This is a genomic window from Thiorhodococcus drewsii AZ1 (assembly GCF_000224065.1).
Taxonomy (GTDB): Bacteria; Pseudomonadota; Gammaproteobacteria; order Chromatiales; family Chromatiaceae; genus Imhoffiella; species Imhoffiella drewsii.
Genome location: NZ_AFWT01000002.1, coordinates 1 through 56,495, shown reverse-complemented (window position 1 = coordinate 56,495; position 56,495 = coordinate 1). Strand labels below are relative to the sequence as shown.

The 56,495-nt window shown below is 61.2% G+C and carries 55 protein-coding genes (1 of these 55 running past the window's edge); 43 read left to right on the top strand and 12 right to left on the bottom strand.

Annotated features, from left to right (window positions below):
• From THIDRDRAFT_RS01575 to icd, 5 genes are all read left to right on the top strand, one after another.
• Positions 1-93, top strand: the 3' portion of a protein-coding gene (locus tag THIDRDRAFT_RS01575) for a hypothetical protein (RefSeq protein ID WP_007039029.1). It extends 558 nt beyond the left edge of the window; the window shows 93 of its 651 coding nt (coding positions 559-651); its start codon lies off the left edge, out of view; its stop codon occupies positions 91-93.
• Positions 90-1,493 carry a (Fe-S)-binding protein gene (locus THIDRDRAFT_RS01570; RefSeq protein WP_007039028.1) on the top strand — a complete coding sequence of 468 codons (1,404 nt, stop codon included), beginning with the start codon at positions 90-92 and terminating at the stop codon, positions 1,491-1,493. Before THIDRDRAFT_RS01575 ends, THIDRDRAFT_RS01570 begins: the two co-directional genes overlap by 4 nt.
• Positions 1,490-3,220 carry a nickel-dependent hydrogenase large subunit gene (locus THIDRDRAFT_RS01565; protein ID WP_007039027.1) on the top strand — a complete coding sequence of 577 codons (1,731 nt, stop codon included), beginning with the start codon at positions 1,490-1,492 and terminating at the stop codon, positions 3,218-3,220. The genes THIDRDRAFT_RS01570 and THIDRDRAFT_RS01565 overlap by 4 nt, the downstream gene beginning before the upstream one ends.
• A 106-nt stretch (positions 3,221-3,326) precedes the next feature.
• A complete protein-coding gene (locus THIDRDRAFT_RS01560; protein WP_139058583.1) occupies positions 3,327-3,614 on the top strand; it encodes a hypothetical protein in 288 nt (95 codons plus the stop codon).
• A gap of 152 nt (positions 3,615-3,766) precedes the next feature.
• On the top strand, positions 3,767-5,023 hold the full coding sequence (gene icd / locus THIDRDRAFT_RS01555; RefSeq protein ID WP_007039025.1) for an NADP-dependent isocitrate dehydrogenase: 1,257 nt from the start codon (positions 3,767-3,769) through the stop codon (positions 5,021-5,023).
• Between the two features lie 96 nt (positions 5,024-5,119).
• On the opposite strand, the gene THIDRDRAFT_RS01550 is transcribed toward icd, so the two are convergent.
• On the bottom strand, positions 5,120-5,326 hold the full coding sequence (locus tag THIDRDRAFT_RS01550) for a cold-shock protein (RefSeq protein WP_007039024.1): 207 nt from the start codon (positions 5,324-5,326) through the stop codon (positions 5,120-5,122).
• Between the two features lie 283 nt (positions 5,327-5,609).
• Here THIDRDRAFT_RS01550 and clpS point away from each other — a divergent pair, with 283 nt between their 5' ends.
• On the top strand, positions 5,610-5,933 hold the full coding sequence (gene clpS, locus THIDRDRAFT_RS01545; RefSeq protein WP_007039023.1) for an ATP-dependent Clp protease adapter ClpS: 324 nt from the start codon (positions 5,610-5,612) through the stop codon (positions 5,931-5,933).
• Between the two features lie 84 nt (positions 5,934-6,017).
• The gene (gene clpA, locus THIDRDRAFT_RS01540) at positions 6,018-8,291 is read left to right on the top strand and encodes an ATP-dependent Clp protease ATP-binding subunit ClpA (protein WP_007039022.1); all 2,274 of its coding nucleotides are present in this window, start codon (positions 6,018-6,020) and stop codon (positions 8,289-8,291) included.
• A 217-nt stretch (positions 8,292-8,508) separates the two neighbouring features.
• On the opposite strand, the gene infA is transcribed toward clpA, so the two are convergent.
• The 5 genes from infA to trxB all read right to left on the bottom strand — a co-directional run bounded on the left by infA (position 8,509) and on the right by trxB (position 12,616).
• Positions 8,509-8,727 (bottom strand): translation initiation factor IF-1, encoded by a 219-nt coding sequence (gene infA / locus THIDRDRAFT_RS01535; RefSeq protein WP_007039021.1) that lies wholly within the window; start codon positions 8,725-8,727, stop codon positions 8,509-8,511.
• A gap of 75 nt (positions 8,728-8,802) precedes the next feature.
• Positions 8,803-9,600, bottom strand: coding sequence for an arginyltransferase (locus THIDRDRAFT_RS01530; protein WP_050984626.1), 798 nt, complete (start codon positions 9,598-9,600; stop codon positions 8,803-8,805).
• A 33-nt stretch (positions 9,601-9,633) separates the two neighbouring features.
• On the bottom strand, positions 9,634-10,383 hold the full coding sequence (gene aat / locus THIDRDRAFT_RS01525; protein ID WP_007039019.1) for a leucyl/phenylalanyl-tRNA--protein transferase: 750 nt from the start codon (positions 10,381-10,383) through the stop codon (positions 9,634-9,636).
• A 48-nt stretch (positions 10,384-10,431) separates the two neighbouring features.
• Positions 10,432-11,604, bottom strand: a complete 1,173-nt coding sequence (locus THIDRDRAFT_RS01520) for a GNAT family N-acetyltransferase (protein ID WP_007039018.1) — start codon at positions 11,602-11,604, stop codon at positions 10,432-10,434.
• A 46-nt stretch (positions 11,605-11,650) separates the two neighbouring features.
• Positions 11,651-12,616, bottom strand: coding sequence for a thioredoxin-disulfide reductase (gene trxB / locus THIDRDRAFT_RS01515; RefSeq protein WP_007039017.1), 966 nt, complete (start codon positions 12,614-12,616; stop codon positions 11,651-11,653).
• Between the two features lie 264 nt (positions 12,617-12,880).
• On the opposite strand from trxB, the gene THIDRDRAFT_RS01510 reads away from it, so the two are divergent.
• From THIDRDRAFT_RS01510 to THIDRDRAFT_RS01475, 8 genes are all read left to right on the top strand, one after another.
• Complete coding sequence (locus THIDRDRAFT_RS01510; protein WP_007039016.1) at positions 12,881-13,360, top strand: C40 family peptidase; 480 nt, start codon at positions 12,881-12,883, stop codon at positions 13,358-13,360.
• 143 nt (positions 13,361-13,503) lie between these two features.
• Positions 13,504-13,872: a high-potential iron-sulfur protein gene (locus tag THIDRDRAFT_RS01505; protein WP_007039015.1), complete on the top strand. Its 369-nt coding sequence runs from the start codon at positions 13,504-13,506 to the stop codon at positions 13,870-13,872.
• Between the two features lie 325 nt (positions 13,873-14,197).
• Positions 14,198-14,971, top strand: coding sequence for a hypothetical protein (locus tag THIDRDRAFT_RS01500; protein ID WP_245535758.1), 774 nt, complete (start codon positions 14,198-14,200; stop codon positions 14,969-14,971).
• Positions 14,972-15,094: 123 nt separating this feature from the next.
• Positions 15,095-15,715 (top strand): 23S rRNA (uridine(2552)-2'-O)-methyltransferase RlmE, encoded by a 621-nt coding sequence (gene rlmE / locus THIDRDRAFT_RS01495; RefSeq protein WP_007039013.1) that lies wholly within the window; start codon positions 15,095-15,097, stop codon positions 15,713-15,715.
• An 83-nt stretch (positions 15,716-15,798) separates the two neighbouring features.
• On the top strand, positions 15,799-17,706 hold the full coding sequence (gene ftsH, locus THIDRDRAFT_RS01490; RefSeq protein WP_007039012.1) for an ATP-dependent zinc metalloprotease FtsH: 1,908 nt from the start codon (positions 15,799-15,801) through the stop codon (positions 17,704-17,706).
• A 3-nt stretch (positions 17,707-17,709) separates the two neighbouring features.
• A complete protein-coding gene (gene glmM, locus THIDRDRAFT_RS01485; protein WP_007039011.1) occupies positions 17,710-19,044 on the top strand; it encodes a phosphoglucosamine mutase in 1,335 nt (444 codons plus the stop codon).
• Between the two features lie 70 nt (positions 19,045-19,114).
• A complete protein-coding gene (locus THIDRDRAFT_RS01480; protein ID WP_040843617.1) occupies positions 19,115-19,546 on the top strand; it encodes an SRPBCC family protein in 432 nt (143 codons plus the stop codon).
• Entirely contained in the window at positions 19,543-19,851 is a 309-nt protein-coding gene (locus THIDRDRAFT_RS01475; protein WP_007039009.1) for an RnfH family protein, read from the top strand. Before THIDRDRAFT_RS01480 ends, THIDRDRAFT_RS01475 begins: the two co-directional genes overlap by 4 nt.
• Positions 19,852-19,869: 18 nt before the next feature.
• Here THIDRDRAFT_RS01475 and THIDRDRAFT_RS01470 read toward each other — a convergent pair whose 3' ends face one another.
• Complete coding sequence (locus THIDRDRAFT_RS01470) at positions 19,870-20,337, bottom strand: outer membrane protein assembly factor BamE (protein WP_007039008.1); 468 nt, start codon at positions 20,335-20,337, stop codon at positions 19,870-19,872.
• Positions 20,338-20,495: 158 nt separating this feature from the next.
• On the opposite strand from THIDRDRAFT_RS01470, the gene fur reads away from it, so the two are divergent.
• Positions 20,496-20,912 (top strand): ferric iron uptake transcriptional regulator, encoded by a 417-nt coding sequence (gene fur, locus THIDRDRAFT_RS01465; RefSeq protein ID WP_007039007.1) that lies wholly within the window; start codon positions 20,496-20,498, stop codon positions 20,910-20,912.
• Positions 20,913-21,019: 107 nt separating this feature from the next.
• On the opposite strand, the gene mfd is transcribed toward fur, so the two are convergent.
• Positions 21,020-24,538, bottom strand: coding sequence for a transcription-repair coupling factor (gene mfd / locus THIDRDRAFT_RS01460; RefSeq protein WP_007039006.1), 3,519 nt, complete (start codon positions 24,536-24,538; stop codon positions 21,020-21,022).
• Positions 24,539-25,055: 517 nt separating this feature from the next.
• On the opposite strand from mfd, the gene THIDRDRAFT_RS01455 reads away from it, so the two are divergent.
• The 10 genes from THIDRDRAFT_RS01455 (at position 25,056) to THIDRDRAFT_RS01410 (ending at position 36,024) form a co-directional block, all read left to right on the top strand.
• Positions 25,056-25,421, top strand: a complete 366-nt coding sequence (locus THIDRDRAFT_RS01455) for a response regulator (RefSeq protein ID WP_007039005.1) — start codon at positions 25,056-25,058, stop codon at positions 25,419-25,421.
• A 33-nt stretch (positions 25,422-25,454) separates the two neighbouring features.
• Positions 25,455-27,677, top strand: a complete 2,223-nt coding sequence (locus THIDRDRAFT_RS01450; protein ID WP_007039004.1) for a chemotaxis protein CheW — start codon at positions 25,455-25,457, stop codon at positions 27,675-27,677.
• 43 nt (positions 27,678-27,720) lie between these two features.
• Positions 27,721-28,221: a chemotaxis protein CheW gene (locus THIDRDRAFT_RS01445; protein WP_007039003.1), complete on the top strand. Its 501-nt coding sequence runs from the start codon at positions 27,721-27,723 to the stop codon at positions 28,219-28,221.
• Positions 28,222-28,329: 108 nt separating this feature from the next.
• Positions 28,330-29,157, top strand: coding sequence for a CheR family methyltransferase (locus THIDRDRAFT_RS01440; protein WP_007039002.1), 828 nt, complete (start codon positions 28,330-28,332; stop codon positions 29,155-29,157).
• 11 nt (positions 29,158-29,168) lie between these two features.
• A complete protein-coding gene (gene cheD / locus THIDRDRAFT_RS01435; RefSeq protein WP_007039001.1) occupies positions 29,169-29,780 on the top strand; it encodes a chemoreceptor glutamine deamidase CheD in 612 nt (203 codons plus the stop codon).
• Between the two features lie 54 nt (positions 29,781-29,834).
• Positions 29,835-31,034: a methyl-accepting chemotaxis protein gene (locus tag THIDRDRAFT_RS27055; RefSeq protein ID WP_007039000.1), complete on the top strand. Its 1,200-nt coding sequence runs from the start codon at positions 29,835-29,837 to the stop codon at positions 31,032-31,034.
• Positions 31,035-31,041: 7 nt separating this feature from the next.
• Complete coding sequence (locus THIDRDRAFT_RS01425; protein ID WP_007038999.1) at positions 31,042-32,118, top strand: protein-glutamate methylesterase/protein-glutamine glutaminase; 1,077 nt, start codon at positions 31,042-31,044, stop codon at positions 32,116-32,118.
• Positions 32,119-32,148: 30 nt separating this feature from the next.
• Positions 32,149-32,454 (top strand): STAS domain-containing protein, encoded by a 306-nt coding sequence (locus THIDRDRAFT_RS01420; RefSeq protein WP_007038998.1) that lies wholly within the window; start codon positions 32,149-32,151, stop codon positions 32,452-32,454.
• 10 nt (positions 32,455-32,464) lie between these two features.
• Entirely contained in the window at positions 32,465-34,213 is a 1,749-nt protein-coding gene (locus THIDRDRAFT_RS01415; RefSeq protein ID WP_007038997.1) for an ATP-binding SpoIIE family protein phosphatase, read from the top strand.
• 62 nt (positions 34,214-34,275) lie between these two features.
• On the top strand, positions 34,276-36,024 hold the full coding sequence (locus THIDRDRAFT_RS01410; RefSeq protein ID WP_007038996.1) for a PP2C family protein-serine/threonine phosphatase: 1,749 nt from the start codon (positions 34,276-34,278) through the stop codon (positions 36,022-36,024).
• 22 nt (positions 36,025-36,046) lie between these two features.
• Here THIDRDRAFT_RS01410 and THIDRDRAFT_RS01405 read toward each other — a convergent pair whose 3' ends face one another.
• Positions 36,047-36,463 carry a flagellar basal body-associated FliL family protein gene (locus tag THIDRDRAFT_RS01405; protein ID WP_007038995.1) on the bottom strand — a complete coding sequence of 139 codons (417 nt, stop codon included), beginning with the start codon at positions 36,461-36,463 and terminating at the stop codon, positions 36,047-36,049.
• A gap of 304 nt (positions 36,464-36,767) precedes the next feature.
• On the opposite strand from THIDRDRAFT_RS01405, the gene THIDRDRAFT_RS01400 reads away from it, so the two are divergent.
• Entirely contained in the window at positions 36,768-37,073 is a 306-nt protein-coding gene (locus THIDRDRAFT_RS01400; protein ID WP_040843614.1) for a hypothetical protein, read from the top strand.
• Between the two features lie 81 nt (positions 37,074-37,154).
• Here the strand turns inward: THIDRDRAFT_RS01400 and THIDRDRAFT_RS01395 are convergent, their stop codons facing one another.
• Complete coding sequence (locus THIDRDRAFT_RS01395) at positions 37,155-37,508, bottom strand: Hpt domain-containing protein (RefSeq protein WP_007038993.1); 354 nt, start codon at positions 37,506-37,508, stop codon at positions 37,155-37,157.
• Between the two features lie 233 nt (positions 37,509-37,741).
• Here THIDRDRAFT_RS01395 and cysM point away from each other — a divergent pair, with 233 nt between their 5' ends.
• From cysM to THIDRDRAFT_RS01345, 10 genes are all read left to right on the top strand, one after another.
• A complete protein-coding gene (gene cysM / locus THIDRDRAFT_RS01390; RefSeq protein ID WP_007038992.1) occupies positions 37,742-38,647 on the top strand; it encodes a cysteine synthase CysM in 906 nt (301 codons plus the stop codon).
• Positions 38,648-38,789: 142 nt separating this feature from the next.
• Complete coding sequence (rlmD, locus tag THIDRDRAFT_RS01385) at positions 38,790-40,118, top strand: 23S rRNA (uracil(1939)-C(5))-methyltransferase RlmD (RefSeq protein ID WP_007038991.1); 1,329 nt, start codon at positions 38,790-38,792, stop codon at positions 40,116-40,118.
• A 22-nt stretch (positions 40,119-40,140) separates the two neighbouring features.
• Positions 40,141-40,608: a CYTH domain-containing protein gene (locus tag THIDRDRAFT_RS01380; protein WP_007038990.1), complete on the top strand. Its 468-nt coding sequence runs from the start codon at positions 40,141-40,143 to the stop codon at positions 40,606-40,608.
• A complete protein-coding gene (locus THIDRDRAFT_RS01375; protein WP_007038989.1) occupies positions 40,605-42,143 on the top strand; it encodes an ABC transporter substrate-binding protein in 1,539 nt (512 codons plus the stop codon). Before THIDRDRAFT_RS01380 ends, THIDRDRAFT_RS01375 begins: the two co-directional genes overlap by 4 nt.
• 105 nt (positions 42,144-42,248) lie before the next feature.
• On the top strand, positions 42,249-42,629 hold the full coding sequence (gene gloA, locus THIDRDRAFT_RS01370) for a lactoylglutathione lyase (RefSeq protein WP_007038988.1): 381 nt from the start codon (positions 42,249-42,251) through the stop codon (positions 42,627-42,629).
• Positions 42,630-42,679: 50 nt separating this feature from the next.
• Positions 42,680-43,543, top strand: coding sequence for a glycoside hydrolase family 16 protein (locus THIDRDRAFT_RS01365; protein WP_007038987.1), 864 nt, complete (start codon positions 42,680-42,682; stop codon positions 43,541-43,543).
• A gap of 224 nt (positions 43,544-43,767) precedes the next feature.
• Positions 43,768-45,297, top strand: coding sequence for a methyl-accepting chemotaxis protein (locus THIDRDRAFT_RS01360; RefSeq protein ID WP_007038986.1), 1,530 nt, complete (start codon positions 43,768-43,770; stop codon positions 45,295-45,297).
• A gap of 82 nt (positions 45,298-45,379) precedes the next feature.
• Positions 45,380-46,138 carry a substrate-binding periplasmic protein gene (locus tag THIDRDRAFT_RS01355; RefSeq protein WP_007038985.1) on the top strand — a complete coding sequence of 253 codons (759 nt, stop codon included), beginning with the start codon at positions 45,380-45,382 and terminating at the stop codon, positions 46,136-46,138.
• A 109-nt stretch (positions 46,139-46,247) separates the two neighbouring features.
• Positions 46,248-47,339, top strand: coding sequence for a HAMP domain-containing protein (locus tag THIDRDRAFT_RS01350; protein ID WP_007038984.1), 1,092 nt, complete (start codon positions 46,248-46,250; stop codon positions 47,337-47,339).
• 6 nt (positions 47,340-47,345) lie between these two features.
• Positions 47,346-47,900, top strand: a complete 555-nt coding sequence (locus tag THIDRDRAFT_RS01345) for a DUF8082 domain-containing protein (RefSeq protein ID WP_007038983.1) — start codon at positions 47,346-47,348, stop codon at positions 47,898-47,900.
• A 102-nt stretch (positions 47,901-48,002) separates the two neighbouring features.
• On the opposite strand, the gene THIDRDRAFT_RS01340 is transcribed toward THIDRDRAFT_RS01345, so the two are convergent.
• Positions 48,003-48,794, bottom strand: a complete 792-nt coding sequence (locus THIDRDRAFT_RS01340) for an SDR family NAD(P)-dependent oxidoreductase (RefSeq protein WP_007038982.1) — start codon at positions 48,792-48,794, stop codon at positions 48,003-48,005.
• A 231-nt stretch (positions 48,795-49,025) separates the two neighbouring features.
• Between THIDRDRAFT_RS01340 and torT the strand changes: the two genes are divergently transcribed.
• From torT to THIDRDRAFT_RS01320, 4 genes are read left to right on the top strand one after another with little or no spacing between them, the layout of a single operon-like run.
• Positions 49,026-50,162, top strand: a complete 1,137-nt coding sequence (gene torT, locus THIDRDRAFT_RS01335) for a TMAO reductase system periplasmic protein TorT (RefSeq protein WP_007038981.1) — start codon at positions 49,026-49,028, stop codon at positions 50,160-50,162.
• Positions 50,159-52,468 carry a sensor histidine kinase gene (locus tag THIDRDRAFT_RS23470; RefSeq protein ID WP_007038980.1) on the top strand — a complete coding sequence of 770 codons (2,310 nt, stop codon included), beginning with the start codon at positions 50,159-50,161 and terminating at the stop codon, positions 52,466-52,468. Before torT ends, THIDRDRAFT_RS23470 begins: the two co-directional genes overlap by 4 nt.
• A complete protein-coding gene (locus THIDRDRAFT_RS01325) occupies positions 52,465-52,881 on the top strand; it encodes a response regulator (RefSeq protein WP_216725602.1) in 417 nt (138 codons plus the stop codon). The genes THIDRDRAFT_RS23470 and THIDRDRAFT_RS01325 overlap by 4 nt, the downstream gene beginning before the upstream one ends.
• The gene (locus THIDRDRAFT_RS01320; RefSeq protein ID WP_245535757.1) at positions 52,868-53,944 is read left to right on the top strand and encodes a GGDEF domain-containing response regulator; all 1,077 of its coding nucleotides are present in this window, start codon (positions 52,868-52,870) and stop codon (positions 53,942-53,944) included. Before THIDRDRAFT_RS01325 ends, THIDRDRAFT_RS01320 begins: the two co-directional genes overlap by 14 nt.
• A 385-nt stretch (positions 53,945-54,329) precedes the next feature.
• Here the strand turns inward: THIDRDRAFT_RS01320 and THIDRDRAFT_RS26105 are convergent, their stop codons facing one another.
• Positions 54,330-54,509 carry a hypothetical protein gene (locus tag THIDRDRAFT_RS26105; RefSeq protein ID WP_040843611.1) on the bottom strand — a complete coding sequence of 60 codons (180 nt, stop codon included), beginning with the start codon at positions 54,507-54,509 and terminating at the stop codon, positions 54,330-54,332.
• On the opposite strand from THIDRDRAFT_RS26105, the gene THIDRDRAFT_RS01310 reads away from it, so the two are divergent.
• Both THIDRDRAFT_RS01310 and THIDRDRAFT_RS01305 read left to right on the top strand, forming a co-directional pair.
• The gene (locus THIDRDRAFT_RS01310; protein WP_007038977.1) at positions 54,508-55,239 is read left to right on the top strand and encodes a phosphoadenylyl-sulfate reductase; all 732 of its coding nucleotides are present in this window, start codon (positions 54,508-54,510) and stop codon (positions 55,237-55,239) included. The two genes, THIDRDRAFT_RS26105 and THIDRDRAFT_RS01310, sit on opposite strands and share 2 nt — an antisense overlap.
• Positions 55,240-55,474: 235 nt before the next feature.
• Positions 55,475-56,495, top strand: a 1,021-nt coding sequence (locus tag THIDRDRAFT_RS01305; protein WP_007038976.1) for a TIGR02677 family protein, incomplete at its 3' end; no start/stop codon positions are given.

Sequence of the window (56,495 nt, the reverse complement as noted above, 5' to 3'; positions counted from 1 at the left end):
TTCCCCTTCGGAAAGCTGATGCATGCCTTCTGGTTCGTCTTCTCGCGCGCCCAGAGCGGTGTCGCCTATGCCCACAAGGGGGTCCGCATATGAGCAGCGTCGCCGTGCCGAAACGGATTTTTCCGACCTTCGATCAGGTCTTCCAGGGCTTCGCCTCCCAAATCGGGATGTTGCGCGAGATGGCGCCTCCCCCGAGTCTTCCCGAAACCGTGCGGGTGAGGAGGGCGATCGACACGCTGATCGCGGAGACCAATGCGGACGAGGCCGTGTGGCTGGAGAGCTGTATCCGCTGTGGTCAGTGCACCAACGCCTGTCACTTTTTCCAGGCTACCGGCGAGACCAAATACGCCCCGCTACGCAAGATGAATCTCTATCGGCGGGTCTACCAGCGTGAACTGGGTCCCTTTCGCTGGTGGTATCGGTTGGTGCTGAGTCCGATCAAGCTGAGCGACCTCGAAGAGCTGCAGGAGTTGGTCTACGACTCGTGCTCGGAGTGCGGTCGCTGCACCATGGTTTGTCCGATGGGGATCGATATCGCTTCGCTCGTGCATCACCAACGCAGCGCGCTCGTTGCCGCAGAATTGGTGCCGCCGGAGTTGGCGGCTCTGCGCATGGAACAACTGCATCGCGGCACCGTGTTCGGGGCCTCCGCCGAGACATTGAGGCGCGTGGTCGACACCATCCGCGAGCAGGCCGGAATCGAGATTCCGCTGGATCGCGAGCGGGCCGAGGTTATGGTTCTCAGCTCCGCCGTGGATCTGGTCGGCAACTGTCAGGGGCTGCTGGCGACGGGGAAGGTGATGAATCATCTGGGCGTCGACTGGACCCTCTGTAGCGATGGGTTCGAGAGTGCGAACTTTGGACTCTTGTCGGGAGATATGGCGCTGTGGAAAAAGCAGGTCGATCCCATCGTCGCCGCCGCCCGTCGCATTGGTGCCAAGACGCTCGTCATCGCCGAGTGCGGCCACGCCTATCCTGCGCTGCGCTGGAATCCGATGCTCAAGGGCGGCGATCTGCCGTTCGAGATGATGTACATGTCCGAGTTTCTGGGGCGTCAGGCCAAGGCCGGTCGGTTGAAGCTGACTCCGATCGAGGGTCGGATCACCTATCACGATCCCTGCAAGACCGGACGTCGGGGAGGGGCCTTCGATGAGCCGCGCGCCCTTCTCAAGGCCATGGATGCGGATTTCGTGGAGATGCCGGCCAACAGGGAATTCAATTGGTGCTGTGGCGGAGGTGCCGGCATCTTTTTGTTGGAGCGGGCGACACATCTGCGCGACGCTTCGTTCCGGATCAAGATGCAGCAGGTCGATGCCACCGGTGCCGAGACGGTGGTGGTGAGCTGCGCCAGTTGCCGGCTCAATTTCGAGTCCGGTCGCCAGAAGAACCATTGGGGCACGCGGGTGGAGAGTCTGGTCGAGCTGGTCGCCGAGCATCTCGGTGATGAGCCGCACACTGGCAGGGTGATGCCGATTCGAGGAGAGGCTGCATGAGCACAAGGTTAGTGGTCGATCCGGTGACCCGGATCGAGGGTCACCTGCGGATCGAGGCGCAGATGGATGGCAATCTGATCCAAAGCGCCTATTCGTCGGGCACTATGGTGCGCGGCATCGAACTGATCGTGCGCGACCGCGATCCGCGCGACGCCTGGGCCTTCGTTCAGCGCATCTGCGGTGTCTGCACCCTGGTGCACGGATTGGCCGGGGTCCGCGCCGTCGAGGATGCGCTGAAGTATCCCATCCCACCCAATGCGGAGCTGATCCGCAATCTCATGGTGGCTGCTCAGTACGTGCATGACCATGTCATGCACTTCTATCACCTCCATGCGCTTGACTGGGTCGATGTGGTGTCCGCGCTGAGCGCAGATCCCAAGGCGACCTCCGAGCTGGCCCAGTCCATCAGCCGCTATCCCAAGTCGTCACCGGGCTATTTCTCCGACGTCCAGCAGAAACTGAAGGGCTTCGTCGAATCCGGGCAGCTCGGGATTTTCGCCAACGGCTATTGGGGGCATCCGGCCTACAAGCTGCCGCCCGAGGCCAATCTGATGGCCGTCGCCCACTATCTCGAGGCACTCGCCTGGCAGCGCGAGGTCGCGCAGCTCCATGCCATCTTCGGCGGCAAGAACCCGCATCCCAATCTGGTCGTGGGCGGTGTGCCCTGCGCCATCAGTATCGATTCTGGAAGTCAGGCAGGGACGGCGCTCGATATGGCGGGGCTGGAGCGGGTGCGTTCGCTCATCGCCGAGATGCATGCGTTCGTGGAACAGGTCTATCTGCCGGATACGGTCGCGATCGCGGGCTTCTACAAGGATTGGTTTCAGCAGGGCGAGGGTGTGGGCAATTTTATGTGCTACGGCGATTTTCCCGCCAAGGGCTTCGGCGACAGCGGCTCCTATATGGTGCCTGGCGGTGTCATCCTCGATCGCAATCTCGCCGATCTCCACGAGGTCGATCTGAACGCCGAGGATGAGATTCAGGAGTTCGTTTCGCGTTCCTGGTACGACTATGACGCTGGCAGGAACGCGGGGCTGCATCCCTACAGCGGCGAGACTGAGTTCAAGTACACCGGACCCGAGCCGCCGTATCAGCAGCTGGACGTCGGCAACCAGTATTCGTGGCTCAAGTCACCGCGCTGGCGTGGTCGTCCTGTGGAGGTCGGGCCGCTGGCGCGGGTCCTGATGCTTTATGCGACCGGGCATACGCGGACCAAGGAGCTGACGGACGGCATGCTCGCCTCGCTCGATCTGCCGCTTGATGCCCTTTATTCGACGATGGGCAGGACGGCGGCTAGGGCGTTGGAGACCCAGGTCATGGTTGAGGCCATGGATGGCTGGTACGACCAGTTGCTTGCCAACATTCGCGGCGGCGATCTGCGAACCTTCAACGAGACGTTCTGGGATCCCTCGACCTGGCCGTCCAAGGCCAAAGGAGTGGGGCATCTGGAGGCGCCGCGCGGCGCCTTGGGGCATTGGATCGTCATCGAGGATGGACGTACCGCAAACTATCAGGCCGTGGTTCCCAGTACCTGGAATGCGGGTCCGCGTGACGCGAGCGGGCAGCTTGGCCCCTATGAGGCCGCGCTTGAGGGGCATGCCCTGGCCGATGTGGATCGGCCGATCGAGATCTTGCGAACGGTGCACAGCTTCGATCCCTGTATCGCCTGTGCGGTCCATCTGACAGACCCCGATGGGGAGGAGGTGCTGAAGGTTCGCGTTTGCTAACTTGATTCCGTAGTCGGACAGGATGGACGAGCAGTTGCGTGCCTTGCTGGTGGTTCTGGCTGCCGGGGTCATGGATAACATCGAATCAATCTGGAGGACGTTGGAGATGACATCTTTCGACAGGCTCGCAGAGCAACAGATACTCGAGCATCAGGTTCGGCAGCAACGGTTGGCGGAACTCGCCATGTCCCGGCATTCCGGTCGAGATGTGGTGGAGGATACGTCGGGTCGTATCGAGCCGGATTGGCGCCAGACTAGCGTCAACCAGGCCGGGCCGATGGGGGTGTTGGATGTCGTGGCGCAGGATCTGGAGAACTTCGTTGAGCTGTTCGAGCATGCGCCGAGCTGCGATCTAACGGCTGGTTCTCGCGGTCGTAGACCCGGTTTCGAATAATCGTTCGATCCTTGACCTGGCCCTGAGTGGCCAGGCGTCACGGTCTGTTTGACGGGCTGGCGAGACGGGGGCGGGCGCTTCGGCCCTGCTCAAAAAGGCGACGGGATGGTAGGATCACGCCTTTTCTCTCCACCGCCAACAGAGTGATGCATATGGCCTATCAGAAGATACAGATTCCAACCACGGGTGAAAAGATCCAGGTCAATTCCGACTTTTCCCTCAGTGTTCCCGATAAGCCGATCATCCCCTTCATCGAAGGTGACGGCATCGGTATCGATATCACCCCGGTGATGCGTGCGGTGGTCGATGCAGCGGTCGAGAAGTCCTACGGCGGCAAGCGCCAGATCCAGTGGATGGAGATCTATGCCGGCGAGAAATCGACCCGGACCTATGGCGAGGATGTCTGGTTGCCCGAGGAGACCATGGAGGCGGTCAGGGATTTCGTCGTTTCCATCAAGGGGCCGCTCACGACTCCGGTCGGTGGCGGCATTCGCTCGCTCAACGTGGCACTGCGTCAGCAGCTGGATCTCTATGTCTGTCTGCGTCCGGTGCGTTACTTTAGCGGCACTCCCAGCCCGCTGAAAGAGCCCGAGTACACCGATATGGTGATCTTCCGCGAGAACTCGGAGGATATCTACGCCGGCATCGAATGGCAGCAGGGCAGTGCCGAGGCGCAACGCCTGGTCGACTTCCTGCGCAACGAGATGGGCGTCACTAAAATCCGTTTCCCCGAGACCTCCGGTATCGGCATCAAGCCGGTCTCCAAGGACGGCACCGAGCGCTTGGTCCGCAAGGCGATCCAGTATGCGATCGACAACGACCGTCCGTCGGTGACCCTGGTGCACAAGGGCAACATCATGAAGTTCACCGAGGGTGCCTTCAAGGAATGGGGCTATGATCTGGCCAAGTCCGAGTTCGGTGCAGCCGAGATCGATGGCGGCCCCTGGTGCAGCTTCAAGAACCCCAAAACCGGTCGCGAGATCATCGTCAAGGATGTGATCGCCGACGCCTTCCTGCAGCAGATCCTGCTGCGTCCGAAGGAATACTCGGTGATCGCCACGCTCAATCTCAACGGCGACTACATTTCCGATGCCTTGGCGGCGCAGGTCGGCGGAATCGGCATGGCTCCGGGCGCCAACCTGTCCGACTCGGTCGCTATGTTCGAGGCGACCCACGGTACCGCTCCCAAGTATGCGGGCAAGGATCAGGTCAACCCGGCCTCGCTCATCCTCTCGGCCGAGATGATGCTGCGTCACATGGGCTGGACCGAGGCGGCCGATCTCATCATCAAGGGTGTGGAAGGTGCGATCGCGGCCAAGACCGTGACCTATGACCTGCATCGTCTGATGGACGACGCCACCAAGCTGAGCTGTTCTGGATTCGGCGCGGCGGTGATCGGGAAGATGTAAGAAGCCGGCTCTCGCGTCGGGTCCGTTTGTTGGCCTCGGCGCGAGAGCCGTGTCCCGCTTAGATCATGGCCGGGTGGTCCGGCCTGGAATGGATGGTCAGCTGACGCGATGGACGTTGGCCGCGTGCAGCCCCTTCGGCCCCTCGCTCAATTCGAATTCGACCCTCTGTCCCTCCCTGAGTGTTTTGTATCCTTCCATGTCGATCGACGAGAAGTGAACGAAAACGTCCTCTTCGCGTCCATCAGGTTGCACGAAGCCGTAGCCCTTAGCGTTATTGAACCATTTAACGACACCGGTGATCATTGACGCACTCCTCCTAGGGTTGCGGGGCTCTCGTTAGCGGTAATTATTCTTCTTCTGGCGCCATACCTTGAATCCGGCGGCTGACACCACAACTCCGTAGTATAGTGAGTTGATTTCGCTGGTCAAATCGACTGATCGGGCCGTTTGCGAGAAGGTTGCTGGATCTGTTGCTGGGCGCTCGAATCCCGTTTTTACCCGGTTGATTCGTTCGGGTGCACGGTCTCGTTCCGGCTCTTGGGGGAGATCGAAAACCCTGAATCAAATTTGACTAGAATCCGAGATCATGAGCAACGATATACCAGGCGAGGAACGCGACTCTGGACTCACGGTCCAAGAGTCGCGACCCAAGCTACGCCGTCCACCTTTGTTCAAGGTGTTGTTATTGAACGATGATTACACCCCGATGGAATTCGTCGTTCTGGTTCTGGAGATCTTCTTCGCTATGAATCGTGAAAAGGCGACCCAAGTTATGCTGCATGTGCATACGCGTGGCGTCGGTGTCTGCGGTGTATTCACCAAGGATATCGCCGAAACCAAGGTCTCCCAGGTGAACGATTACGCGCGCACCAATCAGCATCCGCTGATGTGTACGATGGAAGAGGCTTGAGGTGTTGCCTGTGGACCGCTGTGCGGAAGCATGACAATGATTTCATAAACCCGGTTTTATAAACCCCCGCTTGGAATTAGGCCGATGCTGAGCAAAGAACTCGAATTTTCGCTAAACCGAGCCTTCAAGGAGGCCCGCGCAAAGCATCACGAATATATGACCGTCGAGCACATGTTGCTGTGCTTGCTGGATAATCCAACCGCAGCTAAGGTGCTGCGCGCCTGTGGTGCGGACTCGGATCGGCTGCGTAAGGAGATTTCCTCCTTCATAGAGGAGACGACACCGCTCATCCCTGAAAGCGAGGAACGGGATACCCAGCCAACGCTTGGGTTCCAGCGGGTCCTGCAGCGCGCGGTCTTTCATGTTCAGTCGGCCGGTAAGAAGGAAGTCACGGGCGCCAATGTTTTGGTCGCGCTGTTTAGCGAACAGGATTCGCAGGCCGTCTATCTGCTCAACCAGCAGGACGTGACGCGTCTGGATGTGGTGAATTTCATCTCGCACGGGATCTCCAAGGTTCCGGGCGAGAGTCAAGAGGATGAGTCGCCCGGCGACGCCGACGAGATTCGCGGTGAAGAGAAGGAGGGCGGCGGTTCTCCGCTCGAGAATTTCGCGACCAATCTGAACGAAATGGCTCGCCAGGGGCGAATCGATCCCCTGATCGGTCGCGCGAAGGAGGTGGAGCGCACCGTCCAGATTCTTTGTCGGCGGCGCAAGAACAATCCCTTGTTCGTCGGTGAGGCCGGTGTCGGCAAGACGGCTATTGCCGAGGGGTTGGCCAAGAAGATCGTCGATGGCGAGGTGCCGGATGTGCTCGCCGACGCGGTGATCTACTCGCTCGATCTGGGCGGTTTGGTCGCTGGCACCAAATATCGCGGCGATTTCGAGAAGCGCCTGAAATCGGTTTTGGCGCAACTCAAGCGCCAACCCCAGGCGATTCTCTTCATCGACGAGATCCATACCATCATCGGTGCGGGCTCGGCGTCCGGCGGTGTCATGGACGCCTCCAATCTCATCAAGCCGGTTCTCGCGTCGGGAGATCTGCGCTGTATCGGGTCTACGACTTATCAGGAGTACCGGGGAATCTTCGAGAAGGATCGGGCCTTGGCGCGGCGTTTCCAAAAGATCGACGTCGAGGAGCCGTCCGTTGAGGAAACGGTCGAGATCCTCAAGGGGCTCAAATCGCGTTTCGAGGGTCACCACCAGGTCAGTTACACCAATCCGGCGCTACGGGCTGCGGCCGAACTGTCCAGTCGTCACATCAATGATCGGCATCTGCCCGATAAGGCGATCGACGTCATCGACGAGGCGGGTGCCTATGTCCAGCTGATGGCGCCCTCGAAGCGCAAGAAGCGGATCGACGTCGCCGATGTGGAGTCCATCGTCGCCAAGATGGCACGTATTCCCTCGAAGCGGGTGTCGGCGTCTGATACGGAATCGCTGAAGAACCTGGATCGCAATCTCAAGATGGTCGTCTATGGCCAGGATCCGGCAATCGATGCGCTGGCGTCGGCGATTCGTATGAATCGCTCCGGTTTGGTCAACGAGGGCAAGCCGATCGGCTCCTTCCTCTTCACGGGACCGACCGGTGTCGGCAAGACGGAGGTGACGCGTCAGTTGGCTCGGATTCTCAGTATGGAGCTGCTGCGCTTCGACATGTCCGAGTATATGGAGCGCCATACGGTCTCGCGGTTGATCGGTGCGCCTCCCGGCTATGTTGGGTTCGATCAGGGCGGTCTGCTGACCGAGCAGGTCAACAAGCACCCTCATTCGGTCCTGCTGCTCGACGAGATCGAGAAGGCGCATCCCGATGTCTTTAACCTGCTCCTGCAGGTCATGGACCACGGGACCTTGACTGACAACAACGGTCGCAAGGCCGATTTCCGCAACGTTGTGCTGGTGATGACCACGAACGCTGGGGCGGAGGAGACCTCGCGTCGCTCGATCGGCTTCACCGAGCAGGATCACTCGACCGATGGCATGGAAGCATTGAAGCGCCACTTCTCGCCCGAGTTCCGCAACCGTCTCGATGCGGTGGTTCAGTTCTCCTCGCTGACGGAGGAGACCATCCATAGCGTTGTCGACAAGTTCGTCTTCGAACTCGAACAGCAGTTGGCGGAGAAGAAGGTTCAGTTGGTGGTCGATGCCGGCGTGCGTCGCTGGTTGGCCGAGAAGGGGTACGATCCCAAGATGGGTGCTCGTCCCATGGCTCGGGTCATTCAGCAGCACATCAAGAAGCCTTTGGCGAACGCGCTTCTGTTCGGAGAGTTGGTCGGAGGGGGCTCCGTGCGCGTTTGCGCGGACGGCGAGGAACTCTCGTTCGAGATCAACGGCGAGGTGTGCGATCTGGTCGGTGCCTGATCTGATGAGTCGTCCCTGCGGGAAGGGCGGCTCGAAGGTGCGTCGCTGGATTTAGTCCAGGCGCTCGAACGATCCGCAAGCGTGCGGAGAGCCGTCCGCCATCTTTCGCGCAGAGAGCGAAGCCGCCATGGATGGCGGTTGCCGACCAAGTCTGTCGCATTCTGGTTTTCGCGCCCTGGGCGAACCGACTCAGCCGAAGCGGCGCGGCGTGTTGAGCCTATCTGGCTCGGTAGACGATGCGGCCTTTGGTCAGGTCATAAGGTGTGAGTTCGACCGTGACCTTGTCGCCGGTGAGGATGCGGATGTAGTGCTTGCGCATCTTTCCGGAAATATGGGCGGTCACGTTGTGGCCGTTTTCCAGCTGAACTCGGAAGACCGTATTCGGCAGGGTCTCGGTGACCGTGCCTTCCATTTGAATGACGTCGTCTTTTGACATAGTGTGTTTTCTAGGTGAACAACTCGGCTATCAAAGCCCACGGATTGTATCACATCGAATTGGCTTCGCGGCATTTCATTCGAGGCCGTTGCCGTTCCGTCTGTGAGCGGCGGGTCGCTTGGTGACACGCCCTTTTTCGTTGCAGAGCGGACGCCATTCCTGCCCATTCCAGGCCTCGACCGGGCGAAAATGTGTCTTGTATGCCATCTTTCTGCTGTCCGAGATACAGTAGCCGAGATACAGATAGGGTAGGCCGACGCGTCGCGTAAGCTCTATTTGGGCAAGTACGGCGAAGGTTCCGGGGGCTCGAGCGGACAGTTCTGGGTCGAAAAAGGTGTAGACGGCGGAGAGGCCTCTCTTCAGTACATCGGTCACGGCGACTCCGACGAGTCTTGCGTCCAGCCGCAGCTCGACGAATCGGGTCTGTCCACCCCATGGGTCGACCAGAAAGCGGCGATAGCTCTCTTCTGTTGCGTCTTCCGCCATGCCCCCATCGGGGTGACGTCTTTCGAGGTAACGTCGATAGAGCGCGAAGTGCTCTGCGTCGAATTCCGCCGGGCGTTCCCGGAGCAGGATTTCGGGGGCGTTTGACTTCCAGTTGCGCCGTTGCGAACGATTCGGTACGAAGCGCTCGACCGGGACTCGCACCGGAACGCACTCGTTGCATCCGTTGCATGCGGGACGGTAGACATGTGTCCCGCTGCGGCGGAATCCCTGATCGATCAGAGCCTGATAGGTTGCGCTGTCGACGCGGATGGTCGGATCGACGAAGAGCGTCCTGGCGAGCCGATCATCGAGATAGGAGCATGGATGGTCTGCGCTCGTGTAAAGCGCGATGTGACGATCCTGTCGAGACCTGTCGTTCTGATTCATCATGACAGCGGACTCATCACGATCCCCGGTTCATCACGATCGCGGGGTTTTTGGTTTGGAATCAGTCGTTTCCAGTGCCGTCGTTGGATCCTCGAAGCCCCCGAACCAGTTGGAATTGAAGCCGGATCGGGGGCAATGTTCTTCGAGCAGCGTTAGGAACTCTTCGCGTGGAATCTCGATCGCCCCCATGCTGACGAGGTGATCGGTTCGCATCTGGCAATCGATGAGGCCAAACCTCCAGTCGGCAAGACGCTTGCATAGATGGACAAGCGCGACCTTGGATGCATCCGTAACGCGACTGAACATGGATTCGCCAAAGAAGGCGCGACCGATCGCGACGCCGTAGAGTCCGCCCACCAGTTCCTTGTCCCGCCATACTTCGACCGAATGGGCAAGCCCGATCGCGTGGAGGCTTTGATAGGCGGCAATCATCTGGGGCAGGAGCCAGGTTCCGCCCTGGTCGTCGCGCGGCTGGGCGCAACCATGGATTACGCCGAAAAAATCGTGATCGAATGAGACGCTGAGATCATGCTTGCGCAGATGTTTTCGAAGGCTGCGGGAGATATGAAGCTGTTTTGGAAAGATGACGGTACGCGGGTCGGGGGACCACCAGAGAATGGGGTCTCCGGCGCTGAACCAGGGGAAGATTCCGCGTCGATAGGCGTTGTGTAGACGTCCGGGGCTCAGGTCTCCGCCCACGGCGAGCAGGCCGTTCGGTTCGAGCAGCGCGACGCGGGGGTCTGGAAACGACTGCCGGTCGTAGGGATCGAGTAGGGCGATCATCGACTATCCGCACCGGGCGAGGAGGCGGGCGGTGTGCGCGATGCTCCATCATGCAGGCGCCCGGTAGGGGCTATGTGTCTGCATTGCGGCGAGATATTCATCCATGCCCCTGGTGTCCTGTTCGAGGAATCGAGCGATGGCCGCTCGGAATCTTGGGTCGGCCACCCAGTGGCCAGACCAGGTTCGGGTTGGCAGGAAGCCTCGGCTGATCTTGTGCTCACCTTGGGCGCCTGGCTCGAAACGGTTCAAGCCCTGTTCGATGCAATATTCGAGGCCCTGATAGTAACAGGCTTCGAAGTGAAGGCTATGGAAATCCTCGGCACATCCCCAATGCCGTCCATAGAGCGAGTGCCTGCCCGCGAGGTTGAATGCCGCCGCGACGATGCGATTTTCCTGGTAGGCGAGCACGAGTAAAAGGTTTTCGCCCATGTCCTGTGCGATGGCCTGGAAAAAGGGGAGCGTTAGCGTTGGGAGGCCTCCTCGCTTGTCGAATGTGTCGCAATAAAGGCGATGGAAGCGATCCCATTCCTCCTCGGTGACGTCGTCGCCTCGAACGCGGCGCAGGCGCAGCCCTGCCTCTGTGACGCGCCGACGCTCGCGTTTGATTTGCTTGCGCTTGGCCGAGGTGAAGGTATCGAGCATCTGGTCGAAATTTTCGTATCCTCGGTTGTCCCAGTGAAACTGGCAGCCGACACGTCGCATGAATCCCTGCGATTCCAGGAGGCTTGCCTCTTCATCCGTATTGAAGAGGCAGTGGGCCGAAGAGACGCCAAGGCGTTCCGCGACCCGGGCCGCACCTTGGATGAGCGCGCAGGCATGTTGCGCGCGTGCCGTGCCCTGTTCGGTGAGAATTCGCGGTCCGGTGGCGGGTGTGTAGGGCGAGGCGATGACAAGCTTGGGGTAGTAGCTCAGTCCGTGCCGATGATAGGCGTCGGCCCAGGACCAATCGAAGACGAATTCGCCGTAGGAGTTGCTCTTGAGGTAGCAAGGTGCAGCGCCGAGCAGGCGTTCGTTCTCGTCCCTGAGCGCTAAGTGCATGGGTAGCCAGCCCAGCTTCTCGCCAACGCACTCGTGATCCTCCATGGCCGCCAGGAATTCGTGGCGCAGGAAGGGGGTGTCCGGGCTTGTGAGTCGATTCCAGTCGCAGGCGGGGATCTCGCGAATCGCTGCGTGGGTCGTCACCCTATAGACGTTTGGCGTGGGTTTGATGATGCCATCCATGGCATCGAGATATGGGCTCTCGGGTCAGCTCCAAGCCGGGCGGACGTCAGATCGCTTCCGTTGCGAGCGCGTCGAGATACTTTTCGGCATCCAGCGCGGCCATGCAGCCGCTTCCAGCCGAGGTGATGGCCTGTCGATAGATCTGATCCATCACGTCGCCAGCCGCGAAGACCCCGGGAATGGATGTGGCGGTGGCGTTCCCCTGGGTGCCGCTTTGGACCCTGATGTAGCCGTTTTCCATGTCGAGCTGTCCGGCGAAGATTTCGGTGTTGGGTTTGTGCCCGATGGCGATGAAGACGCCGTGCAGATCGATGTCTTGGGTGGAGTCGTCCTGAGTGCTCTTGATGCGGATTCCGGTCACGCCGGTCGCATCTCCGAGAACCTCGTCTAGGACATGGCTCCAGGCGATGCGGACGTTGCCATGCTCGACCTTCTCGAACAGCTGCTTCTGCATGATCTTCTCTGCGCGCAAGCTATTGCGTCGATGGACCAGTACGACCTCCGAGGCGATGTTCGAGAGATAGAGTGCCTCCTCGACCGCCGTGTTGCCGCCGCCAATGACGGCGACCTTCTGATTGCGATAGAAAAAGCCGTCGCAGGTCGCGCATGCCGAGACCCCGCGTCCGCGGAATTCCTGCTCTGAAGGAAGGCCGGTGTACATGGCGCTGGCGCCTGTGGCGATGATGAGCGCATCGCAGGTGTAGGTGGCCGAATCGCCCATGAGTTTGAGCGGGCGTCCGCTGAGATCGGTCGCATTGATGTGATCGAAGATGATCTCGGTTTCGAAGCGTTCGGCATGTCGGCGCATCCGGTCCATGAGCTCCGGGCCTTGTACGCCATCCGGGTCGCCTGCCCAGTTGTCCACCTCCGTTGTCGTCATAAGTTGCCCGCCCTGTTCGAGGCCGGTCACCAGAACGGGTTTGAGGTTGGCGCGGGCCGCGTAAACGGCTGCGGTATAGCCGGCCGGCCCTGATCCAAGGATCAGTAGCCGGCAGTGTTTGGTTTCGGGCATGAGATGCACTCCAAGGAGGGGCGGCGAGGACCCGTCTCAGGTTCGCCTGCATGGGTAAGGGGTTGCTGGAAAACGGACGAAAATTTGATTTCTGTCAATCTAATAAATTTAAGGTTTGCGGCTGGTCGCGTAAAGCCTTCGTCGTGACTCGGGCGGCGTGGTGGCGGTCGTCGATGTCGCTGTGTCGCCTGCTTGACATCGGCGTTTTATGTACGTATCTATTTATTTAAAACAGCATATTATGAATCTAACTGTGAGTTGTTTATGAAGGTTTGTGCGCGTCGGCTGTTGGTCTGTTTAGGTGTTGCGTGTGGGCTGTTTCTCGTGTCTGGCTGTTCCAGTGTCGGGGAACTGGAGGGCGACGATACGACGAACCAGCGGGCGGATGTGGTTATGGCGGGGCTGGCTCAGTTGGGGACACCCTATGTCTATGGGGGTGAGACGCCGAAAGAGGGCTTCGATTGCAGCGGGCTGACCTTCTACGCGCATCATGTTGTAGGTTTGAATATCCCTCGAACGGCGAAGGCTCAACGAAAGGCGGCAAAGCCTATTTCCGGCGATCGCCCGCGTCCGGGTGACATGGTTTTTTTCAAGACCGGGCCAGGCGTCTATCATGTTGGATTGATGATCGATCGAGAGCGTTTCGTGCACGCGTCGACGTCGCGTAATCGGGTCCGTATCGCGCGCCTTGGCAATCCATACTGGCGCGCGCGCTACCTCGGCGCGGGAACCTATCTCGACTGATAGGGGTCTGACCCGTCGCGCGATTCACAAAGTGCGTGACTCGCCTTTTTCGAGCTAGTGATGCAAAATGGCCGACGACCTCCGGTTTGAGGCCGGAAGTGTCGAGACTTCAATACTGTGCCTAATCCCTCAGGAGTGACTCAATGTCCGATAAGCCAATCTGCAAGAGCCGTCGCGACGCCGTCAAAGTGATGCTGGGTACCGCCGCAGCGATTCCGATGATCAACTTGGTCGGTGTCGGCACCGCTCGCGCTCAGGCTCCCGCGAATGCCGTGACCCCCGATGACCCGACCGCAGCGGCCCTGAAGTACCATGAGAATGCCGCTGAGTCCGACCGCCTTGCGGCCGCTCGTCCTGGCTTGCCTCCGGCAGAACAGCATTGCGGCAACTGCCAGTTCATGCTTCCGGACGCTGAGGGTGCGACGGATGAATGGAAGGGTTGCCAGTTGTTCCCCGGTAAGCTGATCAACCTGAACGGCTGGTGTGCCTCCTGGACCCTGCGGGCCGGCTGATCGCATCGAATTCGGTCCCTCGGATCGGATACGTGAACGGGGCCACTGGCCCCGTTTTTCTTTGTGTGAGGTCTTTCTCGTCGCATACCGCTCGGTTCTCTTACCATTGATCCATGATCCGCCATGATATTTCTCTATCGGCGAGCACCTCTTGGCTGTTTTGCGTGCGGTGGTTGGGCTGGGTCATGGGGAAGGGTGCGGCCTTGATGTATCCTTGGTTCAGAAGTCCTTAGCAGTATGCGGTGGTGTGTTCATGTCTCCCGAGAGTTCGACCGAATTTGCCAATGCTCGACCCTACGCCTCGCTTGAAGTCGCAGATCTCACCTTGAAATCACGCTTTCGGTCCGCCTTCCTGCGCGGTATCGTCTGGAGCCTGATCGGCATGATCTACGCCCCTTTGTTCATCGGGGTCGTGCTGCTCCTGAAGGGGATGGGGTTTGGCTATTTTTCCTACGTCGTTGCCGCATCGGTTGCTGGTGGCGTGGGCGCGGTTCTTTACGGTGCGCGTGAGCTTGCGCTCATCAGTACTGGAGTGGGCGCGATGGTGGGTGTCGCCATGCTGATTCTGCTCGGGGGGCAGGTGTCGCTCTCGGACGTCGCCTTGGTGGCGGCCATATTGGCGGCAACTGTCGGGCTTACCATCTCCTTCCCTAAGCGCTGTTCGCGTAGCGTCCCTGGCAAGGCGCTGGCTGGTCTCGCGACCGGCGTGGTCGGTGGGGCCGTGCTGGCGATCGCCGAGCCACTTCATCCCGAGCCGTTCCCGATCTTCGCAATTCTCGCCTTTGTGGTGAGCGTTAACGGTATCCTCTATGTCTCGACTGTGCGCTGGTGGGTGACCCTGTCTCGCCGCATTCGGCTCGAATCGCGTTCCTGCTATGTGGTCGAGGCCCTCATCATGGCGGTTCTCGCCGGTGTCGCGGCCGGCAGCGTCTGGATGGTCTCTGGCCCGTTGCTCAGTTTCGGCGATGGGGTGTCGCTGATTGCGAGCGAAACCATGCATCTCGAAATCCAGCAGGCCATTCTGGGTGGTCTATTCGGTGGTGGAACGGCGGGTGTTCTGCTTGAGCTCTTTCGGTTTCGCTGGGTTCACGACCTCTGATATCAGCCGAGCCGTTCCATTTCCGGCGGGATCATTGCGCAGAATGTGTTAGCCTAATCCGCCGGCTTGATGTCGGGCCGACTTTCGTACCGTTTCTCCTTCCTGATCCCTTCCGTTCCATTCATGGCAAGAAGCAAATCCAGTCGACGTTGGCTCGACCGTCACGTCAACGATCCCTACGTCAAGCGCTCCCAGGTGGACGGATATCGTTCGCGCGCGGCCTATAAACTCCTGGAGATCCAGGAGAAGGATCGCGTCCTCTCGCCCGGAATGCGCGTGGTCGATCTGGGCGCGGCACCCGGTAGCTGGTCGCAAATCGCCGTCCAGCTGGTCGGGGCGAAGGGGCGCGTCATCGCCCTTGATATCCTTCCGATGGACCCGCTCGCCGGGGTCGAGATCCTGGAAGGCGATTTTCGCGATGACGCAGTGCTCTCGGAGTTGCGCGTCGCGCTTGGTCAGGACCCGCTGGATCTGGTGCTATCGGATATGGCGCCCAATATCACCGGAACGTCCATTGTCGATCAGAGTCGGAGTATGTACCTCCTTGAACTGGCGCTGGAACTCGCGCGCGAGCAGTTGAAGCCAGGGGGGGCGATGGTCGTCAAGGCCTTTCAAGGCACCGGGTTCGACGCCTATCTGCGCGACTTGCGCGGGAGCTTCCGGCAGGTCGCGAGCCGCAAGCCTAAATCCTCGCGCGCCCAGAGCCGAGAGCTTTATCTGGTCGCAAAAGGCTTTAATCGCTAGTGCGTCGGTGCTAACTTCATTAGATTAACCTGTGCCAGCGTTTTGGGCAGACAACCGTTAGGGGCCAATAAGCCGTGAGTGACATGGCGAAAAATATTCTTCTTTGGGTGGTCATCGCCATTGTGCTGATGTCCGTGTTCAACAATTTCACTACCACCCAATCGACCCCAAGAAGCCTGAATTATTCGGATTTCATCGAGCAGGTGAAGCAGGGTGGCGTCAAAGAGGTCACCATCCAAGGGCGGACGATCGAGGGTGTCAACGAGTCCGGGCGGCGTTTCACGACCTACAGTCCGGGGGACAACGGATTGGTCGGTGATCTGCTGAATCATGGCGTGGTCATCAAGGCCGCACCGCCCGAGAAGCAGTCCGTGCTGCTGCAGATCCTGATCAACTGGTTCCCGCTGCTGATCCTCGTCGGCCTCTGGATTCTCTTCATGCGCCAGATGCAGGGAGGCGCGGGCGGGCGTGGAGCCATGTCGTTTGGCAAGAGCCGCGCGCGCTTGCTGTCCGAGGATCAGATCAAGGTCACCTTCCAGGATGTTGCCGGGGCCGAGGAGGCCAAGGACGAGGTCACCGAGATGGTCGACTTCCTCAAGGATCCCGCCAAGTTCCAGAAGCTCGGCGGCAAGATTCCCAAGGGCGTCCTTATGGTCGGTCCGCCTGGAACCGGTAAAACCTTGCTGGCGCGCGCTATCGCCGGTGAGGCCAAGGTGCCGTTCTTCACCATTTCGGGCTCGGATTTCGTCGAGATGTTCGTCGGTGTCGGCGCCTCGCGGGTTCGAGACATGTTCGAGCAGGCGAAGAAGCATGCGCCCTGCATCATCTTCATCGACGAGATCGATGCGGTCGGACGTCATCGCGGAGCCGGTCTCGGCGGCGGGCACGATGAGCGCGAGCAGACCCTAAACCAATTGCTGGTCGAGATGGACGGCTTCGAGGGCAACGAGGGTGTGATCGTGATCGCCGCCACCAACCGCCCGGACGTTCTGGATCCTGCGCTTTTGCGCCCTGGCCGCTTCGACCGTCAGGTCGTGGTGCCGCTGCCAGACGTGCGCGGACGCGAGCAGATCCTCAAGGTCCATATGCGTAAGATTCCGGCTGCCGAGGACGTCAAGGCGTCGGTCCTGGCGCGCGGAACCCCGGGCTTCTCCGGTGCCGACCTGGCGAATCTGGTCAACGAGGGGGCGCTGTTCGCTGCGCGCGCCAACAAGAAGCTGGTCGACATGGACGACATGGAGAAGGCCAAGGACAAGATCATGATGGGTGCCGAGCGTCGGTCCATGGTGATGTCCGAGGACGAGAAGCGACTGACCGCCTATCACGAGTCGGGTCATGCCATCGTCGGGCGTCTGGTCCCGGATCACGATCCGGTGCACAAGGTCAGCATCATTCCGCGGGGTCGTGCGCTGGGCGTGACGCTGTTCCTGCCCGAGGACGACCGCTTCAGCTACAGCAAGCAACGTCTGGAAAGCAGCGTCTCCAGTCTCTTCGGTGGCCGCGTAGCCGAGGCGCTGATCTTCGGTCCCGACTGTGTGACCACTGGGGCGCAGAACGACATCCATCGCGCCACCGAGATCGCCCGCAACATGGTGACCAAGTGGGGACTGTCCGATCGACTCGGGCCGCTGACCTATAGCGAGGATGAACAGGAGGTGTTCCTCGGTCATTCGGTGACTCAGCACAAGAGCGTGTCGGACGAGACCACTCATGTCATCGACGAGGAGATCCGCGACGTCATCGAGCGCAACTACGAACGGGCTCGGACCTTGCTTGTCGAGAACATCGAAAAGCTCCACGCCATGGCTGAGGCACTGATGAAGTACGAGACCATCGATTCGACCCAGATCGGCGACATCATGGAAGGTCGCGTCCCGCGTCCGCCTCGCGACTGGGAGGACGACGAGCCCAAGCGTCCCGCCGGTTCGTCCGAGGGTAAGGGAGACCTTTCCGGCGGCGATTCTGTCGCGCGTCCTGCTGGAGAGCATTGATCGATGCGTCGCTATTTCGGTACGGATGGCATTCGTGGTTGCGTCGGCGAGGGACATATCACCCCTGATTTCGTGCTCAAGCTCGGCTGGGCGGCCGGGCGGGTGCTCGGCAACGGCAGGGGTAAAATTCTGATCGGAAAGGACACCCGTATTTCGGGCTATATGTTCGAGTCGGCCCTGGAGGCGGGACTGGTGGCGGCAGGCGTCAATATCCGCCTGCTTGGCCCCATGACCACACCGGGCGTTGCCTATCTGACGCGGGCCTTCCGCGCCTCGGCGGGCATCGTCATCACGGCCTCGCACAACCCCTATCAGGATAATGGCATCAAGTTCTTTTCTTCGGACGGCGATAAGCTGCCGGACGAGGTCGAGATGGCGATCGAGGCGGAGTTGGAGTGCCCGTTGCGGACCGTCGAGTCGAGCGCTCTGGGCAAGGCCAAGCGTGTCGAGGATGCCAACGGTCGGTACATCGAGTTCTGCAAGAGCACGATTCCATCGTCGATGAATTTTCGCGGCCTCAAGATCGTCGTCGATTGCGCCAATGGCGCGACCTACAATACGGCCCCCCATGTCCTTGAGGAGTTGGGCGCGAGCGTCGTTTCGATCGGGACCGAACCCGACGGGTTCAACATCAACCGCGATGTCGGTTCGACTGAGCCTGGAGCGCTCTGCAAGGCGGTGGTGGCCGAGGGTGCCGATCTGGGCATCGCCTTCGACGGCGACGGGGACCGCGTGCTCATGGTGGACGCGCGCGGCCGTTTGATCGACGGCGATCGTCTGCTCTATATCATCGCCAAGTCTCGGCTGGCGGCCGAAACCATGCGCGGCGAGGTTGTGGGGACGTTGATGAGCAACCTGGGGCTGGAGCATGCGTTGCGGCGTCTGGGGCTTGGGTTCGCGCGCACCAAGGTTGGTGACCGTTACATCATGGAGCGCCTCAGGGGTTCCGATGGCATTCTGGGTGGAGAGCCCTCCGGGCATATCATCTGCCGCGACCGTACCAGTACCGGTGATGGGATTGTTTCCGCCCTACAGGTCCTGGCCGCGATCAATCGCCTCGAGCTGTCGTTTGAAGACTTGGCGGACGAGGTCGAACTCTATCCGCAGAGGCTCGTCAACGTGCGGCTGGGCGGCAATCGAGAGGTCGTCGGGGCGCCCGCTGTGCTGGATGCGGTTGCGATGGCCGAGCGCGAACTCGGAGAGCGGGGGCGGGTGCTTCTACGTCCCTCGGGCACGGAGCCGCTGGTCAGGGTGATGGTCGAGGGCGTGGATGCCGATCAGGTAGGGCGGCTTGCCGAATGGTTGGCCGATATCGTGCGAGATCAGGTCTCGGACTAGCCGGTTTCGGCATGTCGGGCACCTGAACCCCGCTGGTTTCAGAACAACAAGTTGGTTCGTTAGAAAAATAGTGGCTACCGTCAAGAAAAGTGCGCTGGTGTCTCACTCTGCGTCGCAAATGTTCCATCTCGTCTACGACGTCGGTTCCTATCCTAAATTCCTTCCCTGGTGCAGTAGCACGTCCGTGTTGTCGGAGACCGACGAAAAGATCTGCGGTCAGATCGAGGTCGCCCGCATGGGGATCCGTCAGACCTTCAGTACCTGTAATCGTTTCGAGCGCGACCAATGGATGACACTCGAACTGGTGGATGGCCCGTTCCGCAAGCTCCATGGCTGCTGGACGTTCACCGCCTTGCGTGAGGATGCCTCGAAGGTGGAATTGGAGCTCGAGTTCGAGTTCTCGGGAAAGCTGATCGACAAGGCCTTCGGTAGCGTTTTCAACCAAATCGCCAACACGCTGGTCGATGCCTTTTGCAAACGTGCCGACGAGGTCTACCGGTGAGCGATTATCTGCAGATCTCGATTGCCTACGTTGGTGCTTCGGAGCAGTTCCAGCGCGATCTCGAGGTGCGTGTCGGAACCAGCGTCGAGGAATCGATCGAACAGTCCGGGGTGCTTGCGCGTTTCCCGGAGATCGATCTTGGGGTCAACAAGATCGGTATCTTCGGCAAACTTGCCAAGCTCAATCAGGTCCCTCAGGATGGGGACCGGATCGAGATCTACCGCCCACTGATCGCCGATCCCAAAGCGGCGCGCAAGCAGCGGGCCGCGGATACCAAGGGCGCGGGTAAGACGGCCGCCGCTTGATCCGAATCGTTTCGGCGATTACTGTTCCGGCTCCAGCCCGACGGCCTCGAGTCCACGCGTGATCAGGCCCTTGCGCTCTTTATAATCGGGCACGGTGACCAGTATCTCCGAAGGCTCCTGGGCGGCCTTGCGATTGGGGTCCGGGTGCATATCGCCGGCAATGCGGACCAGGGCGTCATCCTTGAAGTAGAGCGTCAGCGAGCGCTGCTCCATGCTTTGGTGTCCACGTTTGATGGTGTAGACGTAATCCCAGCGGTTGGTGTGGAAGAAATCGGTGAGCAGCGGTGTGCCCAGCAGGAAGGCAACCTGGCGCTTGTTCATCCCGAGTTCGAGCTTGTCGACCATCTGCTCGGTGATGATATTCCCTTGTTGAACCGTCATTTTATAGACGAACGGCAGATCCTCCAGAACCGATGTCTGGTAGTCGTCCGGTTTCTCTTCCCGTGCGCATCCCACGACAGCCAGTGCCGCCAGCCAACCAATCATCGGAAAACTGAATATCTTTCGCATCTTGCTCTGACAACGACTTTGCGATAAACCGCAGCATCATACAGCAGCGCCGGCACCCGTTTACAGGGGGAGCATGGCAAGGTGTGTCGAATTGGGTCAGTCTTGGCTCATTGGCACCTGACGGGGAGATTCAATTGGAAAGCCAGCAGATCAAACAGGCTGGACTCAAGGTGACGGCGCCTCGAGTCAAGATACTGAAAATTCTTGAAAATTGTGGCAAGCGCCATCTGAGTGCAGAGGATGTCTACAAGGAACTTCTGAGCCAGCAGGAGGAAATCGGTTTGGCGACCGTCTATCGCGTGCTCACCCAGTTCGAGAGCGCGGGGCTAGTGTGTCGGCGCCACTTCGAGGGCGGCCAGTCGGTTTTCGAACTCAACCACGGCGATCACCACGATCATCTGGTCTGCATCAAATGCGGCAAGATCGTCGAGTTCGTTGATTCCACGATCGAAAACCGTCAGGCGCGAATCGCCTCCGAGCACAATTTTCGTATCGAGGATCATTCTCTGGTGGTCTACGGTATCTGTTCTGAATGCCAGAAGAAGGCCTGATCCCCTTGCTCTAGGTCAACGCCGACCGAGTGCGGTTTCCCTTGCGTCGCAAGGGATTCCCGCGAGCCGATCGAATGCCGGGATGGCGTTGATCGGCGGCTCCCTTCTTATCCGATCAACTCCTCAACCACTGCGTTGGTCTGCCGCAACCGCTGCTGCGGTTCCGGCATCTGGCGGAAAAACTTGAGCTTGTCGCCACCGTCGAGTTTGAACTCCTTGGGTTTGGTCTGGATCAGTCGGATCAGGTTGGCCGGGTCGATTTTGGGGCTCTCGTCGAACAGGATGCGCCCGCTTGCCGGTCCCGCTTCTATTTTGCGGATACCGTAGGGTTGGACCTTGAGTTTGAGCGCGGTGATGTCGAGCAGGTTCTTGGCCGGCTCTGGCAGCAGTCCGAAACGATCGATCATCTCGACCTGCAATTCCTTCAGCTCCTCCGTGTCCTTGGCGCTGGCGATGCGTTTATACATCACCAGGCGCGCATGCACGTCCGGCAGATAATCGTTCGGCAGTAGGGCCAGGATCCCGAGATCGATCTCGGTGCCGTGATCGAGCGGGCGGTCCAATTCGGGCGCGCGTCCGGCCTTGAGCGCCTGGACCGCGCGTTCCAGCAGGTCCATGTAGAGCGTGAAGCCGATCTCGGCGATCTGGCCGGATTGCTCGTCGCCGAGCAGTTCGCCCGCGCCTCGGATCTCCAGGTCGTGCGTCGCCAGGGTGAAGCCGGCGCCCAGATCCTCCATCGATTCGATCGCCTCCAGCCGCTTCTTGGCGTCGGCCGTCATGGTCTTGGTCGGTGGCGTCACCAGATAGGCGTAGGCACGGTGGTGCGAGCGTCCGACGCGTCCGCGTAGCTGATGCAGCTGCGCCAGGCCCAGCTTGTCGGCCCGGTTGATGATGATGGTGTTGGCGCTCGGGACGTCGATGCCGCTCTCGACGATCGTGGTGCAGACCAGCAGATTGAAGCGCTGATGGTAGAAATCGCGCATCACCCGTTCCAGATCGCGTTCGCGCATCTGTCCGTGCGCCACCTGGACTCGAGCCTCGGGGATCAGTGCCTGGAGCTTCTGCGCCTGATTCTCGATCGTCTCCACCTCGTTGTGGAGGAAATAGACCTGTCCGCCACGCTTGAGTTCGCGTAGCACCGCCTCCTGGAGCAGTGTGTCGTTCCAGGGGCTGACGAAGGTCTTGATGGGATGACGTTCCACCGGTGGGGTGGCGATGATGGAGAGGTCGCGCATGCCGGACAGGGCCATATTGAGCGTGCGCGGGATGGGCGTGGCGGTCAGGGTCAGAACATCGACCTCGCTGCGGAGGTTTTTGAGCTGCTCCTTGTGTCGGACACCGAAGCGGTGTTCCTCGTCGATAATGGCGAGCCCCAGGTTCTTGAACTTGGTGCTCGCCTGCAGCAGCTTGTGGGTCCCCACCACGATATCGATGGTGCCGTTTGCCAGCCCCTCCAAGACCGCCTTTTGTTCCTTGGCGGTGCGGAAGCGCGAGAGGCTTTCGACCCTGATCGGCCAGTCGGCGAAGCGGTCGGAAAAGTTCTCGAAATGCTGTTGGGCGAGCAGGGTCGTTGGCACCAGCACAGCGACCTGGCGTCCGCCGTTGATCGCCATAAAGGTCGCGCGCATGGCGACCTCGGTCTTACCGAAGCCGACGTCGCCGCAGACCACCCGGTCCATCGGCTTGGGCGAGGCCATATCGCTCAGGACCGATTCGATCGCCCGCAGCTGGTCCGGGGTCTCCTCGAAGGCAAAGGCTGCAGCGAAGGAGGCATATTCTTCCCCGCCGTCAGGGCAGGCGACACCCTGTCGTGCCGCTCGGCGCGCATAGATGTCGAGCAGCTCGGCCGCCACGTCGTGGGCCTTCTGGGCGGCCTTGCGCTTGACCTTTTCCCACTGATCGCCGCCCAGTCGGTGCAGTGGCGCGTTTTCGGGCGAGGTGCCCGTGTAGCGCGAGATGAGGTGCAGCGAGCTGACGGGGACGTAGAGTCGATCGCCATTGGCGTATTCCAGCGCGAGGAATTCGGCAGTCATGCCGCCGACATCCAGGGTCTGGAGTCCGAGATAGCGCCCGACGCCGTGCTCCTCATGGACGACTGGCGCGCCCTCGGTCAGCTCGGTGAGGTTGCGGACGATGGCATCGCTGTCGCGCTCGCGGGCACGTCGACGGCGCTCCTGTCGAACGCGCTCGCCATAGAGTTGGGTTTCCGTGACGACGGCGATTCCGCTGTCTTCCAGTAGCAATCCCTGTTCGAGCGGGGCGACCGTGAGGCCGATGGGGATATCGCTCGCGAGGAATGCATTCCATCCGGCGACCTGGCGTGGGCGGATCTCGAAGCCGGCGAGATGCTGGGCCAGCATCTCGCGCCGGCCGGTACTTTCGGCGACGAACAGGGTTCGGCGTTCCGGTGCGGCGATGAAATCCTTCAGCGCCTGGGCTGGTTGAGCCGCGCGCGCCTGGATCGCGAGCGGTGGCAAGAGCCCGGTGGCGAAATTGCCGACACGCGCATAGCCACGGCGTCGCGCGGCGATCTCGTGCGACTGGTAGTTGACGCCGGAGAGGCCGTTGAGTGCCGAGGCGATCTGATCGGGTGCGAGGTAGAGTCCGTTTGGCGCGAGCAAGGGCCGTTCGCGGTCGTGGCGACGCTGTTCATAGCGCTGTTCCACGTTGGCGAAGAAGGCGGCGACCGTTTCCCGCGCGTCCTCGGGTTCGAAGGCCAGCGTCGTGTTCGGCAGGTAGTCGAACAGGGTCGCTGTCTGGTCGAAAAAAAGCGGCAGATAGTATTCGAGGCCGCCGGGCGTTCGGCCCTCGGAGACCTCGCGATAAATGATGCTCGATTGCGGATCGCCCTCGAAGTTCGCCCGATAACGCTGTCTGAAGCCGGCGATGGACTCCTCGTCGAAGGGAAACTCGCGTGCGGGTAGTAGCCGGATGTGCTCGATCCGCTCGCGTGTGCGCTGCGTCTCTGGATCGAAGGTGCGGATGCTTTCCACCTCCAGATCGAAGAGGTCGATGCGCAGCGGTGTCTGGCTGCCCATCGGAAAGACGTCGAGCAGGGATCCGCGCACCGCATATTCGCCGTGCCCCATGACTTGAGAGACACAAGAGTAGCCGGCTCGGCCCAGACGCTGACGCATGGCGTCGAGGTCCAGTCGGTCTCCGACCTTGAGTACCAGCGACTGACGCTCGACATAGTCTCGTGGTGGAAGGCGTTGCATCAGGGTGCCGACCGGGACGATCAGTACGCCCCGGGTGAGCGCCGGTAGCTGGTGCAACGTCAGTAGCCGTTCGGAAATCAGTTCGGGGAGCGGCGAGAAGACATCGTAGGGCAGCGTTTCCCAGTCGGGAAAACCGAGGATGGGGAGATCCGTATCGGCGAGGAAGAATCTCAGCTCTTCGCGCAGCCGTACGGCGGCCTGGACGTCTTGGGCGATAACCAGCGCCAACCCCGCGTGTTCCTGCGCGGCTCGGGCGATCGCCAGTCCGGGAGAGGCGCCATAGAGGCGTCCCCATAGCAGACGCTCGCCGAGTCGGTCGGGTCGCGGTGGAGTGAGTGCTGAACAGCGATGGGGCGGGCTGTCCGGATAGGCCGAAGCCTCCGGATGCGTCTTGTCCTCCGGGTGCATGGACGGCAATACCTCAAGTCGTCTAATGGGTGGGATTCTCGCATACCGGGGGCGGACGTGCAGTGTGGCCGCTCGTCCGAACGGCGGCGTAGCTGAGGTTCGACGATGCCGGGCGACGTTCGTTCCTTGCGATGTACGCCGGCCGCCATTCGGGCACGTTGAACGCAATGTGGGTGGGAATTTTCGGTTATGATCGGCGTCCCTAATTCAATGGGGTTCGTGGGAACCCTCATTGCTCCTGTGCTGCTTTGGGCCTATAACTCAGCGGCTGAGGGTTGCAAGCATCGTTCGCCAGCCTGATGTCATTCCCGGTTTATTCCGCGCTCGATCGATCGGTGCCGGATCCTCGGCGCTCGTCGTCGAATGGACCCGGTCAACTGGCTGCGGGCGATGCAAGCGAGTTAGAGTGCGTGCTTCCTGGCGCCTTTCTGGCGCCGGGCGTCTTTGATCATCTAGGGGGCTGGGACCGCGCGGCCCCTTTCAATTCAGAACCAACAGCGACTTCAGGGCGCAGCCAATGGCCAAAACGATACTTACAGTGGACGATTCTCCGTCAATCCGTCAGATGGTGTCCTTCACCTTGAAGGGGGCCGGGTACTCGGTGACGGAGGCGGTTGACGGCCAAGATGGCCTGGACAAGGCCCGTGCCGGAAATTTCAACCTCATCTTCACCGATCAGAACATGCCACGTCTGGACGGTCTCAGCCTCATCAAGCAATTGCGTGGGCTCCCGCAATACCGCTCCGTGCCGATTCTGATGTTGACCACCGAATCGAGCGACACCATGAAGAGCCAAGGTCGCGCTGCGGGCGCTACCGGCTGGCTGGTCAAGCCCTTTGATCCGCAGAAGCTGCTTGAGGTCGTCCGCAAGGTTATTGGCTGATCGGGTTGCGGCAACACCCCCGGGGGAACGGGTATGACCATCGACATGAGTCAGTTCTATCAGGTGTTCTTCGAGGAAGCGAGCGAGCATCTGGGCGCGATGGAAAGTCTGCTTTTGGAGCTCGATGTCGATGCGCCCGATCTCGAAACGCTCAACGCGATCTTTCGAGCGGCACATTCCATCAAGGGCGGGGCGGGTACCTTCGGTTTTTCCGATATGGCGAACGTCACCCATGTCCTTGAGACCCTTCTCGATCGCTTGCGCAAGGAGGAGATGCGTCCGACCGTCGAGATGATCGATACCTTCCTGGAGGCTGGCGACGTCTTGAAGGCTCAGCTGGCGGCGCATCAAGAGGGGGGCGAGTTCGACGATCCGCGTATCGCGCAGGTGTGCGGCACGCTCGACGCGTTGGCGGGGACCGAGGCCGGACTCTCCGTTGCGACCGCCGATCCGAACGTTCGGGGCGCTACGGACGAGATGGCGTGGCTGATCGAATTCCATCCTGAGAGTTTGCAGCTTCAACCAGGCTCGGATCCTCAGACGTTGAAGGACGCGCTGACTGAGGTCGGGCGTCTGGAGGTTCTGAGCGAGGATGCCTCGGCGCCTTGCGTCTGGCGCCTCACGACGCGCCTCGATCGCGAGGCCGTGCTTGAGACCTTCGCCTTCGTTTGCGATCTTGAGGATGTGTCGGTCCGTGCCGATGCGTTGGACTCCGAGGATGACGGCTTCGGTTTCTTTGAGGGTGCGCCCGGAAGCGAGCATGTGGTGGACGAGACGCCGTCGGATCAGGACGATGCCGGTTTCGGATTCTTCGCCGACGCGCCTGGAAGCGAGGTGCTTTCCGATCAGGAGGGCGATGGGTTCGGGCTTTTCGGCGGCAATCCGGGGATGGGAGAGGTCGTCGCCGTTGCCGATTCCGAGCGGGTCGAGCAGCAGCGGGGCTATGGCTTCTTCGCGACCTCGCCTGGGGCGCCGGAGCCCAAGGGTGAGGCGGTTTCGACGCATCAGGCCGGAGCCAGTGATCGGCCCGTGTCCGATGCCACCTCCCACAAAGGCGCGGCAGCGCCGGCCAAACGTGCAGCGACGGGCGATTCGTCCATTCGGGTCAGCGTCGAGAAGGTGGATCAGCTCATCAATCTGGTTGGTGAGCTGGTCATCACCCATGCCATGCTGGCCGAGTCTGCGTCCCTGCTCGATCCGGTGCTCAACGACCGTATCTTCAGCGGTCTATCCAATCTGGAACGCAACTCCAGGGATCTGCAGCAGGCGGTCATGTCGATTCGCATGATGCCGATCAGTTTCGTCTTCAACCGTTTCCCACGGGTGGTCCGCGACACGGCGGCGACGCTCGGAAAACAGGTGTCGCTCAAATTGATCGGCGAGGATACGGAACTCGACCGGGGGTTGATCGAGCGTTTGGCCGATCCGCTCAATCATCTGGTGCGCAACAGCATCGATCACGGCATCGAGCTGCCCGAACGGCGGCGCGAGGCGGGTAAGCCCGAGAGAGGCGAGATCATCCTGCGGGCGAGCCATCGTGGTGGAAGCGTCGTGGTCGAGGTGACGGACGACGGTGGCGGACTGAATCGAGACAAGCTGCTGGCCAAGGCTGAAGCGCAGGGGATCCCGATGCCGGACAATCCATCGGACAAGGAGGTCTGGCAGCTCATCTTCCATCCCGGCTTCTCGACCGCAGAGAAGGTCACCGACATCTCGGGGCGCGGCGTTGGCATGGATGTCGTTCGACGCAACATTGAGGAGATGAACGGTCGTGTCGATATCGATTCCTATCCTGGGCAGGGGACCCATCTCACGATTCGTCTACCTCTGACGCTGGCGATTCTCGATGGACTCTCGGTGCGCATGGGCGAGGAGATCTTCATCCTGCCGATGACCGCCATCCAGGAATCCATTCAGCCGCGTCAAGAGCAGTTCAAGTCGATTTCCGGACGTGGCCGAGTGGTGCACGTGAACGGAGAGTACCTGTCGCTGATCGTGCTGCGCGACGTCTTCCATCTCAGCGCGGCAGGTGTTCAGCAGGATGACGGCATCCTGGTGATCGTGGATACGGCCGAGGGACGCGCCGCGCTTCAGGTCGACGAGCTGGTGGCTCAGCATCAGGTGGTCATCAAGAGTCTCGAGACCAACTACCGCAAGGTGGAGGGCGTCTCGGGCGCGACCATTATGGGCGATGGGCGGGTAGCGCTGATACTTGACGTGGACGCCCTAGTAAGACTCAACCGCAAGGCGGCATGAACCGGGGCCGTGGCTGAATTCGGCTATCGAAGGGGTAATGAACATGAACGAAGAACGCAATAACGGCGCTTTGCCCCGCAGCGAAGATTCGCAGGAATATCTGACCTTCACCTTGGGTGACGAGGAATACGGGATCGATATCCTGAAGGTGCAGGAGATTCGCGGCTATGACGCCGTGACCAAGATCGCCAACTCGCCGACCTTTATCAAAGGGGTCATTAACATGCGGGGCGTGATCGTCCCGATCATCGATATGCGCCTCAAATTCAATCTGGGGCAGGTCGAGTATGACGCCTTCACTGTCGTCATCATTCTCAACATCGCGGGTCGGGTGTTGGGAATCGTGGTGGATGGCGTCTCGGACGTGATCGCGCTGAGTCGGGAGCAGGTCAGACCGGCGCCCGAGTTTGGCGCCGTGCTGGACACGGATTATATCGATGGGCTCGCGACGTTGGACGAGCGCATGATCATCATGGTCGATATTGAGCGGCTCATGACCAGTAGCGAGATGGGCCTGGTGGAGCAATCGCAGCTGACCGCTTAGACGCTCAAGGAGCGGCGAGGGCGTTCATGGTAGAGGGTTTCCCTGCGGACAGGAGGTCATGGTGCTTGATGCATTTCCGTTCTCGGCGTCCGATGCGTCTCTCGGCCCATGAATGAGCGCGAGTTTCTCTTCACAGATCGGAATTTCGAGCGGATTCGTTCGCTTATCTACGCGCACGCTGGGATCTCGCTGAGCGCGGCCAAGGTCGATATGGTCTATAGCCGGATCGCACGGCGGCTGCGGGCGAACGGTCTGAAATCCTTCGATGACTACCTTGATCACCTGGATGCCAACCCCGAGGAATGGCAGTCGTTCATCAATTCGCTGACGACCAACCTGACGTCCTTTTTCCGAGAGGCACACCATTTCCCGGTGTTGGCTCAGGTCGCGTTGGATGCCAGGCGTCAAGGGCGCGCTCCGGTCATGCTCTGGTCCTCCGCCTGTTCGACGGGCGAGGAGCCTTACTCGATGGCGATGACCATGATCGACGCCTTTGAGTCCTGGAGGCCGCCGGTGAAGATTCTGGCGACCGATTTGGATACCAATGTCGTTCAGCAGGCGGCGCGGGGTATCTATCCGCTCGAACGCATCGAGAAGATGCCGGAGGCCGACGTCAAGCGTTTCTTCCTGCGCGGCAAGGGCCCACACAAAGGCATGGCGCGCGTTCGTCCGGAGGTGAGCGCGCTGGTACGTTTTCAAGCCTTGAATCTGTTGGAGGACCGCTGGCCGATGAAGGGGCCATTCGACGCCATCTTTTGTCGCAATGTCATGATCTATTTCGATAAGCAGACGCAGGCCAAGATCTTGGCGCGATTCCATCCGCTGTTGCGTCAGGACGGACGGCTCTTCGTTGGGCATTCGGAGAGTCTGACGCATGTGGCGGAGCTGTTTCGTCTACAAGGCAAGACCGTCTACGCCCCCACCGTTTGCAACTGAGACAGGTCAAGATGCAACAGCGTTTCGAGGAAGTTCTGGCGCCCAATCTCTACTACGACCGCAATTTCGACATGGATGCGGTCAAAATTCTCCCTGGGGAATATTACGTATCGACCCGAGAGTTACTGATGGTGACCGTGCTCGGCTCCTGCGTGGGAGCCTGCATTCGCGATCGCATCAGCGGCATCGGCGGCATCAATCATTTCATGTTGCCCGACGACAAGCGCGACGAGGACAGCCGCTTTGGACGCTCCATGCGCTACGGCGACTATGCCATGGAGATCCTGATCAACCAATTGCTCAAGCTCGGTGCCCGTCGCGCACATTTGGAGGCGAAAGTCTTCGGAGGAGGCAATGTCCTGCCCGGTTTCAAAAATCACGTGGTTGGCGAGCGCAATGCGCGTTTCGTTATGGACTACCTGGCGACGGAGGGTGTTCCGGTCGTCGCCAAGGATCTTCTGGGGAATCATCCACGCAAGGTCTATTTTTTCCCCGCGACCGGACGTGTCCTGGTGAAGAAGCTGCGCAGTCTGCACAACGACACCATCATCGAGCGCGAACTCAGTTACAGCGAGACGTTGCGTCAGTCGCGGGTCGAGGGCGATGTCGAACTCTTCTCATAATGCCGTCCATACTTCGAAATGGCGGCGAATGGATACTGCTCGAAAGGAGGTCTCGTGTTGGGCAAATTGAAACCCTATTGGCTGCCCCTGGTCATCGCCGCAGTCTTGATTCTACAGTCTGTGTTGCTCCCCGGCGTGCTTGCGCCTTGGCTCAATCTGGTCCTCGTGACCGCCGTTTGGTTGGGGACCGTGCTTCTGAAAAAGGAGGTGCCGGATACCGGAACGGCTCGGTTGGCCCCGAGTGCGAGCGGCCAGAGCAGTCGCCCTGGCGAGCGCGAACTCTGGAATCTGGTGGTCGAAACGGATCGGCTGATCGGGCCTCAGATGAAGGAACTACGCGATCTCCTCGATCAGGCATCCTCGCTGATTTCCCATGCCGCCAGTGATCTGCACGTCAGTTTTAATGGTCTATCCGACGAGTCCAAGGCGCAACAGCAACTGGTGCTCAATCTCGTATCTCGTAGTGCCAATTCCTCCGACGATCCTGACGATCTGGTCGATGTCAACGCCTTCCTGTCTGCCAACAGCGACCTGCTGGCCGAAAACGTCGATCGTTTGATCGATATGGGGAAGCACAGTGTGCAGGTGGCCCATCAGATCGACGATCTCTCGACCCAGATGAGCGAGATCTTTATTAGCCTCGAGGGATCGAAACGCATCGCCCGCCAGACCAATCTGCTGGCGCTCAATGCGGCGATCGAGGCGTCTCGCGCGGGCGAGGCGGGGCGGGGATTTGCTGTGGTCGCACAGGAGGTGCGGAAGCTCTCGCAGGATGCAGCAGATTTCAACGACCAGATTCGCGATCAAGCGGAACGGGCCCAGGGTGTTTTCGACGAGACCCGCAACATCGTCGGTGAAATGGCCTCGCAGGATCTCAATACCTCCATTACGGCCAAGGGCGCGATGGACGAGATGATCGTCAAGGTCCAGGGGCTCAATACCATGATCGCCGATGGACTCGTCCAACTGTCCTCGGTTGTGGATCGCATCCAGGGTAACGTCGACTCGGCGGTGCGTCTGTTGCAGTTCGAGGACATCTCGCGCCAGGTGCTGGCGCAGGCCGAGATGCGCATCGATTTCATCGATCGCTTCGTCGCAGAACTCAAGCAGATTCCGATGGGGCAGGCTCGCTCGGACGAGGACCTCGCCCAGGCCAAGGCTCGGCTGGAGGTGCTGCGCGAGCAGCTGATTGCGGCGGTTCACCGTCCGGTGAGCCAGACGTCCATGCATGAAGGTGACATAGAGCTGTTCTGAGGCAACTGTGACCAAACCGATTCGTGTGTTGGTGGTCGATGATTCGACCTTGGTAAGAAAGATCCTCTCCGAGATCTTGTCCCAGGAACCGGATATCGAGGTGGTGGGTACGGCCCAAGATCCGTTCGTGGCGCGCGACCGGATCAAGGAACTCAATCCCGACGTTCTGACGCTCGATGTCGAAATGCCGCGCATGGACGGCCTGACCTTCCTGCAGAACCTGATGCGGTTGCGTCCCATGCCGGTGGTGATGGTGTCGTCGCTGACCGAGCGCGGGGCCGAGGTGACGCTGCGTGCGCTGGAATTGGGCGCGGTCGATTTCGTTCGCAAGCCGGGCCGCGATCTCGCCCATGCTCTTGAGGCTTACGGAGCGGAATTGGTGGAGAAGGTTCGAATGGCTGCGGCTGTGCGGGTGCGTCCGCTGACCGCGCGTTCCAGCCCGCCTCAAGCCTCCGCAGTGGGCTCGGTGCTTCCGAAGCCCAAGGCTCCCTCGGGCTGGGCGAGCAATCGAGTGTTAGCCATCGGGGCCTCGACTGGAGGGACGGAAGCGATCAAGGAAGTGCTGCTGGGGTTGCCTCCCGACGCGCCCGGCGTCGTGATCGGCCAGCATATCCCGCCCGGTTTCAGCGCGGCCTTCGCCGAACGCATGAATCGGCTGACGGGTCTCGTGGTGAAGGAGGCGGCCGAGGGCGACCGTGTCATGCCGGGCCATGTCTACATTGCTCCTGGCGATCGGCATTTGCTGCTGGTCCGGGACGGGGGGCGCTACAGTTGTCGTCTCACTCAGGGCGAGCTGGTGAATCGGCATCGACCGAGCGTGGACGTGCTCTTTCGATCGGTCGCCCAGTCGGCGGGAAAGAATGCCTGCGTGGCCCTTTTGACCGGCATGGGCGCCGATGGCGCTCAGGGGCTCAAGGAGCTGAGGGATCTCGGGGTCTATACGATCGCCCAAGATGAGGCGACCAGCGTCGTCTGGGGCATGCCGGGCGAAGCGGTTAAACGTGGTGCGGCGGTGGAGGTTGTCCCGATAGGCGGGGTTGCCGACGCGCTACTCCGGGGTTCGGTGGCGAAGCGGATGCTCTGAGTCCGTTTTCGAATTTGAAGGAGAGCATGAATGGGCATTACATCTAGGGTCGACCAGGACAAAAATCTGGTCACGATCATCGTCGATGGTCGTTTCGATTTCGCACAGCACAAGGCGTTTCGCGATGCCTATAAGGACAAGGATCCCAATTCGACACGGTTCCTCGTCGACCTCTCCGGGGCCTCTTATCTGGACAGTTCCGCATTGGGCATGCTGTTGCTGTTGCGCGAATTTGCCGGAGGTAATCCGTCGCGCGTGACGATCGGTGGCTGTGCGGACGACGTGCGTCGCGTGCTCAAGATCGCCAACTTCGGAAAGCTGTTTACACTCGACTGATATTTTCGTGATGACAGGATCGGACTTGCCTCCAGAGGTGTCGCGTCTGCCCGCATCCCAGGCTCGGGGTGCGTCGGTCGAGACCTTCTCCCGGGGAACGGCTCTCATACTCGATCCGGACGCCTCCGAGCGCGACCGACTGCGCCAGACCCTCCAGCTCGAGGGTTTTCGGGTCCTGCTTGCCGCCGATGGCGAGACCGCCTTGTCGCTGTTCGAGCGAGAGCGGCCCGATATCGTTCTGTTGAATGTCGATCCCGCGAGAGCCGCCGATTTCGAGACCGTGCGACGGATCAAGCAATGCGCCGGTAGTGGGTTTACTCCGCTCATCGTCTTGAGCGACTCGGACGAGCGTGCGGTTATCCGGCGCGCGACCGATGCCGGTGGGGACGATTTCGTCTCCAAGCCGGTGAGCGCGGGGCGTCTCAAGGCCCGGATCCTCGTGTCGGAGCGGGTGCGCGATCTGCACCGAGCCCATGCTGACAGGCAGAAGGTCTTGGCGGCACACCTGCAACGCGATCGCGAGGACCAGGAGTTGGCCGAGCATCTGCTCAGTCACGCGGTGCGCAGTCGCAACGTCGCCATGGATCGGCTGGGGTTGGTTCAGCGTCCGGCCGCCATCTTCAACGGCGATTTGATGCTGAGCCAGTTCTTGCCGGACGGCGGGCTGCGCGTGCTGCTGGGTGACTTTACCGGGCATGGCCTTGCGGCGGCGGTCGGGGTACTGCCGGTGGCGGATGTCTTCCACACCATGACCCGCAAGGGCGTGACTGATTCACAGCTCCTGGGCGAGATCAACCGTAAACTCTACCAGTTGCTGCCGGCCGATCGTTTCATGGCGGCCTGTCTCGTTTCCTTACCCGGCAATGGAGAGGCGGTGCGCTGGTGGAACGGTGGTATGCCCAGCGCCTGGTTGCGAACCAGGTCCGGGCTGACCGAGCTGACTTCGCATGCGCTGCCACTGGGAATCCTGCCGGAGCTTCCGGCCCAGGAGATTCCGCGTCGCGTCCATTTGTGCGGCGGGGATCGAATTCTAATGATGAGCGACGGATTGCTGGAGGCGAGCGGCCGCGATGGCGTCATGTTCATCAATGCCGCGTTCGATTCGGTCCTGCATTCCTGGCAGGATGACGCACCCATCCTGCCAGGGCTCATTGCCGCGCTGGATCGGCACTGTCAGGGCGCAGAACAGTTGGACGACATCGCCGCATTGGAAATTCCGCTCGATCCGAATTTCATGGTGCCCGAGCCTGGGCCTGAGACGGTCTGTCCGACCACCGGCTGGAGCTGGTCGTTAGATCTTGAGGGCGCGCGATTGTGCAATCAGCCGACGCTTGAATCGGCGCTTAAGCCGCTGGGGTTCCTAGATGGTTTGGAGGTGCAGCAGGGGGTGCTGGAGACCATTTTGGCCGAACTCTTCACCAATGCACTCGATCACGGCGTCCTCAAGTTGGACTCCATTATGAAGGTGACCCCAGAGGGTTTCGACGCCTATTATCGCGAGCGCTCCAGCCGTTTGGCCTTGGAGGCCAGTGGCATGGTCTCGATCCGAATCGGCTATGAGCCCGGTCCGGATGGGGGTGGCTCGGTTCGGATGTGTGTCCGCGATTCCGGGAGCGGATTCGACTCAACCGATGTCCAGACTCTGTACCAGGATCCAGCGTGTCCCTGGGGGCGCGGTCTCATGCTCTTGAGACAGCTGTGCGAATCGCTCGTCTTTCGCCGCAATGGCTCCGAGGCCGAGGTACTCTACCGCTGGTAGTGTGTCGGACCCTGGTTCGACGAGCCATCGGCCATTCTTTAGCCTTGATTGGAGGCCATCCAATGTCGTCGGGGAGCATTCGAGATGGACGCCAAGATCAAGATCAGGGCGTTGCTGCCGGTTTAAGCCTGGTGCGACGCGGTTCGGTTTTGACCGCCATCAGCGATTTCAAGGTTCGTCACGAACTGGTCGAGATGCTGCGCGCTGAGCGGTTCGAACCGGTGGAATCCGAGAGCGGAGAGGCGGCGCTGGTTCTGTTCGAGCGCACTCGGCCGGCCCTCGTCCTGGTGGCTGCTCAGATGTCCGACATGAGCGGCCAAGACGCCATCCGATATATCAAGGCGATGGCGGGAGCGGATTTCGTGCCCGTGATACTCGTCTGCTGTGCCCAAGACGAGGAGAGCCTGATGGGCTGTATCCAATCGGGCGGCGACGATTTTCTGGTGTGGCCCTTCAGCGCCGACCTGCTTCTGACCCGAATCCTCGCCATGGACCGCGTCCGCAGCCTGCATCGCGCCGTTTTTGCCAGCGGTGCTCCGCTCACTAAGCGCCTGGAGTTGGAACATCAGGAGCAGGCGCTGGCCGAACGGGTCTTCAGTCGCGCGATCGGAAATCGCAACGTGGTGGCCGATTTGTTATCGCTGGAGCAGCGAGCCGCCGCCATGTTCAACGGCGATCTGGTGCTGACCCAGCATCTTCCTGACGGCGGTCTGCGGATGCTGATGGGAGATTTCACCTTGCACGGCCTGGCGGCTACGATCGGTGCGCTCCCGGTCGCGGAGGCATTTCATGCGATGACGGCCAAGGGAGTCTCGGACGACGAGGTCCTGGAGGAGATCAACCGCAAGCTGCATGCACTGCTTCCGCCAGATCGCTTCATGTCGGCTACCCTCATCTCGATTCCGAGCAGCAGTCAGTATCTCTACTGGTGGAATGGCGGTATGCCCAGTGCCTGGCTGCGTACGGCAGAGGGGCTCTATGAGCTGTCCTCGCATGCCCTGCCGCTGGGGGTTCTGCCCAAGCTGTGCGACGGCAATGTTCCTCGCAAGATCAGCGTTAGGCCGGGCGATCGTCTGTTAGTGTTCACCGACGGCCTGCTCGAAGCGAGCAATACGGCTGGGGACCGCTTCAAGGAGATGTGCCTGCATCGGGTTCTCGATGATTGGCGGTATGGTGATCGGGTCTTTCCAGGGCTGATCGAGGCGCTTGACCGGCATTGTGCCGGCGTCGATCAGGTCGACGATATCGCCGTGCTCGAAATTCCGATCGAGACGTCCATCTTCTCCATCCCCGAACCGGATTGGCGCAAACTTCCGGTTGGTGGTTGGACCTGGTCGATCGAGCTGCGCGACGCGCGTTTGAGCGCCATGCGCTCGGTGGATTCGCTGCTGCGTCCGCTCGGACTGCTTGACGGACTGGACGCCCATGTGCCGGCTCTGGAGATCATCGTCGCCGAACTCTATTCCAATGCGCTTGAGCACGGAATATCCATGGCTCCCTGGGCCGTCAAGGTTTCACCGGACGCACTCGTTTCGGGCGAGTTCTTGGTCTCGGAGGCCGCGAGCGGTACATCCTGTTCCGGTTGGATCCGAATCGAGATTCGCTATTTGCGACACGCTGACGGCGGGGCCTTCGCGGTGAGTGTGAGCCACGGTGGGAAGGGATTCGAGTGCCGCTGCGATTCGGAGGGGAACTGCCTTCCGCCGCCCCCCTGGGGCGAGGGGCTCGTCTTGCTGCAGGAGTTGTGTGAATCCCTCACTTACAGTGAAGGGGGGCGCCGCGCGGATGCATCCTACCGTTGGTGGTCCTGACCATCGGCGCCCTGATCCCGCCCTATTGGATGATGAAGCCGGTGAAGTAGATGGCGCTGACCACGACGCGCCCGGTCTGATCGCCCAGTGCTTCGCGTAGCTTCGACAGCAATTCGGCACGCAGGTCATCCCTTTGTTGCGTCGTCCGCATCTCATCGGCGGAACGTCCGCCCAGCAGGCTGATCAGGCGATCGCGCACAAGCGGCATATGCTTTTCGAGCAAGGCGGCATCCTCGGCTGTGTCCACTTGGCACTGGATGTCCACTTTCAGATACTTCGCGCGCCCCGAAGGGTCGAGATTGACCACGATGGAGGGTTTGAGCGGAACATAACCTGGATAGTCTGAATTCGCGGCTTCCTCGCTCGCGTGGCCGAGTGCGGTTAGGAGGCTCAGTAGGATGATAGGTAAGAAGCTGAATCGACGGTGGATAAGGCGCATTCCGGTCTGTCCGTTTGAAGTGTTCCGATTGAGTGTATTTGGTTCGGCCCGATAAGCTGATCGAGATTCGGCTGCGATCTGAGCGCAGATCCGATTCGAGCATGGCTCCGATCATTCATCATACCTTGGTGAATGCTTCGTTTCCGCCACAGGCGCCATATTGGACGTCATCTCGATTCGGTCGTGCCACTGCGTCGAGCTTGGTGTCGTGGGCCTCGGGTGTTCTGGGCATGATGTCCGCTGCGTGTTTGGTTTCTCGGCCATCAGTGGAATCCTGATTCAAGAGGAGGCGTCTACGCAGAGAATGGGCTCGCGAAAACCGAATACCACAGAGGCGATGCGCCAGGTCATCGCGGAGATCCGAACGCGGATTCCGTTCGATCTGCCGCAGGCGCGACTCTGTATGGGAAACTGCCAGGGATGCTCGATGAAGTTGCTCCAATTCCTCGACGGAGAGCTGGAAGCCTGGGAGCGTCGCCTCGACGGCGGTGAGCGACCGGGATTCGAGGAACTCTCGGACCTGGTGCGTACCGCGAGAAAGGTCCATCGGGTTCTGGAGCGCAATGGGCTGACCGGCGATCAGGCGCCGCCACCGGCTGGGCGCTCCTGATATCCAGAATAGAAATTTCTTCCCGATGCGGGTCGGTCCTCACCAGATCCTCGACAGAGACGTCCTTGCGGGGAGCCCGCCTCAGATGCCCGAGAGGCGTTGCGCCTGGATCTCGACCTGTAGGACCCCTTCGTTGCAGCGCTCCGGATCGCCGACGCGCGCCGCGCGCTCCAGTGCCTCGATCGCCGCGTCGAGCGCGGGAACCCCGCAATAGCGGGTGGCGCCTCGCATTTGATGCGCGTACTCGGCCAGTCCGGGCCAGTCGGATTCGCCGAGCGAGTCGCGTAGTGCGTCGAGCTCGGCGGGAAGCCCCGAGAGCAGGGCGTGCAGCAGTTCGGTAGACAGCTCGGCGTCACCGCCGGCACTGGTCAGGGCCGCCGACTCGTCGCGGGCTGGCAGCCTGTCGAACCTAGAGGCAGGATCATTGGTCTGCACGAGGGAATCCTCTTTGCAACCGGGTTGGTGGAATTAAACTGCATCGAACGACCTGGGTCCAGCCGTTCGGCGAGACGCTCGGATAGCGTCTGCGTCCGCTGGCGATTCCGATGGTTCGGGCTCGAAGCCAAGGCATTCGTTATGATGCACGTCTTCGACCGCCGCTCGGCTCGCTCGCGAGTGATGGTCGGGACAGAATAGACATTCCGGATACGAACCGACGAGAAGAGGCCATGTCCAACGCGAGCCCCGCATTTCCGACCATCGAGCACTGCATTGGCGATACCCCGCTGGTGCGTCTGCAGCGTCTGCCCGGTGAGACCGGCAACCTGGTGCTCGCCAAGCTCGAAGGCAACAACCCGGCGGGCTCGGTCAAGGATCGCCCGGCGCTGAACATGATCCGTCGCGCCGCCGAACGCGGGACCATCCGTCCGGGAGATCGATTGATCGAGGCGACCAGCGGCAATACCGGGATCGCGCTGGCGATGGCGGCGGCCATCATGGGCTACCGCATGCGTCTCATCATGCCCGAGCATATGAGCGAGGAGCGTCGGGGGTTGATGAAGAGCTTCGGCGCCGAGATCGTGCTCACCCCCAAGGAAGGCGGCATGGAGGCGGCCATCGATCTCGCCAATGCGATGGAGACGCGCGGAGAGGGGATTCGGCTCGATCAATTCTCCAATCCGGACAATCCGGCGGCCCATTACGAGACCACTGGCCCCGAGATCTGGCGCGATACCCAGGGACGTGTCACCCATTTCGTCAGTTCCATGGGAACCACGGGCACGATCATGGGGACGGGGCGGTATCTGAAGGAGCGCAACCCGGCGGTTCAGATCATCGGGGTGCAGCCGGAGGAGGGTTCCAACATCCCCGGCATTCGACGCTGGCCGGAGGCCTATCTGCCGCGCATCTACGACCCCAAGGGGGTCGATCGCATCATCGACGTCTCACAGGGCCAGGCCGAGCAGACCGCCAGAGATCTGGCCGCACGCGAGGGCATCTTCGGCGGCATCTCCTCCGGTGGGGCCATGGCGGCCGCGCTGCGTCTCTCGGCCGAGGTCAGGGATGCGGTGATCGTCGTCATCGTCTGCGATCGCGGCGACCGCTATCTGTCGACCGGAGTCTTTCCCGTCTGAGCGATGAGGTCGCGGCCCACTTCTCTCCCGTACCTTTCGGGGCGCGCGCGCATCTCAGGGGCCGGATAAAGGCCCCGAATCAACCTGTCTGCAACTGAAGCAGATGAAACCGTAACTGGCTTAACGAACGCTGACTGATACCGTGTCGAGAAAACGTAAACCCCTTCCGCAAGAGCTCGTCGAGGTCGACATCGAGTCCCTCACCCACGAAGGCCGTGGCCTGACCCATATCGACGGCAAGGCCGTCTTCATCGATGGCGCCCTCCCTGGTGAGCGGGTGCGGTTTCGGTATCAGCGTATCCAGCGCCGGTATGACGAAGGTGTCGCGGTCGAGGTGCTGCGCGCCTCGCCGGATCGGGTCGAGCCCAAATGTCCCCATTTCGGCGTCTGCGGCGGATGCAGGCTCCAGCATCTGAGCGCTGAGGCCCAGATTCGTGTCAAGCAGGACAGTTTGGAGGACGTCTTCACCCGTATCGGGAAGGTCGCCCCCCAGCGTTGGCTGTCGCCCCTGACCGGCGATCATTGGGGCTATCGACGCAAGGCGCGCCTGGGTGTCCGGCATGTCGTCAAGAAGGGCAAGACCCTGGTCGGCTTTCGCGAGCGCGGCAACTCCTTCCTGGCCGATCTCACCCGCTGCGAGGTGCTGCATCCCAAAGTGGGCGAGCATCTGGAGACGATCGGTGAGGCGATCGATGCCCTGAGCATCCGCGACCATGTCCCTCAGGTCGAGGTCGCCATGGGCGACGGGCCCTGCGTGCTGATCTTCCGGGTGATGGAGCCCTTGAGTGCCCCGGATCTCGCCGTGCTTATGTCCTTCGCCGAGCGCGAGGATTTCCACGTCTATGTTCAGGAGGGCGGCGTGGACAGCATCCGACCCCTGCCCGGACAGGGGATCGATCTGCACTACACCTTGCCGATGCAGCGGGTGCGGCTGGAGTTCCAGCCGACCGATTTCACCCAGGTCAATCTGGAACTCAATCGGGCCATGATCGACCAGGCGCTGGATCTGTTGCAGCTCCAGCCCGATGATCGGGTGCTGGATCTCTTCTGCGGTCTGGGCAATTTCACCCTGCCGCTGGCACGTCAGGCCGGGTTCGTCGTCGGCGTCGAGGGCGAGGAGGGGCTGGTCAGCCGAGCTGAATCCAATGCCGCTCAGAACGGCATTGAGAATGTCCGCTTTCATACCGCGAACCTCTATGGCGAGCTGACCCAGCAGCCCTGGATGGACGAGCGTTTCAGCAAGGTTCTGCTGGACCCACCGCGCAGCGGGGCGCTGGAGGTGCTCGACTGGCTGCCCAAGCTGGGCGCCGAGCGCATCCTCTACGTGTCCTGTTACCCGAGCACCTTGGCCCGCGACGCCGACCGTTTGGTCAACGATCTGGGCTACGAACTTCGGGCGGCAGGTGTCATGGATATGTTCCCGCACACGGCGCACGTGGAGTCCATGGCCCTGTTCGAGCGGGTGAAATAACGCGGATCCAGGAGCCGAGTCGATGGCCGTCGAGATCGAACGTAAATTTCTGGTCCGGGGCGCGAGCTGGCGCGATCGGGTGCTCTCCGAGACGCGTCTGCTGCAGGGCTATCTGAGCGCGGATCCCGGACTCACGGTGCGGGCCAGGATCCGTGGCGAGACGGCCTTCCTGACCCTCAAGGGGCGGACTCGGGGAATCTCGCGCGCCGAGTTCGAGTATCCCATTCCGGTCGCGGATGCCGAGACCATGCTCCGGGATCTGGCGGTTTCGCCCCTGATCGAGAAGACCCGCTTTCGGGTCGCCTGTGGCGATCATGTCTGGGATCTGGACGTCTTCGCGGGCGAGAACGCCGGTCTGGTGCTGGCCGAGATCGAGCTGGAGTCCGAGGACGCCCCCTTCGAGCGCCCTGACTGGCTGGGCGAGGAGGTCTCGGACGACCCGCGTTATTACAACGTCAATCTCGCCAGCCATCCGTTCGGTCGCTGGTGAATCGCATCCGGTCTCGTCTGGCCTGTCTGCTCCTTGCGCTATTGCTGGCCCCATTGCTGACTGGATGCGGCGCATCCAGCTCACAGGACGATGGGGTGCTGCGGTTCGGATTGGCCGAACCGCCGCGCAATCTGGATCCGCGCTTCGCCACCGACGCCACCTCCGAACGCGTCAACCGGCTGCTCTATCGTCGCCTGGTCGAGTTCGACGCGCACGGACTGCCGGTTCCCGGCATCGCCACCTGGGAGCGGCTCACACCGACCCTATATCGATTCCGATTGGGCGAGGAAGGGCGGCGTTTCAGCGATGGCAGCCGTCTGACCTCCGCCGATGTCGCCGCCACCTACGGTTACATCCTCGACCCCGACAATGCCTCGCCGCACCGTGCTCAGTTGAGCCTGATCGCCTCGATCGAGACACCGGATGCCGACACGATCGCGTTCAGCCTGAACGCGCCCGATCCGCTGTTTCCGGCCTATCTGGCCGAGGGCATTCTGCCCGCGCGGGTCATCCGGGAGGGCCGGGCTCTGAGCGACGCCCCGCTGGGCAGCGGTCCCTTTGTCCTGCTCGATTGGCCCGAGCCGGGTCGGTTGCGGTTAGCGCGGCGTTCGGACGGACTGCATGTGGAGCTGCTGGCGGTCAAGGATCCGAGCGTGCGCGTGATGAAGCTGCTGCGCGGCGAGATCCAGATGCTCCAGAACGACCTATCGCCCGAGCTCTATGCTTATCTGCGCGAGCGGGACGGGGTGCGGGTCGAGGTGCGACCTGGCACCAACTTCTCCTATCTGGCGTTCAATCAGGAGGATCCAGCCACCGGTCGGCTCGCCGTTCGCAAGGCGATCGCCCATGCCCTGGATCGCGAGACGCTGCTTCACTTTCTCTTTCGCGATCTTGGGCGTATTGCCGAGTCCATCTTCCCGCCCGATCATTGGGTCGGAACCCAAGGGCTCGAGCCCTATGCATACGCGCCCGAGCGCGCCGTTGCACTCCTCAAGGAGGCCGGATTCGATGCCTCGCATCCGTTGCGCTTGACGCTCAAGACCTCCAGCGACCCCTTCCGGTTGCGGCTGGCCACGGCCATTCAGTCGCAATTGGCGGCGGTCGGGATCCAGCTGTCGATTCGCAGCTACGATTGGGGAACCTTCTTCGGCGACGTCAAGGCGGGCCGGTTTCAGCTCTATGGCCTGACCTGGGTCGGCGTCCATACCCCGGACATCTTCCGTTACGTTTTCCACAGCCGCTCCATTCCGCCCAATGGGGCCAATCGCGGGCGCTATCGCAATCCAGAGGCGGATCGTCTGATCGACCAGGCGGCCAGCGAACCGGACCTGGAACATCAGGCCGCGCTCTATCGTGCGCTGCAGCGACTGCTGCACGATGATCTGCCTTATGTACCCCTTTGGTATGAGGCCCAGATACTGGCTGTTCGAGGGGGTGTCGAGGGCTACCGTCTTGCCGCCGACGGTAACTACGACGGGCTCGAACAGGTGCGTCTGGTGCCTCCCAATTCCAACGGGACGGCGGATTCGGACTGAGTGCCGCGCAAGGCCCTTATCCTGGCGTCGGGTCTGTGCGTCCGATTCGGCCCGCTTAAATGCGACAATAGACGTTCAATCTTCTAGATCCCACGAGTGAGACCGATGCGAATCCTCCACACCATGCTGCGCACTGGAGATCTCCAGCGCTCGATCGATTTCTATACCGAGGTCCTGGGCATGAAGTTGCTGCGACGCCAGGACTATCCGGAGGGCAAGTTCACGCTTGCCTTCCTCGGCTACGGTGATGAGTCCACGCATACCGTCATCGAGCTGACCTACAACTGGGGCGTCGAGACCTACGAGATGGGTTCCGCTTACGGCCATATCGCCATTGAGGTGGACGATGTCTACGCGGCCGTCGAGCGTATCCAGGCCAAGGGCGGCAAGATCCTGCGCGCGGCCGGTCCCATGAACGCGGGTACCACTATCATCGCCTTCGTCGAGGATCCGGACGGCTATCCGATCGAGCTGATCGGGGCGTGAATTTCGCTCGAGGCATCCACCGTCCTCCCGGGGGCGCTCGGGAATCGTCGATGGGGGGTCTGCTGTTCCTGTGCTGTCCGCTCTTCGCGCCCGTCGCGCTTGCCGACTGGCATGTCGTCTGGAGCGACGAGTTCGACTATGTCGGACCGCCGGACGCGACCAAATGGAACATCGAGAACTGGCCTCCCCGCCGTGTGAACAATGAACTCCAGTCCTATACCGACGATCCCGAGAACGTCTGGGTCGAGAACGGCAGGCTCGTGATCGAGGCCCAGGTCGATCCAGACGATGACAGCCTCTTCACCTCGGCTAGGATCAATTCGCGAGGGATGGGGGCCTCGACCTATGGCCGTTTCGAGGCACGGATCCGTTTTCCCGACGCGCGCGGAACCTGGTCGGCCTTCTGGCTGATGCCGAGCGATCCGAGTCTCTATGGCTGGAACCAGGATGAGGGCTGGTACTGGCCGAACTGCGGCGAGATCGACATCGTCGAGCAGGTCGGGTTCGAACCCGAAATCGTTCATGCATCCGTCCACAGCAAGGCCGCTTACTTCAAGAACGGCAATCAGCGCACCGATCAAATCGAGATCGCGGACGCCGCAGATGTCTATCATCGCTATGCGGTCGAGTGGCTGGAGGATTCCATGGAGTTCTTCGTCGACGACGAGAGCTTCTTCCGAGTGGAGAACAACGGCGAGGGCTGGGAGTGGTGGCCGTTCGACCAGGAATTCTATGTCATCCTCAATCTGGCGGTCGGTGGAAGCTGGGGCGGTCGGGAGGGGATCGACCTTGATGCCTTGCCTCAACGGATGCTGGTCGACTATGTTCGTATCTCGGAATATTCAGAGTCCGATGATCTGGATCCCGAAGTCGAAAGGGACTATTCCGTCGATGTGCTTCGAGAGTCCCGATAACCCGCGCGTATCCACTGCGTTCGACTGTTCTTCAAATCAAAGATCGTGATCCTTGTCGCCAGCCTGCTGGACTTCGATTTGGTCGCGACCCGCCGTTGGCGTGCCTTGGCGATGTCAATTGCAGTCTGCCCCAATCCAGGCTGGACCTTCGGCCTCGTATTCATGCGCGGTTTCGTTGTCGCGATCTCGTCTTGTTTCTCTCAAACGACCTCGGTGCCTTTTCGATGATCAAGAGCGGTTTGAAAACGACCCTGAACCTGGCCCTCATCCTCGTTGTTACGCTGGTGCTGGCGGCCTATGGCGTCTGGGATGTCATGCGTATCAAGGCGAGCGAGACGGTGCGGCAGGAGCACGACGTCTCCTCGGTGCTGAATCGTCTGGCGCTCGGTTTGCCCAAGCCGCTGTGGGATTTTTCTATGACCACGGTCGACGACATCCTGCATGGAGAGATGAGTCATCCGGCGATCCTCGGCGTCGTGGTGCTGGACGAGCAGGGCGCTCTTGTGGTCGGCCTGACGCAGGGAGAGAAGGGGGTCGAAACGATCGATGCCTTGCCGGATCTGCCGAGGACGACCAAGGTGGAGCGGACATTGAGCTATTCGGACGGAAGCGAGGATCATCCTATCGGCTCCGTCGTGCTGTTCGTTTCCGAGGAGCCTCTGCGTCAGGCGGTTCACGATGCGATTGTGCGCAACCTTATCATTATGCTGGTGCTCAACGCGGTGTTGGTCCTGTCGCTGGGGTTTGCGCTGACCCGCTTGGTGCTCAAGCCGCTCGATCAGATTCTTCTGCGCGTGCGCGACATCGCCGAGGGGGAGGGCGATCTGACCAAACGGGTCGAGTCGCCACGTCGGGATGAACTTGGCCATCTGGCGCAGGCATTGAATCAATTCATCGCCTCGATCAGGGACATCGTGACCCAGGTAAACGGGGTCATCGAAGGGCTCAACGGCTCGGCACATCAGGCCAAGGGGATTACCCAGGATCTCAATCTTCAGCTGAACCAACAGCAGGAAGATCTCTATATGCTGACCACCTCGCTCACCGAGTTCAGTGCCACGACGGACGAGGTGGCGCGCAACGCCGCGTTGGTCGCGGAGTCGGGAGAGCAGGCCGGGAAGCGTGCCGAGACGGGTCTGCAACTGGTCCGGGAGGCGAATGAATCCAACAGCGAATTGGCCGCGACCGTTGACGAGGCATCCGGCGTGATCTCGGAACTCAGACAGAGCACCGAGGCCATCACCGGGATCCTGGATGTGATCCGAGGCATTGCCGATCAGACCAATCTGTTGGCGCTCAACGCGGCGATCGAGGCGGCGCGGGCGGGCGAGCAGGGGCGCGGGTTCGCGGTCGTCGCGGACGAGGTGCGCACCCTGTCGCAGCGCACTCAGGACTCGACCCGTCAGATACAGGAGACCATTGAGGGATTGCGCGAGCGCACCTATCAGGCGGTCGAGACGATGGCGCAGGGCAAGCTCAAGTCGACCCGAAGTGTCGAACTGGCATCGGATGCGGGTGAGGCGTTCGCCGAGATCGATGAGGCGATCAAGCAGATCATTCAGATGATGACCAGCGTGGCCACGGCCGCCGAGCAGCAGAGCTCGACCGTCGCCGAGATCGACCGCAATGTCAGCAGCATTCAGCAGGTCCATCAGAAGACCGTCGTGCTATCGGATTCGACGAGCGCCTCGGGCGAATCGCTTGCGACCAGCGTCACCCGGCTGCAGTCCCTGTTTGCCAAGTTCCGATTTTGATCTGGGTCGGATGTCGGTCTGGCATCCTGATGCTGCCAGAGGACATTCCGATCAAAAATATGTTCACTTTAAGGGGGAAAGCATGAAGCAGCATTCGCGCAATGCCTGGCTATTGAGTGTCTTCTTGGTACTGGCCGGCGTCTTTCAGTCGGCCGCGGCCGATAAGGTCTATATGGCCTCGCTCGAATGGCCGCCATACTCGGGCGCGGCCTTGCCCGATCAGGGCGCTGCGATCGCCGTCGCCAAGGCTGCCCTGGAGGCGATGGGGCACGAGTTGGTCGTCGAGTTCTATCCCTGGTCGCGCGCGGTGAAGCTCGTGCAGCAGCCGAATTCGAAGTACGTTGCCTATCTGCCCGAGTACAAGTACGAGACCGAGGATTTTCAGTTCTCGGAGCCGCTCGGCGAGGGGCCGCTCGGGTTGGTGGAGAATGTATCGAAGCCGATCACCTGGGAGCAGGTCGAGGATCTCGAACGCTATCGGATCGGGGTTGTCCAAGATTACGTCAACACCAAGGCGTTCGATGATCTGGTCGCCGCCGGGCGCATCAAGGTCGAGGCGGTGGGCACGGATACGCAGAACATCCTCAAGGTCGCTGCTGGTCGTCTGAATGCGGCGGTCATCGACTCCAACGTGATGGCCTATCTGCTCGCCAACACTCCACGGCTGAAGTCGGTTTCTTCGAAGGTCAGAATGAACAATCGCCTTCTGGAGATGAAGGATATCTATGCGGCCTTCGCCAACAATGCAGCCGGCGCCAAATGGCGCGAGATACTCGATGAGGGGCTGACCAAGATCGATGCCGGGGCGATTCTCGACGCGCACATGGGTGCGTCCAAGTAGTCGTCCCTGTCGTTCAAACCTAATCATTGATCGACAGGTACGCGTTGCTTCGCGTCGATCCAAATTTTAGGATCGAAAGATCCCCTGTTCTGGAATCCCGGAGAACAACATGGAAGGCCGTGAGCCTCAGCGTAAACCCCTTCGCTTTACCATCTTTTATCAGATACTCCTCGCCATGGTCGTCGTGTCGACCATTCCCATTACCGGGCTCTGGTACATCAGCGTCCACGAATCCAGGTTGGAATGGAGCGCGATCGTTGCGCAAAATCTGAGTCAAACTGCGGATGCCTTGGGCCGTAGCGTCGAGGACTGGACGGCGGCGAATCTACGCCTGCTCGACCAGAATGCCCGTACCCCGGCGATTCGCAGCATGGATGCCAGGCTTCAGGATCCGGTGCTGGCGACGGTTGCCGAGACCTACGACTGGATCTATCTGGCGTTCACGGTTTCGCCCGACGGTAAAAATCTGGGCCGGAGCGATGGCAAGCCGCAGACCTTTTACGGCGACCGCTCCTACTTCAAACAGGTCATGGAGGGCGCGCCGATCGGTCAGCAGGTCCTGCTCGGAAAGACCTCGAAGAAGCCGGCATTCATTCTGGCGAAACCGATACTTGCCGATACGGGCGATACCCAAGGCGTCATCGCGATTGCGATGACGCTGGAGGATCTCTCCAGCACGATCACCAACACCCGTATCGGCAAGACGGGTTACGCGATCCTCCTCGACGAGAACAACCGCCTCATCGCGCATGGCGCGGGCGAGATCTCTTCGGAGCTACAGGACTTCAGCGACTATCCGGCCGCGCGTCTGCACTCGCAGCCGGGCGATGCGCCCTTCGTCTTCGAGGAAGGAGGCAAACGCTTCGTCGCCTATACCAAGGTTTTGAAACATGGGTGGAAGTTCATCGTCCAGCAGGATGCCAGCGAGGCCTATGCGGCAGCCGATCAGGCGCAACGCCATGCCCTGATCTTGCTGAGTTCGACCTTGATCGCCGTGCTTCTGGTCGCCTTGCTGCTGGCGAGACGCCTCAGTACGCCGATCCGCGCATTGACTGCCGCTGCGGATGAAATCAGCCGGGGCAGCTTCAAGACCACGGTTGGCGAAACCGAGCGAAGCGATGAAATTGGCGCCTTAGCGCGAGCCATCGAACGGATGCGCGTGAGTCTGGAAATGGCGCTCGATCGATTGCGTAAGCGGTAAACGACTATGGCTGATGGCTACATTCTTTTCGCCAAGATCGTCGAGGAGATTCGGCGGCTCGTGTCGCAGCAGGTGACGGGTACGCTCTTTATCGCGACGAACGAGAACCGCAGTGCCCAGGTCTCCATCGAGGATGGCAAGATCGTCTATCTCTACTTCAGCAACACGGTCGGCACGACCGCGCTTGAGCGCATGGCGCAGATCCATGCGGGTCGATACCGGTTTCAGGAGGGGCCGGCCGGCCTGCCTCGTGTGGATCTGCCGCCGACGGAGACGATCCTGGCGGCACTTGAGGCGGCGGCTTCTCGGGAAGGCGCATCGGATCGGCGCGAGGGCGGCGAGGCACCTGCCGTTGCGGCCGGGCTGACGGAGCCTCAGAAGTCCGTGCTCGTCGCGTGCTTGGTCGAGTTCATCGGACCGATCGCCGAGATTCTGTCCGAGGATCATCTCCGTCAGGCGAGCGATTTAAACACGGCCATCGACGCCCTGGCCGGCGAAATCCCCTCGCCGGATCAAGCCGCGCAGTTCCGTACACTGGTTCTGTCTAAGTTAAGCGGCTGATCGATATGGGGTGTGGAGTGAAACACGCCCCCCAACGTTGCGTTGCTGTTGGGGGGCGCTTTCGTTCACGCCCATCGACCCATGCCGATTATGGGTTGCAAGTCAGACGATGCTGTCGACCACGCCGCCGTCTACGCGCAGCGCCGCGCCCGAGGTTGCCGAGGAGAGAGTCGAGCAAACATAGACGACCATGTTGGCGACCTCCTCGACGCTTGCCGCCCGCTGGATGATCGACGAGGGGCGATTGGCCATGACAAACTCGGCGGCCGTCTCCTCGATCGACTGGCCCGGCTTGGTTGCGTCTTTCAGCATTTCGATCAGTCCGTCGGACAGGGTTGGGCCTGGGAGCACCGAGTTGACCGTGACGCCGGTTCCCGCAACCCGCTTGGCAAGTCCCCGGGCGATGGAGAGTTGAGCGGTTTTCGAAAAACCGTAGTGGATCATGTCGGACGGAATGTTGAGCGCCGACTCCGAGGCGATGAAGACGACACGTCCCCATCCCCGCTCGATCATCTCCGGTAAATAGGCGCGGGAGAGACGCACGCCGGACATGACGTTGGTCTCGAAGAAACGGCTCCACTCGCTGTCCGGTGTCTCGAAGAAATCTTGCGGACCGTAGACGCCCAGGTTGTTGACCAGGATGTCGACGTTCGGATGGGCCGCGACCAACGATTCGCAGCCCTCCGCCTGGCCGAGATCGCCGACGAATCCCTCGACGCTTGCGTTCTGTACCGAGGCAGTGACGTCCGCCAGCGCCTGCGCCACCGAGGCGTCCTTGCGACCGTTGAGGATCACCCTCGCGCCCGTCGTCGCCAACCCCTTCACGATTGCCAATCCGATGCCGGCTGTCGAACCGGTCACCAGTGCCGTCTTGCCGCTCAAATCGATCTTCACACGCACCCCTCTTTAGCATTTCCAATCGCGCATGCCTGAAACAATGGTGATCGGATTTCAAAAAATAAGGCGCGGCAGGTAAGAGGCGGTTTAGTTCAGTCGAGTCATGGTCGAAGGCTCGGCCCGATCTGGGATCCGGTCGTGCGACTGGTGCGGTTCAGCTAGACTGATGCGTTATCAAACCTGTCCCGAGCGGGCTCGGAACAGGTCGTCACGATTCGGGAGAACGGGGTGTTCCGTTTCAATTGGCTGGCGCTCTCCATTTTGCTCGCCGGGTTCTCACTCGCTGGGGCCGCGTCGGTGCGAGAGGTGATGGTCAATGCCTACGATGGCGCGTATCTGGTGGACACCAAGGTGCCAGGCACACCGGCGGCCTCGCTGAGGGGGCCAGTATTGAAGCGCTGGCACTTCGTCGAGCGGGCACGTGGCTCCTACAGGATTGGCGTGCTCTTTCCTCACCTCAACGACCCCTATTGGGGTGCGGTCGATTTCGGGATCGCCGAGCGAGCGGTCTCGGGCGGCGTTGCTTTCGAACTCCTGGAGGCGGGGGGATATCCCAACCTCGCCGTGCAGATCCAGCAGCTGCGTCAATTCCGGGATCGTGGGGTGGATGGTGTGATTCTGGCCGGGGTCGCCTACGACAAGCTGGATGCGGAGGTGGCCGCGACGGTGGCGGCGGGGATTCCGGTGGTGGCTTTGGTCAACGACATTCGGGCGCCGGGTGTTCAAGCCAAGTCGATGGTGTCTTTCCACGAAATGGGCGGAAAGATCGGCGAGTATCTGCGCGAGGAGGTGGGCGAACGGGCGGTGAAGGTTGCCTTCTTCCCGGGACCGAAGAACAGCGGTTGGGCGCCCGAGAGTTTGGCCGGATTCACCGATGAGTTGGAGGGAATGCCGGGTCTCCGTTTGCTGGCGCCTTTTTGGGGCGACACCGACGAGAGAACCCAGCGCAGCCTGATTCGACGGGCCTTCCATTTCTACCCGCAGATCGACTATCTGGTGGGCAACGCGGTGATGGCCCAGGTCGCCCCGAGCGTTCTGGCCGAGCTCGGGCGCTCATCCGGGGAGGTGCGGATCCTCTCGACCTACCTGATTCCACAGGTCTACGCCCACATCCAGGCTGGACGGGTCAAGGCTGCGGCGGCCGATCTCAACATCGATCAGGGGCGCATCGCCATGGATATGATGATTCGGATCCTGGACGGGCAGCGCCCAGGGGTGGATTTTCCATTCCGCGCCGGCCCGCAGATCCCGATCCTCACCGAGGAGACCATTCAGAAGTATCCGTTCGAGCGGTTCTTCGGCGAGCGCGACTTCAAGCCGATCTTCAGCTACCGACCGGACGTGCCTGAGATAGAGACGCCATGAAGCTTGCCTACAAGCTGCTGATCCCGTTGGTGTCGATCCTCGTTCTCGGCTTCTGGCTGCTCTATGCCCTGTGGATACACTCGGAGCGGGCGATGATCGATGCCTTCGAGGCGCAGTCGAGCCGGGTCATCATGGATCAGCTCGCGCAGCATCGCGAGCGGCGTCTCGAGACCGAGCGTGCCTATCTGGAATTCGTCGCCAGCATGGCGGCGAAGGTGGCGGTCGAGTTCGTCTCCAATATGAACTATGCGGGCATCGAGCAGCCGATCTCGGAGCTGCTCGCCCTCGATGGCGTCAAGGCCGTGCAGGTCTTCGATGCCACCACGGACCAGACCTTCGTCGCAGCCTATCGGGAGGGCGGACGATCCCTGGTCGGTACCGAGTTGCCGCAGGGGCTGGCGGAGTATCAGCAGTTTCGCGATCGGCTCACCGGTTCTTTCGACGGGCATGCGGTCGATTACGGCTATATCGCGATCTACTACGACGATGCCCGCTTGCTCGGGGAGATCCAGGCGATGGAGCGCGCCTCGCTCGCTCGTATCGATCGGATCAAGGCGGATGTCCAGCACATGCTAGCGCAGCGGGTGGACTTCCAGCTTGTGGTCTTCGTCATCGCCGCGCTGTTGCTCGCCGGATGCGTCTTTTTGCTCGTCTATCGCTTCGTGCTCACGCCTCTGTACGCTCTCCACCAGGGGTTGGAACAATTCTTCGCCTTTCTTCAGCGTCAAGAAGATCGTATCGCGCCCATCGCGCTGACGGGCGGCGACGAGTTCGGCGACATGGCCCGCGCACTCAACAAGAACATCGAGGTCAGTGCCAAGCTCCTCCAGTCGATCAATGCCTTGAACGCGACGCTTGAGCAAAAGGTCGAGGCACGTACCCGCCAGCTGCGCCTGGCTAACGAGAAGCTGGAGCTGAGCCTCGAAGGGGGGCGTCTGGGCTCGTTCGACTGGGAAATTCCTAGTGATCGCTACAGCATCGACGAGCGCTGGGCGAGCTTGCTCGGCTTCGAGTTCGATGCGGCCGATTCCAGGCTCGACGTGTGGACGTCGCTGATTCATCCCGACGACCTCGATCCGACCCTTCAGCGGCTCCAGCGCTATCTGGTCGCTGAAGAGCCGCATTACGAGACCCAGTACCGGGTCCGCACCAAGGACGGTCGCTATCTGTGGATCTTGGCACGGGGCAAGGTCGTGACGTGCGATTCGCAGGGCCGTCCTGTCCGGGTGGCTGGAACCCATATGGATATCAGCCATATCAAGGAGACCGAGCAACGCCTCCTCGATGCGACTCAGCGGGCGGAGCGTGCCTTGACCGAGTTGCAATCGGCCCAGGCGCAGCTCATCCAGTCCGAGAAGATGGCGGCCCTCGGACATCTGATCGCCGGGGTTGCCCACGAGATCAACACCCCGCTGGGCGCGGTCAAGTCCAGCGGTAGCAACATCGCTCATTCCTTGGAGCAGGCGTTGGGCAATCTGCCCGAACTCTTCCGCCTACTCACGCCGGAGGAAGAGTCTCTATTCCTCGATCTGTTGGCGCGCGCGCGGGCTCAAACGGGCATCCTCTCCAGCCGCGAGGCGCGTCGACTGACCCGTGCGCTGGCCGGGGGGCTTGAGGGGCAGGGCGTGGCGGGTGCGCGCCGGATTGCCGATATCCTGGTGCAGCTCGGGGTTCAGGATTCACCGGACTCCTATCTGCCCTTGATTCGCCATTCCCACTGCGACTTCATCCTAGAGACCGCCTACAGTGTGGCGGCGATCGCCACCAATACCGCCAACATCAACCATGCCGTCGAGCGTGCCGCGAAGATCATCGTGGCGCTCAAGTCCTTTTCGCGGCACGACGCGAGCGGGAAGCGCAGAGAGACCGATCTGCGGCAGAACATCGAGACCGTGCTCACCCTCTATCACAACCAGATCAAACAGAACACCGAGCTGGTGTTCCGCCATGCCGAGATCCCGCCTCTGTCCTGCTATCCGGACGAACTCTGCCAAGTGTGGACCAACCTCATACACAATGCCTTGCAGGCGATGCATTCTCATGGCACGCTCCAGATCGATCTCGCCGCCGAGAACGGCACCGCCGTGGTCACCGTCGCCGATACCGGCGATGGGATACCCTCAGAGATTCGCGAGCGCATCTTCGAGCCCTTCTTCACCACCAAGCGGGCGGGCGAGGGCTGCGGACTGGGGCTCGATATCGTCAAAAAGATTATCGCCAAGCACGACGGACGCCTCGAGCTGGAGAGCGAGGTGGGTGTCGGCACGACCTTCAAGGTCTATCTACCCTATCCGGAGCCCATATGATGGAGCAGGGGATCCTGCTATGCGTGGACGACGAGATGATGGTGCTCAGTGCCCTGCGGGACCAACTGAGACGCGTCTATGGCGACCGCCACCTGATCGAGATTGCGGAGAGCGCGGAGGAGGAGCTGGAGATCCTCGACGAGCTGTCCGGCGATGGCTATATCCCGTTGGTGATCATCTCGGATTGGCGCATGCCCGGAATGAAGGGCGACGAGTTTCTCGCCGAGGTGCATCGTCGCTTTCCCCAGGTCATCAAGATTATGCTCTCGGGCCAGGCCGACGAGGAGGCGGTTTTGCGCGTGCGTACCCAAGCCAACCTGCATGAATTCATCGTCAAGCCCTGGAGCACGGAAGTGCTGATTGCCTCGATCGACGTCGGCCTCGACGCCTTGTGGACGCGTGTCCGGTCATGATGGGCGCGCGCTCGCCGAGGTCGAGGGCTCCGATATCGAGCCGGTGCGTCGCCGAGTCGAGGCGAGACGCATGACCCAGAGCGCGATTCTCTGTGTCGATGACGAGCCGATGGTCATCAACGCGCTGCGCACGCTGCTGGAGCAGCACCTGAAGGAGGTCCAGGTCATCGAGGTCGCCGAACTCGCCTCCGAGGCGCTGGAGGTGGTGGACGAGCTGCTGAGTGACGGGGTCGAGCTGAAGGTGGTCGTCGCCGACTACATCATGCCCCAGATGCGTGGCGACGAATTGCTGGTGCGCATCCATCGGCGATTGCCTCGGACCAAGAAGATCCTGCTCACCGGGCAGAGTGACATCGGCGGAGTGAAACGGGCGATCAACGAGGCCGATCTCTATCGCTTCATCGAGAAGCCCTGGCAAAACGAGGACGTGCTGCTGACGCTACGTGGTGCGCTGACCGCCTACGACCAGGAGCGCGAACTGGAGCGTCAGAACGAACAGCTGCGTCGGCTCAACGAGGAACTGGAGCTTAAGGTTGCCGAGCGCACGCAACAGCTGGCGGAGAAGAATCGCGAGCTTGAATGTCTGTCAGTCACGGACCGCCTCACCGGTCTCTACAATCGTCTGAAGCTGGACGAGGAGCTTGACCACGAGCTGTCACGGGCCAACCGCTATGGCACACCGTTTTCCGTCGTGCTTCTGGATATTGATCGCTTCAAACGGGTCAACGATAACCATGGACACCTGATGGGCGATCGTGTCCTGGTCGAACTTGCCGACATCTTGCGCCTTACCGTTCGTGACACCGACAGGGCCGGGCGTTGGGGCGGTGAGGAGTTCCTCATCATCTGCCCCGAAACCCGTCTTGACGGAGCCATCCTCCTGGCCGAAAAGCAGCGTGTCGCGATCGCGGACCACCGTTTCCCGGTCATCGACTGCTGCGGTGCGAGCTTTGGGGTCAGCGCCTATCGCGAGGGCGACAGTATCGAAAGCCTGCTCGCCCGGGCGGACGCTGCCCTGTATCGAGCCAAGGAGGGCGGGCGCAATCGGGTCGAGGCCGACTGAGGTCGCGTTTACTCATACCCAAGAGCCGTAGGGCGGAATAGCGATAGCGTATTCCGCCGGATGGAGACGGATCACCTCCCTATCCGATCGATCCGCGCGTGCTTGATGCTACGAAGCGTGATTTGACGCCAAACCCCGTTTGTATGGCCTGGCGCGGCGCAATACGCTGCGCTATTGCGCCCTACGTGTGAAAAGCCTGGGTCTTTCCTGTACGCCATTGTCGGTTTCAGATTGCGGTCGGTCTGCGGGGACCGCTCGGCAACGAAGATCAGCTCCCCAACCTTTACCGTGGACAGGCGCAGAAGGCGCGGAGCTGGCGCAGCTCTATATATCTTAAAGTTATAAAGAAGAAAATTAAGTCATTTCACGCGACCTATAGGTCGCCTCATACTTTCTCGCAATTGAAACCGATCGACGAGCGCTCGCGGCGGTCCGGGAGACGCCATCGCTCGATGTGCTTCTCGGCCGCTACGCCGCAGAGCGCGTGCCCAATGAGCGATTCGGCGACTTTGTCATTCGTGCCGGCATCGTCCGGCTCGTCATCGATCCAGCGAGAGACTTCCATGAGTGAAACATTGCAATCCGGTTGGTCAGCACCCGGAGTCGAGCACCAAGCGGACTGCATCGAATCGGCCAATCGGCACCTGAACGCACTGAGTGCGGAGGACCGCGTCGCCTGGGCGCTGGATCGGCTTCCAGGCAGCCACGTCCTTTCCTCCAGCTTCGGCGTTCAGGCGGCCGTCATGCTGCACCTGCTCACCCGCATCGCGCCGCGCATTCCCGTCGTTTTCATCGACACTGGCTATCTCTTCCCTGAGACCTACCGCTTCGTCGACGAGCTGACCGAGCGACTGGATCTCAATCTGCACGTCTACCGCGCCCCCTTGTCCTCCGCCTGGCTTGAGGCGCGGCACGGCCGGCTCTGGGAGCGTGGGCTGGATGGGATCAAGCACTACAACCGTATGAACAAAGTCGAGCCCATGCGTCAGGCGCTGGAAGATCTGGAGGTCGGGAGCTGGTTCGCCGGGCTGCGCCGGGACCAATCCAGCAGCCGTCAGGAGGTGCCTGTGCTGGCGAGCAAGGATGGCCGTTTCAAGGTCCATCCCATCGTCGACTGGCGTGACCGGGATGTCTATCGCTACCTCAAACGGCACAATCTGCCTTACCACCCCTTATGGGACAAGGGCTATGTCTCGGTTGGAGATGTGCATACAACCCGACCGCTGGAGCCCGGCATGCTGGCGGAAGAGACGCGGTTCTTCGGGCTCAAGCGGGAGTGCGGACTGCATGAGTGAGCCGCATCCACCAGGAACGACCGCTGTCCTGGACGCTCGGGCTGTTCAGTCGCTGGACCGCCGTTTTCGCCGATGTAACGGTCCGGGGCAGAACCTGCCGTGATTGATTCCGCCAACGGATGCCCGACACCAGCTTCAACTATCTGACCGCCGACTAGACGGACCTCTACCGCACCCTGATGCGGGTCTTCTCCGAGGCCAAGGAACACTTCCTGGTCCATCTGGCCCGGAAGACGTGCTCGAGCACGTCAGGCGTGACGGTCGGCAACTCGATCTCGACGCCGTCCAGGCGGCGCTCGGCCAGCTGGTCGAATGGGGCAACCTCCAGGCCGAGCCCGACACCAGCCGGGTCACCACGGTCGAGGACTTCTACCGCGCCCGCTATCTCTACCAGATCACCCGCGAGGGCGAGGCCGCCCAGGCTGCCCTGGCGACCTACGAGCGCATGCTCGGGCACCATGGCGCGCTCCAGTCGGTGGCCCTGGCCGACATCGCCAGTCAACTGCGCGCTCTGCGGACCCTGCTCGACGCCCAGGACGGCGAGGGCGGCCTGGATGGCGCCAAGGCGCATCTGCTGCTGCGCGACATCACCCGGGTCTTTGCCGATCTCGCCGATAACGCACGCGACTTCATGGCCGGGCTGGCCCGTGGTCTGGATTTGCGTCGGGCCGAGCGCGCGGCCTTCATCGACTACAAGGATCGTCTGCTCGACTATCTGCGCCGCTTCATCGGCGACCTGGTGACCCGCTCCGCCGAGATCGCCGGGCTGATCCAGGACATCCAGGGGCATCCGGCCTTCCGGCCTCTGCTGGAGCGGATCGCCGAGCGCGACGCCGCGGACCTGGCCCCGGCGTCCGGTCTGGACGGCGCCGAGCCCACTCCGCTCGACCCGGCCCTGGCCCGGGCCAGAATGCTCGACGAATGGCAGGCCCGCTGGTCCGGGCTCGAGGCCTGGTTCATCGGCTCGTCGGACCGCCCCTCCCAGGCCGAGCTGCTGCGCTCGCGGGCGCGGCGGGCCATCTCCGATCTGGTCGACGCCGTGGTCCAGCTCAACGAGCGCCGGCTCGGGCGCAGCGACCGCTCCGCCGACTACCGCACCCTGGCCGCCTGGTTCATGGATTGCGAGACCGATGCCGAGGCCCATCGGCTCCGGCGCGCCGCCTTCGGGCTGACCCCGGCGCGCCATCTGGGCATCGACGACGACAGCCTGCAGGCGCGCGCCGAGGAGCCGGTGCCGCCGTCGCGCCCCTGGGCCG

Excerpts from the sequence above, each read along its gene's own strand:
- THIDRDRAFT_RS01570 (WP_007039028.1), top strand. The coding sequence starts at position 90 with ATGAGCAGCGTCGCCGTGCCGAAACGGATTTTTCCGACCTTCGATCAG.
- THIDRDRAFT_RS01565 (WP_007039027.1), top strand. The coding sequence starts at position 1,490 with ATGAGCACAAGGTTAGTGGTCGATCCGGTGACCCGGATCGAGGGTCAC.
- THIDRDRAFT_RS01560 (WP_139058583.1), top strand. The coding sequence starts at position 3,327 with ATGACATCTTTCGACAGGCTCGCAGAGCAACAGATACTCGAGCATCAG.
- icd (WP_007039025.1), top strand. The coding sequence starts at position 3,767 with ATGGCCTATCAGAAGATACAGATTCCAACCACGGGTGAAAAGATCCAG.
- THIDRDRAFT_RS01550 (WP_007039024.1), bottom strand. The coding sequence starts at position 5,326 with ATGATCACCGGTGTCGTTAAATGGTTCAATAACGCTAAGGGCTACGGC.
- clpS (WP_007039023.1), top strand. The coding sequence starts at position 5,610 with ATGAGCAACGATATACCAGGCGAGGAACGCGACTCTGGACTCACGGTC.
- clpA (WP_007039022.1), top strand. The coding sequence starts at position 6,018 with ATGCTGAGCAAAGAACTCGAATTTTCGCTAAACCGAGCCTTCAAGGAG.
- infA (WP_007039021.1), bottom strand. The coding sequence starts at position 8,727 with ATGTCAAAAGACGACGTCATTCAAATGGAAGGCACGGTCACCGAGACC.
- THIDRDRAFT_RS01530 (WP_050984626.1), bottom strand. The coding sequence starts at position 9,600 with ATGAATCAGAACGACAGGTCTCGACAGGATCGTCACATCGCGCTTTAC.
- aat (WP_007039019.1), bottom strand. The coding sequence starts at position 10,383 with ATGATCGCCCTACTCGATCCCTACGACCGGCAGTCGTTTCCAGACCCC.
- THIDRDRAFT_RS01520 (WP_007039018.1), bottom strand. The coding sequence starts at position 11,604 with ATGGATGGCATCATCAAACCCACGCCAAACGTCTATAGGGTGACGACC.
- trxB (WP_007039017.1), bottom strand. The coding sequence starts at position 12,616 with ATGCCCGAAACCAAACACTGCCGGCTACTGATCCTTGGATCAGGGCCG.
- THIDRDRAFT_RS01510 (WP_007039016.1), top strand. The coding sequence starts at position 12,881 with ATGAAGGTTTGTGCGCGTCGGCTGTTGGTCTGTTTAGGTGTTGCGTGT.
- THIDRDRAFT_RS01505 (WP_007039015.1), top strand. The coding sequence starts at position 13,504 with ATGTCCGATAAGCCAATCTGCAAGAGCCGTCGCGACGCCGTCAAAGTG.
- rlmE (WP_007039013.1), top strand. The coding sequence starts at position 15,095 with ATGGCAAGAAGCAAATCCAGTCGACGTTGGCTCGACCGTCACGTCAAC.
- ftsH (WP_007039012.1), top strand. The coding sequence starts at position 15,799 with ATGGCGAAAAATATTCTTCTTTGGGTGGTCATCGCCATTGTGCTGATG.
- glmM (WP_007039011.1), top strand. The coding sequence starts at position 17,710 with ATGCGTCGCTATTTCGGTACGGATGGCATTCGTGGTTGCGTCGGCGAG.
- THIDRDRAFT_RS01470 (WP_007039008.1), bottom strand. The coding sequence starts at position 20,337 with ATGATTGGTTGGCTGGCGGCACTGGCTGTCGTGGGATGCGCACGGGAA.
- mfd (WP_007039006.1), bottom strand. The coding sequence starts at position 24,538 with ATGCACCCGGAGGACAAGACGCATCCGGAGGCTTCGGCCTATCCGGAC.
- THIDRDRAFT_RS01455 (WP_007039005.1), top strand. The coding sequence starts at position 25,056 with ATGGCCAAAACGATACTTACAGTGGACGATTCTCCGTCAATCCGTCAG.
- THIDRDRAFT_RS01450 (WP_007039004.1), top strand. The coding sequence starts at position 25,455 with ATGACCATCGACATGAGTCAGTTCTATCAGGTGTTCTTCGAGGAAGCG.
- THIDRDRAFT_RS01445 (WP_007039003.1), top strand. The coding sequence starts at position 27,721 with ATGAACGAAGAACGCAATAACGGCGCTTTGCCCCGCAGCGAAGATTCG.
- THIDRDRAFT_RS01440 (WP_007039002.1), top strand. The coding sequence starts at position 28,330 with ATGAATGAGCGCGAGTTTCTCTTCACAGATCGGAATTTCGAGCGGATT.
- cheD (WP_007039001.1), top strand. The coding sequence starts at position 29,169 with ATGCAACAGCGTTTCGAGGAAGTTCTGGCGCCCAATCTCTACTACGAC.
- THIDRDRAFT_RS01420 (WP_007038998.1), top strand. The coding sequence starts at position 32,149 with ATGGGCATTACATCTAGGGTCGACCAGGACAAAAATCTGGTCACGATC.
- THIDRDRAFT_RS01415 (WP_007038997.1), top strand. The coding sequence starts at position 32,465 with ATGACAGGATCGGACTTGCCTCCAGAGGTGTCGCGTCTGCCCGCATCC.
- THIDRDRAFT_RS01410 (WP_007038996.1), top strand. The coding sequence starts at position 34,276 with ATGTCGTCGGGGAGCATTCGAGATGGACGCCAAGATCAAGATCAGGGC.
- THIDRDRAFT_RS01405 (WP_007038995.1), bottom strand. The coding sequence starts at position 36,463 with ATGCGCCTTATCCACCGTCGATTCAGCTTCTTACCTATCATCCTACTG.
- THIDRDRAFT_RS01400 (WP_040843614.1), top strand. The coding sequence starts at position 36,768 with ATGGGCTCGCGAAAACCGAATACCACAGAGGCGATGCGCCAGGTCATC.
- cysM (WP_007038992.1), top strand. The coding sequence starts at position 37,742 with ATGTCCAACGCGAGCCCCGCATTTCCGACCATCGAGCACTGCATTGGC.
- THIDRDRAFT_RS01380 (WP_007038990.1), top strand. The coding sequence starts at position 40,141 with ATGGCCGTCGAGATCGAACGTAAATTTCTGGTCCGGGGCGCGAGCTGG.
- gloA (WP_007038988.1), top strand. The coding sequence starts at position 42,249 with ATGCGAATCCTCCACACCATGCTGCGCACTGGAGATCTCCAGCGCTCG.
- THIDRDRAFT_RS01365 (WP_007038987.1), top strand. The coding sequence starts at position 42,680 with ATGGGGGGTCTGCTGTTCCTGTGCTGTCCGCTCTTCGCGCCCGTCGCG.
- THIDRDRAFT_RS01360 (WP_007038986.1), top strand. The coding sequence starts at position 43,768 with ATGATCAAGAGCGGTTTGAAAACGACCCTGAACCTGGCCCTCATCCTC.
- THIDRDRAFT_RS01355 (WP_007038985.1), top strand. The coding sequence starts at position 45,380 with ATGAAGCAGCATTCGCGCAATGCCTGGCTATTGAGTGTCTTCTTGGTA.
- THIDRDRAFT_RS01350 (WP_007038984.1), top strand. The coding sequence starts at position 46,248 with ATGGAAGGCCGTGAGCCTCAGCGTAAACCCCTTCGCTTTACCATCTTT.
- THIDRDRAFT_RS01345 (WP_007038983.1), top strand. The coding sequence starts at position 47,346 with ATGGCTGATGGCTACATTCTTTTCGCCAAGATCGTCGAGGAGATTCGG.
- THIDRDRAFT_RS23470 (WP_007038980.1), top strand. The coding sequence starts at position 50,159 with ATGAAGCTTGCCTACAAGCTGCTGATCCCGTTGGTGTCGATCCTCGTT.
- THIDRDRAFT_RS01325 (WP_216725602.1), top strand. The coding sequence starts at position 52,465 with ATGATGGAGCAGGGGATCCTGCTATGCGTGGACGACGAGATGATGGTG.
- THIDRDRAFT_RS01310 (WP_007038977.1), top strand. The coding sequence starts at position 54,508 with ATGAGTGAAACATTGCAATCCGGTTGGTCAGCACCCGGAGTCGAGCAC.
- THIDRDRAFT_RS26105 (WP_040843611.1), bottom strand. The coding sequence starts at position 54,509 with ATGGAAGTCTCTCGCTGGATCGATGACGAGCCGGACGATGCCGGCACG.